Below are 56,124 nucleotides of genomic sequence, written 5' to 3' on the forward strand. Positions count from 1 at the left end.
GACGATCATGCCGAGAACCAGCAGCGCCAGCGTCAGCCCCAGCGTCGTCGCCGCGCCGCCGTGCAGTTAGGGGTTGGTGAAGTAGCTACAGACGCCCGGCCCGCTCCAGACCTGCAGGGAAACATGCCTCTCGCAGTGCGCGAGGCACGACATATGATAACGCATCGGCATCGAGCAGAACGCTTGGCGCGTCGTGGTCGGGCTTGACCCGACCATCTCGGAAACCAGCTAGCTGGTCAGAGAGATTCTCGGGTCAAGCCCGAGAATGACGTTGGAAACGGGCCGTCTCAAGCCGGGCCGGGGCCTTTGATGGAGAACTCCTTCTCCTCCATCTTGAGCACGCCGAACTTGTCGAACAGCTCGTCATAGTAGCCCGATTTGCGCAGACCGTTCAGGCTGCCGACCACGGCTTCGGCGACGCTCTTGTTGGCGAAGGCGAAGGTCGCCGTCTGCGGAAACAGCCCGGCGATGGCGCGATGGAAGTCGCCGCGGCCCTGCCAGAACATCGCGGTCGCGTCGATCGAGGTCGCGGCGTCGACCTGGCGGGCGCGCAGCGCCTGGAAGGCCTCGGCGAAATTATTGAAGGTGCGGATATCCAGCCCCTTGAGGCCGGCCTTCTTCAGCATCTCATCGACCTCGCGGGTGCGCCGCTCCTCGATGCCGCCGAGCTCGACGCCGACGGCGCGGCCGGCGAGGTCTTCCCATTTCGTCACGTTGAGCGGGTTGCCGCGCGAGACGAGGAAGCTGATCGCCGCCTGCTCATAGGGCACCATGTACATCAGCTTCGAGCGCTCTTCCGTGAAGAAGATGCCGGTGTTGATCATGTCCCAGCGCTTGGCGGCGAGGCCTGGCACCATCGCGGCGAATTCGATGCGGACATATTCCGGCGTCAGCCCAAGATCCTTGGCGATGGCGTTGCCGAGCTCGACCCGCATGCCCTGAAGTTCGCCCTTGTCGTTGACGAATTGCAGCGGCGGCAGCGTCGGGTTGATCGACATCACCAGCGTGCCGGCCTTGATGATGGCGGGTGTGGACAGCTTGGCCTGGGCGCGTGCGGGCCGCATGCCGAGCGCGAGCGAGCCGGCGGTCGCGGCGCCGAGCAGCAGAAGGTCGCGCCGGTCGGGCATCGGAACGGCCTTCGAGCAGGCTTTTGTCATGGGGCGACCCTTCTCGGTGGCAACGGGATTGGAAACAGAACTCTTGGCAAAATCAGCATACAGAATGTATGCAAAGTTCGATGGCGCGCGCAAGTGCGCCGTGGCGCGACTGGACAAGCAAGGCTGGTGCCGTGACGCGGAACGCTGTGGATGGTCGGGGGTTGCCGTGGCGCATGTGATGACGGTTCTGGGGCCGGTCGGGCCCGAAGCGCTGGGTGCGACGCTGCTGCACGAGCACCTGCTCTGCGATCTCAGGCCGCTTGCGCAACGCGGATCGGGCGAGCCGGAGGTCGTCATCGCGCTGGCGAACGCCTTCGACGTGAACTACCGGCCGGGCGAACATCGCGGCAATCACAGGCTGCAGGACCGCGCTCTGGCGACGCATGAAGCCGCGCTGTTCAAGGCGCAGGGCGGCGGCGCGATCGTCGAGATGACCACGGCGGGCATCGGCCCCGACCTCGAAGGCCTCGCCGAAATCTCGCGCGCATCGGGCGTCCATGTCGTCGCCAGCGCCGGCTACTACACCGAAAGCTTCCAGGACGAGGCGACGCGCGCTCTGCCGATCGAGGTATTGGCCGAGACGATGGTCGCGGAGCTGGAAGAGGGCGCGCGCGGCACTGGCATCCGTTGCGGCATCATCGGCGAGATTGGCTGCTCCTGGCCGCTGACGCCATTCGAGGAGCGCTCCCTGACCGCAGGCGCGATCGCGCAATCCCAGACGGGGGCTGCGATCACGGTCCATCCCGGCCGGCATCCGCAGGCCCCGCACGACATCATCGACATTCTCGGCCGCGCCGGCGCCGATATTTCCCGTGTCGTCATCGACCATATGGACCGGACCTATGAGGATGATGGCGAGGTCGTCGCGCTGGCCCGGCGCGGCTGCGTCGTCGAGTTCGACTTCTTCGGCATCGAGACCTCGAAATACTGGATGGGCGTCGCCGATCTGCCGACCGACTGGATGCGCCTGCGCTGCATCCGCCGCCTGTTCGAGGCGGGGTTGGGAGACCGTGTCGCGGTGGCGCACGACATCTGCACCCGCTCGCGGCTCCAGAGCCTCGGGGGCCATGGCTATGGCCATCTCCTGCGCAACGTCGTGCCGCTGATGCGCGAGCGCGGCTTCACCCAGAGCGAGATCGACCAGCTTCTGGTCGGAACGCCGCGTCGCCTGCTGACGATCGGATGAGGGTAGTGTCAGCTCACGACGCTCAGCGTGAAACGCTGCAGGCTGCGGATATGGCTCTGCACAGCCTTGCGCACGCCCTTGGCGTCGCCGGCTTCGAGCGCATCGAGAATGGCGAGATGCTCGGTGTTGTCGGGGATCAGCCGGTCCTTGAGCCGGTCGATCTCGAACAGATGCGTCGTCGCCCGCAGCGCCTTCATGATCTGGATCATGACCTGGTTGCCGCAGGCCTCGATGAACAGATTGTGGAGGCTGGCGTCGGAATCCCAATGCGCCTGCCGGACATAGCTGGTCGAGCCGTTGAGCGCGGTGATCCCGGCGCGGACCGGCCCGAAGGCCTCGGGCTCGATCTGGCCGATCGCCAGCGCGGCGATCTCCGGTTCGAGGATCTCGCGCACCTTGAGGCTCTGGAGATATTCGGCGAGATCGACGGTGCGCACCATGTAGGAGCGGCTGGCGTTCTTGATGACGAGCCCTTCGCCCTCGAGCCGCTGCAGCGCCTCGCGCATCGGCGTCCGCGAGATCGAGAGTTCGGAGGCGAGTTTGGCCTCCAGGATCACGTCGCCGCCGCGCAGCCTGTGGCCGTGGATCATCCGCGAGAGCGCGGCATAGGCGAAGCCGGACAGGTTGGAGCTGCCTTCCTTGCTCGCCTCATGGTCGGACATGGCCGGCTCGCTCGCCATCGCGTCGTTTCCTCGGTCGGCCGCCGCATCGCCCGGCGGACGCCGGATTCGCGCGCTGCCGAATCTGCATGCTTCTTGTATAAGCCCGCCATGCGCGTGGCGTCAGTCCCACCTGTCCAGCATCCGGATTTCCGATGAGCAAGACCTTTCGCGGCACCTTCACGGTGATGATCACGCCCTTCGACCGCGACGGCGAGGTCGATCTCGCGGCGCTCGGCGATCTCACCGAATGGCAGATCCGGGAAGGCATCCACGGCCTGATCCCGCTCGGCTCGACCGGCGAGTTCCTCTCGCTGTCGGAGGAGGAGAAGCGCCTGGTCGCGCAGACCGTGATCGAGCGCGCCGCCGGCCGGGTCCCGGTGCTGATCGGCACGGGCGCGGAGGACACCCGCGACGTCGTCCGGCTTAGCCGTCAGGCCGAGATGCTGGGCGCCGACGGGGTGATGATCATCCCGCCCTTCTACTGCACGCCGACCGACGAAGAGCTCGTGCATCACTACCGCACGGTGGCCAACGCGATCGGCATCCCGATCATGGTCTACAACAACCCCGCCACCGCCAATGTCGACCTCAAGCCCGAGCTTGTCGCCCGTCTCGCCGAGATTCCCGGCTGCGACTACATCAAGGAATCGACGCTGGAGATCACGCGGGTGCGCGACATCATCCGGCTCTGCGGCGACAGGCTGACGGTGTTCGGCGGCGTGCTCGGCTTCGAATCCTTCGTCGAGGGCGCTCAGGGCTGGGTCGCGGTCGCCTCCAATGTCGCGCCGGGCCCGATGGCGAAACTCTTCACGATGGTCGCCGACGAAGGCAAGGTCTTCGAGGCGCGCGACCACTATCTGCACTGGCTGCCGGTCATCGAGGCCGTGTTCGGCCAGTACTATGTCGGCGGAACCAAGGCGTTGCTGAACCATATGGGTTTTGGCGCAGGCGCGCCGCGCCCGCCGCGCCTGCCTTTGCCGGCGCAGGCCGATGCCAGGATGAAGGAACTGGTCGAGCGCTTCGGCCTGCGCTTCGATATCGCCGCCTGAAGGACGCAAGGACCTGTCCGCGCCCGCCATGCCCCGGCCAGCCGCCACCCTGTCGATCGGCTTCGATGGCAGGACGCTGGCGGCCGTGCCGGGCGAGACGGTCGCGGCGACGCTCGTTGCCCATGGCGTGCTGGCGCAAGGCAAAGCGAAGAATGGCGCGCCGCGCGGGCATTATTGCGGCATGGGCGTCTGCCATGACTGCCTCGTCACGATCGACGGACGCGCCGGGCAACGCGCCTGCCTGTCCAAGGTCGAGGCGGGCCTGCAGGTCATGCCGCAGCATGGCGGGACGCTGGCGCTCGCCTCGGTTACGACTGACGCCGCGCTCCTCCCGACAGTCGAGATCGCGGCGAGGGAGATCGACGTGCTCGTCGTCGGAGCAGGTCCGGCCGGATTGCATGCGGCGCTCGCCGCCGCGCGCGCCGGGGCGAAGGTGCTCGTGCTGGACGAACGGCCCACGCCCGGCGGTCAGTACTACAAGCAGGGCGGCAGCGCGGCTGCTCCGGTAGCCGATGCCCAGATGCGTGAGGGCGCGGCGTTGATCGCATCCGCACGGGCGGCCGGCGTGACGATCGAGAGCGAAACGCTGGTCTGGGGCGTCGAGCGCGATGGCGAGGGGCGGCTGACGCTGTCGACGCTGCAGCGCGGCGTCGCCGGGCTCGCGCGTCCCGCCATGCTGATCGTCGCGACCGGAGCCTATGAACGCCCGGTCATGGTTCCCGGCTGGACCCTGCCGGGCGTGATGACGACAGGCGGCGCGCAGACGCTGCTGCGCAGCTATGGCGTCGCGCCGGGACGCCGTGTCCTCTTCGCCGGCAACGGACCGCTCAACCTGCAGGTCGCGCGCGAACTGCTCCGGTCCGGATCTGGCGAGATCGTGCTGGCGGAGGCCGCGGCCGCGCCGTGGCTGCGCCCGCGCGAGGCGTTGGCTCTCGCGCTCGCCGATCCGGCGCTGGCGCTGCGCGGCATCGCCGATCTCGTCGCGATGCGCGGGTCCGGCGCGCGGCTGCTGTTCTCGCATCGCCTCGTCGCCATCGAGGGGCGCGAGCGGGTCCAGGCAGCGGTTCTGGCCCCCGTCCTGCCCGACGGAAGTCTGAGCGAAAGCCGAATCGCGCTCGCCACCGACGCCGTCTGCACCGGCGATGGCTTCCTACCGGCCGGCGACCTGCCGCGCCTGCTCGGACTGCCCTTGGCCGAGGATGCGCGTGGCAATCTCGCCATCGCGCGCAGTGAAGATGGCGCGACGGCGCAAGCCGATGTTTTCGTCGTCGGCGAGGCCGGAGGATTCGGCGGCGCGCATGTCGCGAGCGCGATGGGCAGGCTCGCCGGGGCAAGCGTCGCGCGGCGGCTCGGTCTGACATCACCCGACGACGACAGGCCCGCGAAGTCAGCGCTCGCCCGTCATCGCCGCTTTCAGTCCGCACTTTGGGCCCTGTTCTCCGCGCCCGCCGCAAAGTTGGACGAGAACAGGCTGGTCTGTCGCTGCGAGGCTGTGTCTCGCGATACCCTGAAGGCTGCGATCGCGCGCCATGTCATCGATGATCTCGCCAGCCTCAAGCGCCTGACGCGGGCCGGCATGGGGCGCTGCCAGGGCCGCTACTGCGTGCCGGAGTTGCACCGGCTGCTCGGCTCCCCCTCGCGGGAGGCGGTGCTCGCGCCGCAGGCTCCCATCCGGCCGGTCCCGCTTGCGGCGCTCGCCGTCGAGAAGCCGGAATGGGGCGGGCATCGCCGCGCAATGCTGCCCGACAGGCCGTTGCCCCCGCGCGTGCCGCTGCCGGTCGCGGAGGCCGCGACGCTGGTGATCGGCGCCGGGATCGCCGGGCTTTCAACCGCGCTATATCTCGCGCGCGCCGGCCATGACGTCGTGGTCCTTGATCGCGGCCCGGTCAATTCCGGGGCGTCGGGCGGCAACGCCGGCAGCCTGCATGCGCAGCTTCTGTCCTTCGACCACGGCGCGAAATCGGAAGGCGGCGGCACGCCGGCTGCGCTGACCTTGCCGCTCCAGCGCGATTCGATCGCGCTGTGGCGGGAGCTGGAACGCGAACTGAAGGCGGATTTCGAGATCGGCATCACCGGCGGACTGATGGTGGCCGAGAACGAAACCGATCTCGCCTTCCTCGCCGCCAAGACGGCCGTCGAGCGTGACAAGGGCATCGATTGCGAGGTCATCGGACGCGCCGATCTGCGTCGGCTCGAACCTGGGCTCGACGAGCGCTTCGTCGCGGCTGCCTTCTGCCCGCAGGAAGGCAAGATCAACCCGCTGGTGGCGACCCAAGGCATCTACGAGGCCGCGCTGAGGGCCGGCGCCCGCGTCTTCACCGGCGTCGAGGTCCGTGCCCTGGAACGCMACGGCAACGGCTTCACGGTCACGACCAATGCCGGCGACATCCGCGCCGCACGGGTCGTCAACGCCGCCGGCGCCTTTGCCTCGCGTATCGGCGCGATGCTCGGCGTCGACGTGCCGGTCTTCGGCGCGCCCCTGCAGATGGTGGTGACGGAGGCCGCCGAGCCGCTGGTCTCGCGCCTCGTCGCCCATGCCGACCGGCATCTGACGCTGAAGCAGGCCGCCAACGGCAATTTCATCATCGGCGGCGGCTGGACGGCGGGGCTCGATCCTGTCCGCCAGCATCCGCGCCCGCTGCGCTCCAGCCTCGAAGGCAATCTCTGGGTGGCGCAGCATGTCGTGCCGGCGCTGCGAAAACTGCACGTCATCCGGAGCTGGGCTGCGATGAACATCAACATCGACGGCGCGCCGATCCTGGGGCAGCACCCTGCTGTGCCTGGACTGTTCACTTGCGTGACCTCGAACGGCTACACGCTCGGCCCGATCATGGGTCGGACCACGGCGGCGCTGATCCTGGAGGGCGATGCCGGCCGCGACGTCGCGCCGTTCTCGATCGCGCGCTTCGTCTGAGCGGCTGAAGCCTTTCTCGGAGCCTTCTCCGTCATTCCGGGCGAAGCGAAGCGCAGACCCGGAATCCATCGTAAGGCGGCATCGCTCGATGATGGATTCCGGATCGGCGCGGCTTTGCCGCTTGTCCGGAATGACGACATGGTTCAGTCAAAAAAAGCGTGCTTCAGCCTCTACAGGCCCATCCCGCCATCCACCGCGATCTCCGCGCCGTTGATGTAGCTGCCTTCGGGCGAGCACAGCAGCAGCGCCACACCCGCGCAATCCTGCGCCGCGCCAATGCGCCCGAGCGGGATGCGCTCGCGCACCGCATCCGCGACGCCGGGCCGCGCCAGGATGGCGCGGTTGCGCTCGGTCGCGATCGCGCCGGGCTTGATCACGTTGAAGGTCACGTCCGGTGCGCGCAGCGTCCGGGCGAGGTTTTGCATCATGCTGGTCTGCGCCGCCTTGGTCGCGGCGTAGTACAGGCAGTCGGCGTTCGGCCGCGCCTCCTGCACCGAGCCGATCGCGATGACCCGGCCAAACCCCTTCGCCACCATGGCCGGCAGGAAGGCCCGGATCAGCCGCAACGTGGCGTGGAGGTTGATCTCGCTTTGCAACCGCAGCGCCTCGTCGCTGATCGCGTCCCAGGTCTCGCGGAACTCGACCGAGGCGCAGAGCACGAGGATGTCGGGCACAAGACCGGCACTTGCGAGCGCAGCCTGCATCGCAGCCGGAGCTGCTGGCTCCGCGAGATCATGGACGAGGCTCGTCGCGGACAGTCCCTGCGCCCGCAGCGCTGAGGTCGCGGCTTCCGCCGCCTCCGCGTCGCGGTCATGCACGATCGCATGCGCCTCGGCTCGCGCCAGCGCGGTCGCGATCGCCAGCCCGATGCCGCGCGCCGCGCCCGTGACCAGCGCGACACGACCCGACAGGACGCCCGCCATCAGCCGAGCAGCGGCTTCACGCGCTTCACCGCATCGTCCATCGCGGCTTGTGCTGGCTTGATGCCCAGAATGGCGGCCTGCGTTTCCTCGAGGAAGATGTCGTGGGCGCGGGCCTGCTCGTCGAAGGCCGGCAGATGGATGCGCGAGGCCTTGAGTGCGGCGGCCTCATCTGCGGCATAGGGCATCGCCGCCTTCAGCTTCTCGTCGGCATAGGTCGAGACGCGAGTCGGGCCGTTGCCGTTCAGCGCCATTGCCAGCGTGCCGGCTTTCGAGGACAGCGCCTTGATCATCTCCCAGCTCAGCGGCTTCTGCTTGGCGTTCTTCGGGATCACCAGCGACCAGAACTCTGTCGTCGGCGCGTAGGCGACCTTGCCGGCGAGATCGGACGCCATCGGCGGCAGCAGCGATTTGAAGCGCCCGCCATATTTGCCCTTGCTGGCGTCGTTATAGGTCACGAGCCGGGCGAAGGGGTTGATCGTGATCGCCGCCCGGCCCTGCTGCATGAAGGTGGTGATCTCCTCGTTGTTCACCGTGGCGAAGTTGCGCGGAATCACGCCCGCCTTGTAGAAATCCGCCAGCAGCGTCAGCGCCTTGACCATGCCGGGCTCGTTGGCGACGAGCTTGCCGTTGGGCGTCATGTAGTCGCCGCCGAGGCAGCGCGCGAGCGTCAGGAAGTTCGAGGCGAAGGCGGCGGTGAAGGCGAGGCCGAAGACCTGGCTGCCGTCGTCGCGCTTGAAGGTGAGCTTGCGCATCGCCTCCGTCAGTTCCTCGAAGCTCGTCGGCAACTTCGAGATGCCGCGTTCCTCCAGCAGCGCCTCGTTGTAGATCAGCGCATTGGTGGCGTGGCGCACCGGAATGCCGTGCAGCGCGCCGTCGAGCTTCATCGGCGCGACCAGCCCCGGCGCGAAATCGTCGAACGCCTCGATGGGCGCGTCCTTCATCAACGCGTCCAGCGGCTCGAACAGCTTGAGATTGCGCGGTACGGCGCGCCCGTTCAGCAGATAGGCGACGTCGATCGAGGTCTCGGCGAGCGTCACCTCGCGCAGCAGCCGCTCATGGATGGCGTTGACGTCGCCGAAGGTGACCCAGCTGACATTCGCGCCCGACGCCTTGCGCCAGGCTTCGGTCGCGTCGCCGCCCGGCCCGGTGGTGGCCGAGGTCTGGTGGACACGATGGCCGAGCGCCGTGACGGTCTTCGCCTGTGCCAGCGCCGCGCCGGGCAGGGCGAACGCGGCAGTGGCGCCGCCGGCCAGCAGGCCGAAGTCACGACGGGAAATGAGTTTTGACATGGGTCTTTCTCCGATGGTTTCTTGCCCGCGCCGTCTCGCGCGTTGGGGGTGTGGATCTCAGGCCGGCAGCAAGGGCTGGACGCGCTTGACCAGCGAGGCCATGGCCTCCTCCGGACTCTTCATGCCGAGAACGGCGGCCTCGGCCTCTTCCTTGAACAGGTCTCCGGCGCGTGCCGCCTCGTCGAAGGCCGGCAGTGGTACGCGCGCGACCTTCAGCACCTTCAGTTCCTCGGCGGCATAGGGCACGGTCTTGCTGAAACCTTCGTCGGCATAGGTCGAGGCGCGGACCGGGCCGTTGCCGTTGAGCGCGGCCTTGAGCGTCGCCTCCTTGGAGACCATCGCCTTGATGAAGCTCCAGGACAGGTCCTTGCGCTTGGCGTTCTTCGGGATGACGAGACCCCAGAACTCCACCTTGGCCGGGGCGGCGTCGTATTTTCCGGCGAGCGTCTTCGAGGCCGGCACGGCGACGGTCTTGATCTTGCCGGGGAATTTCGACTTCTGCGGATCGTTGTAGATGCGGTTGCGGCCCATACTCTGCAGGCTCATCGCGGCGCGCCCGGTTTGCATCCAGACATTGACGTCCTCGGGCGAGAGCGTCGCGAAGGTCCGCGGGAAGGCGCCGCCCTCGAACAGCGCGCGCAGCAGCTTGATCGCATTCAGCATCGGCGGCTGGTCTGCGACGCATTTGAAGTCGGGCGTGATGAAGTCGCCGTCCCAGGCGCGGGCGATGTCGATCACGTTGGGATAGGTCACGCCGGGCATGCACAGGCCGACCGTCGCCGTGCCATCAGCGCGGCGGTAGGTGCAGGCCCTGGCGATCTCGACCATCTCCTCGATCGAGCCCGGTGGCTTGGAGAAACCCTTCTCGGCCAGGATCTCCTCATTGTAGTGTAGGCCCGATGAGGCATGCCGGAAGGGGATGGCGAGCTGCCGGCCGGCCACCTTCATGCCCTCCATCAGGCCGGGGAAGATGTCGGCCGCGTCCTCGATCGCGTCGCGCTTCAGATAATCGTCGAGCGGTTCGAACAGGTTGGCGGCGCGCGGGATCACCTGCGTGTTCAGGACGAAACCGACATCGACGGTCGTCTCCGACAGGCTGGCTTCACGGAACAGCCGCTCCTGCAGCGGGCCGGTGTCGAAGGTCGTCCACTGGATCGCGGCGCCGTTCTTCTGGCTCCATTCCTTGGTGATGTCGCCGCCCTGCGCGCCGGTCGATACCGTCTGCATGACGCGATGGCCAAAGACATTGAGCGGCGACGTCTGGGCCAAAGCCGGGACGGCCTTGAGCCCGGCAAGGCCTGCGCCTGCGATGCCGCCGAGAATTTGCCTACGGTCGAGCCCTTTTCCTGCCGTCATGATGATCCTCCCGGGATGTCGCGATTTCCGCGATGGCGGCTTCAGCCGCTTCGAAATGCTTGTTCATGGCGGCCATGGCGCCGCTGCCGTCGCCAGCGGCGATCGCTGCGACGACGCGGACATGGCGCTCATAGGTCTTGCCCCAGTCCGCCGCCGTGCGGGCCTTGCGCGAATTGAAGATCTCCATGACCCGCCGGATCACCGGCCTGAGACCCCTGATCTGGAAGTCGAGCAGGCGATTTCCCGCCGATGCTGCGACCGCCTCGTGAAAATCGAGATCGGCCTCGATCCAGAGCGGCACGTCGCCAAGCGCCGCTTCCATGCGCCGGAGAATGCCGTTCAGCCTGTCGAGATCGGCTTGGGTCCGCCGCTCGGCGCTATGGGCGGCGATGGGCGGTTCGAGGATGCGGCGCAGCTCGACGGCCTCGATCAGCCCGGTCTTGCTGCCGCTGACGGCAAAGCGGAAGAAGCGGTCGAGCGGGGCGGCGTCGAGCGCCTGCACCCGCGTGACCTTGCCCTGCTGGATATGGACCACGCCCATGGCGGCGAGCTGGCGGATAGCCTCGCGGGCAATCGGCTTGCTGACGCCGAAGGACGCGGCGATCCGCGATTCCGACGGCAGCGCGTCGCCCGGTTTCAACCGGCCGTCATGGATCGCCTGCGTGATGCGCGCGATCACGGTGTCGCCAAGACGCGTCGGCACGACATCGGACCCGCCAAACGGATCGTCGTCGATCTCGGCTGCCAGCGCGGCGTCGCTCATCATCGTCTCCATGGAAATCATGATTGACAGATGCTACTCATCTTGGCAACTGATTAGCCTATCAGATAAGTAGGTGTCCTGGGGAGGACAGCGCCGCCATGTCGGCAAGCCGCATCACGCAGATCACGGCGCATCCGCTGCGCGCCACGCTTCCCAAGGTCCAGCGGACCTCGCAGGGCGACTATCCGGCAATCGAGCTCGTTGTCGTCGAGGTCGAGACCAGCGATGGCGTGAGCGGTTTCGGCGAGGCGCTGGCGCGGCGCGGCGCGGCCGGCTATGCGCGCTGGATCGACGAGGTTCTGGCCCCAAGGTTGATTGGCAAGGATCCGGCCGACCGGCGCGCTCACTGGAAGGCGATGCGATCGGCCTTGTCGGGCCGGCCCGGCGGGCAACTGGTCGAGGCGATCTCGGCGGTCGACATCGCGCTCTGGGACATTGCCGGCAAACAGGCCGGCCAGCCGATCCACAAACTGCTCGGCGGCATTGGCCGGACCGAGGTGGCAGCCTACGCCTCCTCGATCAACTGGCTCGACGATGCGACCGTCGAGGCGGAGGTCGCTGCCGCCGTGAAGGCAGGCTTCCGTGAGATCAAGGTCAAGCTCGGCCATCCGCTAAAGGATGCGATCGCCAGAGCCCGCTTCATCCGCAAGCTCGCGGGCGACGACATTGCCCTCTATGTCGACGCCAACTGGGCCTATGATGTCGACGACGCGATGATCGTCGGCCGCGCGCTTTGCGATCTCGGCTACGGCTTCTTCGAGGAGCCGATCGCGCCGCATGACCGCGAGGGCTATCGCCGGCTGGCGCAGCATCTGCCGATCCGGCTCGCGGCCGGCGAGAGCGACTATGTCGCCTCCGAGGCGCTGGTCCTGCTGCAGGACCGTTCGCTCGGCCTGATCCAGCCGGATGTGACCCGCTCGGGCGGCATCACCGAGACCTGGCGCATCGCCGAGCTCGCCGCCTCCTTCAATACGGCCTTTGCCCCTCATGTCGGCTGGTCTGGCGCGATCTGCGTCGCCGCCAGTCTCCAGCTCGCGGCGGCGGCCGAAACCTTCCGCACCTTCGAGTGCATGGTCTACGAAAACCCGCTGCGCGACGCCTTCACCCATCCGGTCGTCGGCGAGGGCTCGCAGCTCATCGGCGGCAAGCTCGCCGTGCCGCAGGGGCCTGGGCTGGGCGTCGAGATCGACCGCGCCGCGCTCGCGCGCTTCCGGATCGCGTAATGACTGCCCGCACGCCCATCTCCGCCATCGCGCTGGTGACGCCCGTCCAGCTCATGGTCGGCTGCGTCATCTTCGTGCCGGCGCTCTATGTCTTCTGGCTCAGCCTGAACCAGTCCTCCTTCGGACAGGCCGCGACCTTCGTCGGGCTCTCCAACTACGCCAAGGTGCTGGCCGATCCCTATTTCTGGCGCGCGCTCGTCAACACGGTGATCGTCGTCGCCATCGTCGTTCATGTCGAACTGCTGATCGGGCTGGGCATGGCGCTGTTCTTCGCCTCGGGCGTGCCGTTCCGGCCGATCCTGCTTGCCATCGTGCTCGCGCCCTATGCGGTCAGCGAGGTCTCGGCCGTGGTGATGTGGCGCTATCTGTTCGAGCCCGATGTCGGGATGATGAGCCAGCTTCTCGGCGTCTTCGGCCTGCCGCCGATCGAATGGGCGGTGAAACCCAATCATGGGCTGGCCATGGTCTCGCTGCTCTCGGTCTGGCTGCATCTGCCGTTCAGCTTCATCATCATCTATGCCGCCAGACTCTCGATCCCCGACGAGCTCTACGAGGCCGCTGCCATCGACGGCGCGACCGGCTGGGCCGCCTTCCGGCGCATTACCTTGCCGCTATTGATGCCGGCTCTGCTGATCGCGGCGCTGTTTCGCTACATCTTCGCCTTCCGGCTTTTCTCCGAGGTCTGGCTGATGACGGGCGGCGGCCCGGCCCGCACCACCGAGGTCATGGCGGTCTACCTCTACCTCGAGGCCTTTCGCTACAACGCCTTCGGCTCGGCCGCCGCCACCGGCTGGCTGCTCGTGCTCGCCTCGCTGCTGCTCGCGCTTGTCTATCTGCGCGGGCTTTACAGGGAGATGTTCTCCAAAAATGCGTAAGCTCCCGCTTCTGCGTCATGCTCTGAAGCTCGCCGGCGTGCTCGCGATCGTGGCCTGGTCGCTCCTGCCGATCGCACTGATCGTGATGTCGTCCTTCAAGTCCGACCGCGACATCTTCTCGCTGACCTCGCGCTTTTCCTTCGCGCCGACATTGGCGAATTACGAACTGCTCTGGAGCCGCTGGGGCGACTTCTTTCACGGCCTCTGGAACAGCTTTCTGGTGACGCTCGGCGCGACGATCCTTGCCGTCGCCGTTTCGCTGCTGGCGGGGTTCGCCTATTCGCGACATGCGTCGAAGGCGCTGCAGGGCTCGGCGTTCTTCCTGATCTTCATCCGCCTGATCCCGCCGATCGTGATCACCCTGCCGCTGTTTCCGGTCGTGAACTGGCTCGGCCTCAACGACACGCATCTCGTCCTGATCCTGCTCTACGCGACCTTCTTCGTCTCGCTCGGCACCATCGTGATGCGCACCTTCATCGACCAGATCCCGCGCGAGCTCGACGAGGCGGCGGCGATCGACGGCGCCACCCAGATCCAGATCATCGCCCGCGTGATCTTTCCGCTTGCCGCGCAGGGCATGCTGGCGGTCGCGGTCTTCGTTATCGTCTACGCCTGGAACGAGTTCCTCTTCGCCTTCATCTTCACGACGACCAAAGCCAAGACCGCGCCGCTGGTCGTGGCCGAGATGATCGGGGCGGTCGAGGGCGTCGAGTGGGGCGTGCTGTTCGCGGCCTCCACCGTCCAGCTCCTGCCGGTGCTCGCCTTCGTCATCCTCATGCAGAAACACCTCGTCGCGGGCCTGACCGCCGGCGCAGTGAAGGGATAGGGATCATGACCCAACTCGACGACTTCAGACGCGCCATCCGCGAGGCCGACCCGCAGCTCAGTCGCTTCGACCCGCTGCCGCGGATCATCTGCCTCGACGATTTCGATCGCGGCATGTGCGGCTGGACCCAGCTCGTCGGCAATTACGAGATCACGCTCGACTCGATGCTGCCGGGCTACGCCCAGCACACCCATGCGATGCTCTCGACGCTGCCGAACTGGGATTTCGGCTCGCATGGCGGCGTCGACGGCTCCTATGCGCTGAAGCTTGCGACCCGACCGAACAAGGGCGCGCAGAACGTCACGCTGAAGCGGCTGACCTTCCGCAAGGCCGGGCCGATCCGACTCGAGACCTATTTCACCTTCAAGCCCGAAGCGAGCGAGATGGAGTTGATGGAGACCGATGTCCGCTCCTTCGGCTTCCTCTACGATCTCCAGGTCGGCGACCAGCATGGCGCCGGTGGGCAGCGCGTGATGCCGCATCTGCGCTTCCTCAACGCCGAGAACGGCGAGCATCTGCAGAAATGGCAGTTCAAGCGCAAGACCACGCCGATCAAGCCGATCGGCAACGCCGGCAAGACGATCTCGCATTACCATCTCGCGCCGACCGACTGGGAGGATCTGCCCGGCGGCGAGCAGCGGCTCTGCTACAACGAGATCCCGACCAAGATTAACTGGCACTATCTGCGCTTCGACTTCGACCTCGCCACCATGCAGGCGACCGGCTTCCAGGTGAACGACCGGGTCTTCGACATGACCACCTTCGAGCCGATCCGCATCCCCGCGATGAAGAACCTCTGGTGCATGCTGAACATCTGCTTCTTCGCCGAGACGGACACCGACAAGCGCGCCTTCGCCTACCTCGATTCCGTCTGCCTGTCGGGGGACTTCTGATGCTGCCCGAAAACCTCACTGCCATCGTCGCCCGCAACGAGACCTGGACCGGCGAGAGCGCGACCGAGCCCTATGAAGGCGGTTGGGCGAAGGAGGCGATCGTCTTCGTTCGCGCTTTGCGTCTACCGAAAGGAAAGCTGCCGCAGGCGCGCATCGAGATTTCCGCCGACGGCATGCACTGGGTTCCGGAAGGCTCGGTGTTCGCCCTGCCTTCGGCGAAGGACGCGGTCACCTTCCAGCGCGTCGCCCATTTCGGCAATTTCCTGCGGGTCGCGGTGTCGCTGCCCGACGGCGCCGAGATCGTCGTGCTGGTGACGTTGCACCTCAAGGCTTGAGGTCAGGCGCGCCCATCGACGCCGGGCGATAGGGCCGCAGCCATCGGCGTGCGGTCGAGCTTGGGCGTCATCGTGTCGAGCAGCGGCAGGGCGGCTGCTCCCAGCGCCGCCGTCAACCGGCCGGTCGCGCCGCGCTGCAGGCGGGGGACGGTGCGCGCCGGCCGCTGCGACACCGATACCGGCAAAGGCGACATCGCCGCGATCAGCGCGTCGATGACGCCGTCCGGCAGACCGCCGCCGAGGATGATCGTTTCCGGGTCGAACAGGTTTTCCAGCATCGCCAATATCGGCGCGAGCAGCCGCGCCGCTTCCGCGATCCAGGCCAGCACCACCGGCTCGCCGGCGGCGTGGAGTTTCGCGATGTCGTCCGGTCCGGCCTGAGAAATGCCGGCCTGTCTCAGCGCTTCGTTCAAAGCATGCGTCGAGGCATAGCGCTCGAGGCAGCCTTGACCGCCGCAGGCACAGGAAAGCCCGCCCGGCATGACGGGAATATGCCCGATCTCGCCCGCATTGCCGAAAGCACCGCGATAGGGCTGGCCGCCGATGATGACGCCGAGCCCCAGCCCCGCGCCGAAATAGATCAGGCAGAAATGCCTGAGATTCCGGCCAAGGCCGTGCAGATGCTCGCCGACGGCCGCCGCCGTCGCATCGTTTTCGATCGTCACCGGCGTGCCCAGAGCCACTGAGAGCAACTCGCCGGCATCATGCCCGGCCCAGCCCGGCAGCGGGATCGAGCCGACCGAGCTCATCGCCTCGATCTCGAAGGGGCCTGGCATCACCACACCGCAGCCGAGCAGCCGGCGCGGCAGGCCGCTATCGGCACGCGCTTGCGCCAGTTCCGCGGCTGCGAGCGCCCGCACGGCCTCGAAGGCATGGTCGGCCAGCGGCGCGATGCGCTGCGTCCTGATCTGCCCGGCGAGATCGACCATCACGGTGGTGATGTGGTCGGCCGCGATCTCCATGCCCGCCGTCATGCCGCCGTCGGCATTGACGGCGAGCTCCATCGGGGGCTGGCCGCGCGCCGTGCGCCGGCGGCCCTGTTCGATCAGGAAGCCCTCCTCGACCAGTTCCGCGACGATGTTGGAGACCGCCTGCGCCGTCAGCCGTGTCAGGGCCGCGATGTCGGAGCGCCCGAGCCGGCCATGCTGGCGCACGGTCTCCAGCACCACGCGCCGGTTGTGGCTGCGCGTCCGCTCGGGATTCGTCCCGATGGCGACGCTGCGAGTCGGCGGGGCTTTGCGATGCGGCATGAGGCGGAAGAATCCCTGGAGCCCGCAGGCTGCGCCTTCGATTAATCCAACTCAAGTGAATTAATCGGTTGACAGGATGCCGGGACCGGGACGAGCATCAGGCCTGGGCGTCGTCACGACAGGGGAGACGAAATCATGCGCGGCTTGCGAGGGATGCTGTTGGGTCTGATGGTTTCGGTCGGCGCGATCGCCGGCGCGAAGGCGCAGACCGTCGAGATCGAATATTGGCAGTACGTCTTCGACGCGCGCATCAAGGCGATGACGGAGCTGATCAAGCGTTTCGAAGCCGCCAACCCGACGATCAAGGTCAAGCAGACGACCTTCCCCTATGCCGACTACCAGACCAAGATCGCAGCCTCCATGCCGGCCGGCCAGGGGCCCGACGTGGTCCAGCTCTATTATGGCTGGCTCGACAATTTCGTCGGGGCCAAGTTCCTCCAGCCGCTGCCGCGCGACGCTTTTCCGCCCGCGATGATCGAGAAGGAATTCTATCCGATCGTCTCGGCGATGAAGCGCGACGGCGAATATTACGCTTTGCCGACCGCCGTGCGTTCGCTGGCGCTGTTCTATAACAAGAAGCTCTTCCAGGAGGCAGGCCTCGATCCCGCCAAGCCGCCCGCGACCGTCGACGAACTGCTCGACATGGCGAAGAAGACCACCAAGCGCGACGCCGCCGGCAACATGCTCTCGGCCGGCATCACCATGGATTTCCCCGGCCAGGACTATCATTGGTGGCGCGAGACGCTGCTGCGCCAGAACGGCGGCGCGCCTTATAGCGACGACAACAAGAAGGTGACCTATGACAGCGAGGCCGGCGTCAAGTCGCTGAACTGGTATGCCGATCTCCAGCGCGTCCAGAAGGTCGGGCAGGCCGGCTTCATGGACGAAGGCCAGGCAGCCTTCCGCGCCGGCCGGGCCGCCATGACGATCGACGGTTCGTTCCGCCTCGGCGGCTTCGGCGCGATCAAGGCCTTCGAATGGGGCGTCGCCGAACTTCCGGCCGGCGCTGATGGCAAGAAGGCCAACTTCGCCAGCTACTGGGTGAACGCCATCACCACCAAGCCGACCGGCGCGAAGCTCGAAGCCGCCAAGAAGTTCATGGCCTTCGTCACGACGCCCGAGGCGATGCAGCTCTGGCTCGAGACGGTCGGTGAATTGCCCGCCCGCAAGGAGGCCGCCGAGACCGAGAAGAACCTGGCCAATCCGATCTACGGTCCGTTCCTCAAGGCGCTCGGCTATTCGCACGCGACCGTGTTCGTCGACGAACTGCCCCAGCGCCAGGTCGCGCTCGACATGATCAACCGTGTGCTGATCCAGAACCAGGACGCCAAGGCCTCGCTCGCGGAAGCAGCCAAGGCCGAGCAGGTGCTTCTGGACAAGTTCTACAAGAAGTAAGGGCGCGTCCGTTCGAGCATGAGCCGCACCGTCATCCCGGGACTTCGCTGCGCGAAGCCCGGGATGACGGCTGTGCTTTGTGTCTGAGACCGGGTCGCCTGAGATGAGCATGTCGTTGAACGAAGACATTTCCGGCGGCCGCTTCTGGTCCGGCCTGACGCTGCGCCAGAAACAGGTCGCCTGGGCCTGGACCTTCCTGGCCGTCCCGATCGCCTTCTACGCGTTGATCCGGTTCTACCCGACGATCGAGGCGTTCTGGATCTCGACGACCAACTGGAACCTGCTGACTCCGGCGAAATTCATCGGAACGGCCAACTTCCAGCGCCTCTGGGCGGACCAGATATTCTGGAAGGTCTTCGGCAACACCGTGCTCTATCTCCTGATCGGGACGCCGGTCAGTCTGCTCTTGTCCTTCACCATCGCCTATCACCTCGACCGCGTCCGCTTCATGCACGGCTTCATCCGGGCGCTGTATTTCCTGCCCTTCCTGACGACCGCCGCCGCCATGGCCTGGGTCTGGCGCTGGTTTTACCAGCCGGTGCCGATCGGCCTGATCAACGGCGCGCTCTCTTCGCTCGGCTTTGCCCAGCAGCCTTTCCTGCGCTCGACCACGCAGGCGCTGCCTGCGGTGCTCGCACCGGCGATCTGGGCGGGGCTCGGCTTCCAGGTCGTGATCTTTCTTGCCGGACTGCGCGCGATCCCGACGACCTACTACGAGGCCGCCCGCATCGACGGCGTCTCCAATCTGACGATCCTGCGCCGCATCACCATTCCGTTGTTGAAGCCCACCATCGTCTTCCTCGTGGTGTTCTCCTCGATCGGCTTCCTGCGCATCTTCGACCAGGTCTACAACATGACCAGCGGCGATCCCGGCGGGCCGCTGAACGCGACCAAACCGCTGGTGCTGATGATCTACCAGACGGCGTTCTCCTCCTTCGACATGGGCTATGCGGCGGCACAGACGGTCGTGCTGTTCATGGCGCTGCTGATCGTCTCGCTGGTGCAACTGCGCCTGCTGAGGGATCGCTGATGGCTGCGCTCGCCATGTCCGGTCGCTTCCGGCCCGGCCGGATCCTGGTCTGGCTGCTGTTGCTGGCCGGCGGTGTGCTGATGGTCACGCCGCTCGCCTTCATGTTCTCGACCTCGCTGAAGGACGCATCCGAGGTCTACGACCTTGCCTTCCTGCCGGCGCATCCGACCCTCGACAACTATGTCGCCGTGCTCTCGGACGGGCGTTTCCTGCGCTGGTTCGGCAATTCGCTGGGCATCGCCACGGTGGTGACGCTGTCGAACGTCTTCTTCGACAGCCTCGTCGGCTACACGCTGGCGAAATTCAGGTTCCGCGGCCGCTACATCGTCTTCCTGGCGATCCTCTCGACGCTGATGATCCCGACCGAGATGCTGGTCATCCCCTGGTACGTCATGGCCAAGAACTTCGGCTGGCTCGACAGCTACTGGGGCATCATGTTCCCCGGCATGATGACGGCCTTCGGCACCTTCCTGATGAAGCAGTTCTTCGAGACGGTGCCCGATGATTTCCTCGAGGCGGCCCGCATCGACGGGCTGAACGAGTTCTCGATCTTCTGGCGCATCGCCATGCCGCTGGTGACGCCGGCGCTGTCGGCGCTGGCGATCTTCACCTTCCTGAGCAACTGGACGGCCTTCATCTGGCCGCTGATCGTGACCACCAGCAAGGAACTCTACACCCTGCCCGTGGGGCTCTCGAGTTTCGCGGTCGAGTCGCAGATCCAGTGGGAGCTGATCATGACGGGGGCGGCGCTCGCCACCCTGCCGACGCTGACCGTCTTCCTCGTGCTGCAGCGCTACATCGTGCGCGGCGTCGTGATGGCCGGGCTGAAGGGCTGACCCCATGAGTATTTACCCAGATCCACGCCTGAGCGACGCCTCCGTCTTCCCCGATCCGGTCTACAAGGAGACGGTGCTGCGACCGCTGTTCGACGGGGCAAAGACGCATCATGTCGAGGGCTTCCGCGCCATCGACCGCGCTCATCTCGTCATGCTGGCGGAAACCGGCATCCTGCCATCAGCCACCGCCGGGCGGATCGCGCGGGCGCTGGCGGAAATCGATGCGCAGGTCGATCCGGCGGCGCTGAGCTATACAGGCGAGGTCGAGGACTTCTTCTTCCTGATCGAAAGCGAATTGAAGAAGCGGCTCAGCGCCGACGATACCGGCCGCCTTCACACCGGCCGCTCGCGCAACGACATCGACCACACTTTGTTCAAGCTCGCGCTGAAACCCAAGCTCGACAGCCTGTCCGGCAAGCTGCGCGCCCTCATCGTGGCGACGCTGGGTCTCGCCGAGCGGGAGCGGGCGACGCTGATCGTCGCCTACACCCATGGCCAGCCGGCCCAGCCGACGACCTTCGGACATTATCTCGCCGCTGCCATCGAGGTGATGCTGCGCGATCATGAGCGGCTGGCGCAGGCGCGCGAACTGCTCGACCTCTCGCCGATGGGCGCGGCCGCGATCACGACCTCGGGCTTCCCGCTCGACCGAGGCCGGGTCGCCCATCTGCTCGGCTTTGCCGCGCCGCTGCAGAACTCCTATGGCTGCATCGCCGCGATCGACTACGTCACCGCGACCTATAGCGCTGTCGAACTCGTCTTCCTTCATCTCGGGCGCCTGATCCAAGACCTTCAGGTCTGGACAGCCTTCGAGGTCGGGCAGCTCTATGTGCCCAATGCCTTCGTCCAGATCTCCTCGATCATGCCGCAGAAGCGCAATCCGGTGCCGATCGAGCATCTCAGACATCTGGCGTCGCAGGCGATGGCGCGCGCCCGGCTGATGCGCGATGTCGTCCACAACACGCCCTTCACCGATATGAACGACGCCGAGGGCGAAACCAACGAGGCCGGCTACCAGGCCTTCGCGACCGGCGAGCGCGTGCTCGATCTGATGGCGGCGTTGCTGCCGGCGATGAGCGTCGACGGCCGGCGCGTCGCCGAGAACATCCGCCGCTCCTGCATCACCATCACCGAGCTTGCCGACACGCTGGTGCGCAGCGAGGGCCTGTCCTTCCGCGCAGCGCACGAGATCGCCGCCAGCGTCGCACGCGCTGTCGTCGCGATGGACGGCGATCTGCCGCGCGACGGCTACGGGCCCTTCGTCGAGGCCTTCCGGCTCCATATCGGCCGCGAGCCCGGCCTCAGCCCCGCCGGTTTCGCGAAAACCGTGTCGCCGGAAAATTTCGTCGCGGTGCGCGAGCGTTTCGGCGGACCCGGCCCGAAGGCGCTCGCGACGGCACTGGCAGGATACCGCGCCACGCTCGACGTGGCCGAAGCCAGCGCCACCGCGATCGCGGCACGCGAGGCGAGCGCGCGCCATGAACTCGACGCGGCCTTCGTCGCCCTGATGGAAACAGCGTGATGGCCGGAATCGAACTCAAGGGCCTGGTCAAGCGCTACGGCAAGACGCAGGTCGTGCACGGCATCGACCTGACCATCGCCGACGGCGAATTCGTTGTCTTCGTCGGCCCGTCCGGCTGCGGCAAGTCGACGACGCTGCGCATGATCGCCGGGCTGGAGGACATCGACGGCGGCGAGATTGCGATCGCCGGAAAGGTCGTGAACCGGCTGGAACCCAAGGACCGCAACATCGCGATGGTGTTCCAGAACTACGCGATCTACCCGCATATGAGCGTCGCCGAGAACATTGCCTTCGGTCTCTACACCTCGAAGCTCGACAAGGCCGAGAAGCGCCGCCGCGTCGAGGAGGTCGGCGCGATCCTCGGGCTGGAAAGCCTGCTGGAGCGCAGGCCCTCGGCGCTCTCGGGCGGCCAGCGCCAGCGTGTCGCCATCGGCCGCGCCATGGTGCGCAATCCCACCACCTTCCTGTTCGACGAGCCGCTCTCCAATCTCGACGCACAGCTGCGCGCGCAGATGCGGCTGGAGATCAAGCGGCTGCACCAGCGGCTGGGCACCACCATCGTCTTCGTCACCCATGACCAGGTCGAGGCGATGACGCTGGCCGACCGCATCGTCGTGATGCGCGACGGCCGCATCCTTCAGGTCGGCGCGCCGATGGAGCTTTACGAGAAGCCCGCCGATGTCTTCACCGCCCGCTTCATCGGCTCGCCGACGATGAACATCCTGCCGGGCAAGGTCGCGACGTCGTCGGAGGGCGCGGTGCTGACGCTGGGCGAGCGGCCGATTGCGTTGCCCCATTCTGCCAGTCCGATCCCCAACACGGTTCTCGTCGGCGTCAGGCCGCAGCAGTTGCGCGTGCTTGCCGACGGCGAGGCGGCCGATCTCGTGCTCGACGGCACGGTTGCGGTGATCGAGCCGCTGGGGCCTGAAACCTTCGTCCACGTCGAGATGGGCGAAGCGCTGCTGCTGGCGTCCGCCGAGGCCAAGGCTCCGCCGGCGGTCGGCCAGCGCGTCCGGCTGGGCGCGCCGCTATCCGCCCTGACGCTGTTCGACGCCGCCAGCGAGCGCGCGCTGTGACCGGGCAAGATCTTCGCAGCCGCGATCTCGTCTTGAGCATCGGCCGGCTCTATTGCGACATGGTCTTCCATGGGCTGGAGGCGCTGCCGGCGCTCGGCGAGGAGCGTTTCGCGCGCGAGTTCTCGGTCGTGCCCGGCGGCGGCGCCTTCATCACCGCGGCCCATCTGGCCTCGCTCGGCCAGCCCGCCGCGCTCGTCGCCCGCATCGGGACCGACCCTCTGTCCAAGGCGATCGCGCCGGCGCTTGAGGACAGCGACGTCGATCTCGACTGGCTCGAACGCTCGGCCGCGGCTGGTCCGCAAGTGACGGTCGTCATGGTGCAGGGCAGCGAGCGCGCCTTCCTGTCGAGGCGTGCCGGCTCGGCCAGGCCAGCGACCCTGGACGAGGCGATGGCGAGCCCGCGCGCGCGCCATCTCCACATCGCTGAATTCGCGACGCTTTCGGAAATTCCGGGACTGATCTCGGCGGCAAAACTGCGCGGCCTGAGCGTCTCGCTCGATCCGAGCTGGGACGACGCTCTGATCCGGGACGCAGAGCTGGTCTCGCGCTGCACCGGCGTCGATGTCTTCCTCCCCAATGCGGTCGAGGCGCGCGCCATCGCCGGTTGCGATGATCTCAACGAGGCCGGAGCGCGGCTGGCGCGGCATTTTCCGGTCGTCGTGGTCAAGGACGGCGCGCATGGCGCGGGCCTGTTCGAGGGCGACCTGCGGCACTGGCTGCCCACACCTCGCGTCGGATCGGTGGTCGACACCACCGGAGCCGGGGACGCCTTCAATGCGGGCTTCCTTAGCGCCTGGCGCGCCGGACGTTCGCCACAACAGGCGCTGGCCGAAGGCATCGCCTGCGGCACGCTCTCGGTCCAAAGCGTCGGCGGCGCTGGCGAACGCCTGCGGCGCGCCGATGTCGATACCATTGCCGCAAGGCTGCTCGCCGAACACGGATCGGTCCATGCCTGAAGCTCTGCTCACTCTGGAAGCCGGCGAGGCGGCCGATGTCGCGCGTCGGCAGATCGCCGGCAACGCTGTCGTCATGGTCGATCTGGCGCAGCGCCTGCGCGGGATGAAGCCGGCCTTCGTGGCGACCTGCGCACGCGGTTCGTCTGACCACGCCGCGACCTATGGCAAATACCTGATCGAGATGACGCTGGGCCTGCCTGTCGCATCGCTGGGGCCGAGCCTTGCCTCGGTCTATCGCGGCGAGCCCGATCTCGCCGGCGCGCTCTTCATCGCCATCTCGCAGTCGGGCCGCAGCCCCGATGCGTTGCGGCTGACCGAAGCGGCCAAGCGCAGCGGTGCGCTCGTCGTCGGTATCGTCAATGACGAGGCCTCGCCGCTGGCGGAGCTGGTTGATGTGCTGATCCCGCTCCATGCCGGGCCCGAGCGCAGCGTCGCCGCGACCAAGAGCTTCCTGGCGACCTGCGTCGCGCTGCTCCATCTGACCTCGGTCTGGTCAGGCGATCGTGAGCTCGTCGCGGCGCTTGAGCGGACGCCTGATGTCCTGGCGGAGGCCGGCGACTGCGATTGGCGGCCGGCCATGACGACACTGGAGCGCGCCACAAGCCTTTTCGTCATCGGACGCGGACTCGGACTGGGTATCGCGCAGGAGATGGCGCTGAAGTTCAAGGAAACCTGCCGCATCCATGCCGAGGCGTTCAGCGCCGCCGAAGTGCTGCACGGGCCGCTCGCGCTGGTCGGCCCCGGCTTTCCCGCGCTGGTGCTCGATCCTGCCGACGAGGGCAGCGAGAGCACGCGCTCCGTCGCCGTGACGCTGGCACGTTTCGGAGCGCAGATCGCCTATGCCGGCGCTGGCGAGGCGCAGGGCCTGCACCTGCCGATGCCAGATGATGTTTCGGCCGCGCTCGTGCCGCTCGCCCAGGCGCGCGCCTTCTATGGCGCTATTGCCGGTCTCGCCGCCGCGCGCGGGCTCGATCCCGACCGGCCTCCGCATCTGCTCAAGGTGACGCAGACGGTCTGATGAGCCGGCCTGGCCGCGCCGCGCTCAGACCACGACGTCGAGCGGGGGCACGGGCTCGCCGCGCGAGACATGGGCCATGTTCGCGAACATCCGCGATACCGTCGGTGCGAAGTTGTCGGCGGCCATGGCGGCGAGATGCGGCGTCACGACGAGGTTGTCGAGCGTCAGCAGATCGCTGTCTGCCGGCAGCGGCTCGATCGAGTAGACATCCATCGCCGCGCCCGCGATCTCCCTGGCGCGCAGGGCCACGACCAGATCGGCTTCGTTGACGACGCCGCCGCGCGCGACGTTGATCAATACGGCCGTCTTCTTCATCGCGCGCAGAGCGACCGCGTCGATCAGGTTCGTGGTTTCCGGCGTCAGCGGGCAATGCAGCGAGACGACGTCGGCCTGTGCCAGGATCTCCGCCATCGTGGCGTATGTCACCCCGAGCGCCGCTTCCTCGGCCGCATCGAGCGGCGTGCGCTTGGAATAGAGGATTGTGCAGCCGAAGCCCCTGAGCAGCCTGGCGACATTCTTGCCGATGGCGCCGAAGCCGACGATGCCGACGGTCTTGCCCGAGAGCGTAAATGTGTCGCCGGGCAGGTGCCCCGTGGCCCAATGCCCCTTCTTCAGCTCGGCATGGCCATAGCCGATGAAACGCAGGGCCGAGAGCGTGAGCCCGAGCGCGAATTCGGCCACCGGCACGGCGTTGCTGCCGGTCGTCCGGGCGACCCTGATGCCGAGTTCGCGTGCAGCCGTCACGTCGATATTGTCGACGCCGACGCCCCATTTGTGCAGCAGCTTCAGTTTTTGGGCAGCGGCGAGCACCTCGCGGGAGACGCCGACCTGGCCTGAGATGGCGTAGTCGGCCTGCGCGATGATCTCCTTCATGTGCTCATCGCCGCGCGCCGTGCCATGGGTCAGCACGAAACCTGGCGGCAGCAGGGCGCGCATCCTGTCGGCGCGCTCGGGCGTGGTCATGTCGAGGAGGACGATGGTCTCGGTCATGGTCTCGATCCAGTGTCTTGAAGGGTCAGTTCGTCGAAAAGCTCATGCCGGCACGCGCCAGCCCGCCGGAGATGGCCACCGGCGTGCCGTCCGCGCGCCAGCAGGCCGCGCCCGTCAGCGTGCCGTCGTCGTTGAAGGCGATCGCATTCATGCCGCCAGCGACGCGCGGCGAGCGCACGACCTTGTGCCCGCGCGCGGTCAAGTCCTCGGCGACGCTGTCGGGGATCGCCGCCTCCAGTTCGAGCACGCCGCCCTCCGTCCAGATTCGCGGGGCCTCGACCGCTTCCTGCAGGCTCATGCCATGGTCGATCAGGTTGACGATCGCCTGCATGGCCGAAGGGAAGATGCGCAGCGCGCCGGGCAGGCCAAGCGCGAAGGCAAGCTTGCCGTCCTTCAGCACGATCATCGGCGCCATTGAGGTGAAAACGCGCTTGCCCCGCGCGATCGAGAGCGCGCGGCCGGCATGCGGGTCGAAATTATACATGTAGTTGTTGGTCAGCATCCCTGTGCCGGGGATCTGCGTGCAGGCCCCGAACAGCCCGTTGATCGTTTGCGTGGTGGTGATGACGTTGCCGTTCGCGTCGGCGACCGTGACATGGGTGGTATCAGCCGATTCCCCGCCGGAAATGCCGGCGCTCCAGCTCCTGGCCTGCGCCATGTCGATCAGCGCCCGGCGCTCGGCGCCATAGCCCTTGTCGATCAGCCGGGCGACCGGCACCGGCACGAAGGCGGGGTCGGCGGTCGCGACCGCCCGGTCGGCGAAAGCGATCTTCAGCGCTTCCGCGAGCAGATGCACGGCATCGGCCGAACCGAAGCCGAGCGCGCCGATGTCGTACCCTTCAAGGATGTTGAGCATCTGCGCGATGTGCACGCCCGACGAGGATGGCGGCGGCGGACCGACGATCTCGTAACCGCGATAGCTGCCGCGCACGGGCTCGCGCTCGACGACCCTGTAGCCGGAGAGGTCCGCCTGATCGATCAGCCCGCCATTGGCCGCCATGAAGTCCGTTAGCGCCGCGCCGAGCGGACCGCCATAGAGCGCGGCGGGGCCGTCCTTTGCGATCAGCTTCAGGCTTTTCGCATAATCCGCCTGCATCAGCCTCGCACCGGCGGGCAATCGTTCGCCGCCCGAAAGGAACAGTGCGGCGAGTCCCGGATCGCGCGAGAGATCGGCGACATGGTCGCCAATGCAGTTCGAGAGATAGGGGCTGATGACGAAGCCGCGTTCGGCGAGGGCGATCGCGGGCTGCAGCACCTCGGCCAGCGGCAGCGTGCCGAAGCGCGCCAGCGCCTCGCACCAGCCCGCCAGCGCGCCCGGCACCGCCACGGCCTTCGGCCCGATGACGTTCAGCCGGTCGCGCACTTCGCGGGCCCGGCCGATCTCGTCGGAAACGCAGTCATACATCTCCGGCGTCGCCTTGCCCGGCGCGGTCGAGAGGCCGTCGAGCACGACATGGCGGCCATCGGCCAAGCGGATATGGGCGACACCGCCGCCCAATATGCCGACCATCATCGGCTCGACCACGGTCAGCGCAAACAGCGCGGCGACGGCGGCATCGACGGCGTTACCGCCGGCCAGCAGCATCTGAGAACCGGCGGCCGAGGCGAGCGGGTGGTTGGTGACGACCATCCCGCGCGAGCCCGTCGCGGGCTTCTTTTCGCAGGCGAAGGTCGCGATACGGGGCGCGGGAGCGGTCATCGCCGGTCTCAACTTTTTGCCGCCGCGATTGCGTCGAGCACCATCTTCGTCGCGCCCGAGAGATCGCCGAGCTTCTCGCCGGCCTTGACGCGGTCCTGGTTGCGCTCGCCGCGCTCCTGCCGGGCGAGCGCCGCATCCGCGATCGCTTCGGCTTCGCCGCGCGGCAGCACCAGCACGCCGGATTCGTCGGCGATGACGACGTCGCCGGCCTTGACCGGAACATTGCCGCAGGAAATCGGCAGATTCAGCGTGCCGCCGAGATTGTAGAGCCTTGTCGTGATCGGCGACATGCCGCGACACCACATCGGGAAGTCCGAATCCTCGATCTCGGCAAGGTCGGTGCAGGGTCCGTCGACGATGCCGCCGACAGCACCGGCGGCCTTCGCCGCGATGGTGACGCCGCCGCCCCAGCAGGCATGCTTGTCGTCGCCGAGCCTGTCGACGACGAGGATGTCGCCCGGACGCAGCAGGCCGAGCGCATGGTGCAGCAGCGTCGAATCCTGCCCGGGAATGGCGAGCGTTACGGCGGCTCCGGCAATGCGCTTGGCCCGCAGCAGCGGCTGGATGCCCCGGTCCATGAAGCCCCAGTGCTGGGAGTGGCCGACGGTCGCGGTCTCGACGCGGCAGAGCTTTTCGACGAGAGCGGCCGGGAGCTGTTCCGGCATGGCTTCGATGCGGTAATCGGGCATGGTCTTCTCCTAAGGTTTGATGCCGAAAAGTGGGAACCGGTTTTCGGGCGACATCGTGCTCATGCTCTATCGCCCCACGGCGCGCGCGACGCCGACGAGACGTTCCACGATGACGACGACGATCAGCGTCGCGACGATCAGCACGACCGAAAGGGCCGCGATCAGGGGGGCGGTGCGGCCCTCGACATAGCGCACCATCTCGACCGGCAGCGTCGCCGCGCGCGGTCCCGACAGAAACAGCGAAATCACCGTCTCGTCGAAGGAGAGCAGGAAGGACAGACAGGCGCAGGCGATCAGGCCGGGCGTGGCCAATGGCAGCGTCACACGCCAGACCACGCGCCAGGGCTTTGCGCCAAGCGTCGCGGCAGCAGCCTCGATGTCGTGCGGGAGCGTCGAGAACGCCGTCGTCATCATTCGGATGACGAAGGGCAGGGTGACGGTCATATGGCCGAGCACGAGGCCGGGCAGCGTCGCTGTCAGCTTGAGCGGCGTGAAGAACAAAAGCAGCGCCAGCCCCGTGATCAGCGTCGGCAGCAGCAGCGGCGCGAGGAAGAAGTTTGTCAGCCCGTCGCGCCAGGCGAAATCGCCCTTGTCGAGCGCCAACGCGGCGGGCACGCCGAGCGTCAGCGAGAGCAGCGTCACCACGCAGGCGACCTGCACGCTGAGCCATAGCGCCTTGGCAAGGGGCGCATGCTCGGCCAGCGCTTCAAACCAGCGCAGCGAATAGCCCGAAGGCGGAAACAGGATGAAGCTGTCGGCCGAGAAGGCGAGCGCCACCACGACGGCGATCGGCGCCAGGATCAGCACGTAGACGACGGCCGCGATGCCGGAAAGGACAGGACCCGCGCCGGTCATCGCCGCAATCCCTTCGCCGCGATATTGGAGGCGATGAGCAAGACGAGCAACAGCACCAGCGTATAGATCGCGAAGACGGACGCGACCGGCCAGTTGGTGTTGGTCGTGGCCTGCTCGAAGATCTCGGTCGCCAGCACGAAGACGCGCCCGCCGCCGAGCAGCTTTGGCGTGATGTAGGCCGACATCGAGAGCACGAAGCCAAGCCCCGCCGCCAGCGCCAGCGCCGGAAGGCTGAGCGGCAGCGTCACCCGCCAGAAAGTCCGCACCGGCGAGGCGCCAAGCGAACGCGAGGCTTCCTCCAGCGTGCGGTCGAGCTGGCCGAAACCCGCCAGCAGCGCCAGGATCATGTAGGGCATGATGCTCTCGGCCAGCCCGATGGTAACGCCGGTCCAGTTGAAGACGAGCCGCATCGGTGTGGTGATCAGCCCTAGACCCTGCGCGACGGTGTTGACGAGCCCTCGGTCGCCGAGGATAGCGAGCCAGCCGAAGACGCGCACCACGCCCGAGATCAGCATCGGCATGATCGCGATGACGGCGAGCAACCCGCGAAAGCGCGAGGTCGTGCGGAACAGGAACAGCGAGACGGGATAGGACAAAGCGAGCGCGATCAGCGTGGCGCTCAGCGAAAGCCAGAGCGAATTGAGCGTCAGCTCGTAGGTGAAGCTGTCATGAAACACCTCGGCTGCGGTCTTGAGCGACCAGGCCTCGATCATCGCGCCGGTCGGGCCGACCTCGTTGAAGGCGTTGCGGAACAAAAGCAGCGTCGGCCAGGCGTAGATCGCCAGTACGGACAGCGCGGCGGGCAGTAGCAGCCATTTGAGCCGCGCGCCGGTCATGGCGTCTCGCGCGGGAAGGGCAGGGTGTCGCCGGCCTGCCAGATCACCGCGACCTCGCTGCCCTCCACAGGCGGCGTCGCGCCCGATTGCATCTCGACCGTGAGCTGCCCGCCCGCGCCCTCGACCAGCACCTCGACATGGTCGCCGACGAAGACACTCCGCAGCACGCGGCCTGGCACGCGCGCCATGCCCTCGGCGACGGGTTCCGACACCGGCATGATCCGCATGCGCTGCGGCCGCACGAACAGGTCGAAAGCGCCCGTCGGCGGTGCGGCGACCGGCAGGGTCGCACCCCACAGCACGGCGCGGCCACCTGTATCGCGCTCGGCCGGCAAGGCGTTGGCGCGGCCTACGAATTCGGCGACGAAGCGGGTCGCCGGACGCTCATAGATATCCTGCGCCGTGCCGATCTGGGCGATGCGGCCGCGATTCATCACCGCGATCCGGTCGCACATTGTCAGCGCCTCGACCTGGTCATGGGTGACGAACAGCGTGGTGATGCCCAGCGAGCGCTGGATCGCGCGGATCTCGTGACGCATCGCGTCGCGCAGCTTGGCGTCGAGATTGGACAGCGATTCGTCGAGCAGCAGCACGGACGGACGGATCACCAGCGCCCGCGCCAGGGCGACGCGCTGCTGCTGCCCGCCCGAAAGCTCGCGCGGACGGCGGGCGTCGAGACCCGACAGCCTGACCAGCGCCAGCGCTTCGGCGACCTGCCTGTGATCTCGGCCCGGCCGACGCTGCGTTCCTCCAATCCGAAGCCGACATTGCGGGCGACGCTGAGATGGGGAAACAGCGCATAGGACTGGAAGACGTAACCCATATTGCGCTTATGGGCGGGAAGGCGCGTGATCTCGCTACCATCGAGCGCAATCGCGCCGCGATCGGGCTCGACCAGCCCCGCCAGCATGCGCAGCGTCGTCGTCTTGCCGCAGCCGGACGGGCCGAGCAGCGCGACCGATTCCCCGCGCGCGACCGACAGCGAGACGTCGTCGACGGCGACGGAATCGCGGTAGCTTTTCCGCAGATTGCTGAGCTCGAGATACGCCACCGACTGTCGTCTCAACGCGCCGCGATCACCTCGCGCCGCCAGCGGTTGTTCCACTGGTCGCGCACCTTGATGACCTCGTTCCAGTCGAGGCCGATCATGCGGGCGCGGCTTTCGGGCGCGGCTGCGGTGCGGGCGATCGCCTTGAGCTCGATCATGGCCTTGCCGTTGGTCGGCGCGTAGAACATCCGTTCGGTGAAGGCCTTCTGAGCGGTCTGCGAGAGCGCGTAGTTGACGAAGGCAGTCGCGGCGGGTGCGTTCTTCGAGCCGGCGGTCAGGCTGATCGTGTTGATCTGGAAAACCGAGCCCTCGGGCGGCAACAAGGCGCCGATCTTGCCGCCGGTCTGGTCGGCGAAGAGCTGCGAGCGCGCGTTCCAGCCGGTCGCGACCTTGACCACGCCGTTCAGGATCAGCGAATAGCCGTCCGGGTTGGGGTCGAAGGTGTTCACCGAGGCCGCGAGTTCGCGCAGTTTCTTGATCGCCGCATCGATCGATTTCGTGTGGTCGCCGCCCATCATCTTTTCGACCATGGCGGTGAGGCACAGGCCCTGAATGTTGGGTGGGGCGGAGACCGCGAGCTGGCCCTTCAGATCGGGCCGCCAGAGGTCGGCGAGTTTTTCGAGCGGCGGCTTGAGCTGCGTGTCGTAGACCAGCACGAGATGGTCGAAGGTGACGGCGGGACCGTACTCGCCGCCGGCCGCACGCGCTTCGGGCAGCAACTCCGTCAGCGAGGGCACGTCGGCAGGTGTCAGCTTCGAAAACAGGCCCTCGCTGTTGCCGATGCTCGACGTCGTCACGTCCATGATGGTGACATCGACCTGCGGATCGGCCTTCTGGGCGCGGATCGCGCCGACCATCTGGGCCGAGGAGCCGCCGGGAACGTAATTGACCTTCACGCCCGGAAAGGCCTGCTGGAACGGTTCGACGACCGTCTTGACGTAGTTGTCCTGGAAGATGCCGGCATAGGACATCAGCGAGATCGTGCCGCCGAGCCCCTGCGCCCGGACGATGGCGGGTGCGGCGAGTGTGGCGAGGCCGGCCTGGATCAGAAGGCGCCGTGTCGGCATGGGAACACCTTTGCGGTTCGGGCCGTCAGTGACGGCTCATTGGTAGGACGCGGCGAAGCAGGTGTCATGACCGGCGGCGACAGGGCGTCCATGCGCCGCCGGCCATGTTCGCCTGCGTGACGTCAGGCTGCGACCTTGGCCGCGAAATGCGCGATGAAGCGGGCGCAGATGTCGGTCAGCTTTTCGGTCAGCGCGGCACCCGTTTCAGCCGAGCAGAGCTTCGGGTCGCCCTTCGCGACGCCGAGATTGTAGACCTCGTCATATTCGTTGGGCATCGCGACCTCGTGGCCGTCGAAGCTCGCCGTGCCCAGGCCCGTGAAGGGCAGGTCGAGCAGCGGATCGCGCTTCAGCGGCTTGCCCGCCGGGATCAGATCCTTGCGGATCAGCTCGGGGAACAGGTGCATGCCGATCGAGGTCAGCGGGTCGGAACCGTGTCCGGCCACGGCCGCGGCCTTGTCGGCTCCGCCGAGGATGCCCGGCAGCAGGCCGTAGCCGATGCGCCATAGATAAAGGCTCGGCAGCACGATCTGCTCGCGCAGATAGAGCTCGCGCGCCACCTCCGCGATCGGCCCGACATTGCCGCCATGGCCGTTGATCACGATGATCCGGGTCAGGCCGTTGCGATGCAAGCTGTCGACCATCTCGCCGATGACGGCGGTCAGCGTCGCCTGCGAAATCGCAATGCCGCCGGTCATCGAGCCGAACCAGTCGGCGCCGCCGAAGGGCAGCACGGGCGCGACCAGCGTGCGCGTGCCGGCCTTCGAGGCGCGGATCGCGGCGAGCTCGGCGATTTTCTCGGCCAGCAGATAGTCGCCCATCGGCGCATGCGGACCCTGGTCCTCATGGCTGCCCATCGGCAGCAGGATGATCGGGTTGGCGTCGAGGATCTGGCGGGCCTCGCCGCCGGTGATCGTCCCCATATGGACGAGGGGGTCTGTCTTGGCTGCCATCGGCTTGGTCCCTGGATTTATCTGGTGGGTGGTCGAGGCGCCGGGCGAAAACCGTCCGGCGTGGGGAGGGGCGTCATCGCCCCGAGGTGCGCGGATCGACCGCGTCGCGCATCGCGTCGCAGAGCAGGTTCATCGCGAGGATCGTCAGCGTCAGCGCGGCGCAGGGCCAGACCAGCAGCAGCGGCGCCTGCTCCATGGTGGCGCGCGCGCCGCGGATCATCAGCCCCCAGGATGGCGCGGGCGGCACGACGCCAAGCCCCAGGAACGAGAGGCCGCTCTCCAGAACGACGGCGGCGGCGACCGCCAGCGAGAGCTGAACCAGGATCGGGCCGGCGATATTGGGCAGCACGGTGCGGAACAGGATGCGCGAAGGCCTTGCGCCGAGCGAGCGCGCCGCCTCGACATATTCGCGCCCGCGCACCGCCAGCACCTCGGTATAGGTCACGCGCGCGAAGCCCGGCAGATAGAGCACCGACAGCACGAGGATCAGCGTCGCCGCCCCCGGCCCCAGCAGCGTCACGACGAGCAGCGCCAGCAGCACGGGCGGGAAGCACATGATGATCTCCATGCTGCGCACCGTGATGAACGAGTAGAACCCGCTCGCCCAGCCGCCGATCAGGCCGAAGGTCGTGCCGACGATGCAGGCGACGAGCGAGGCGGCGAAGGCGACGCCGAGGCTGGTGCGCGCGCCCCAGATCAGGCGCGAGAGCACGTCGCGGCCGAATTCGTCGCGGCCGAGCCAGGAGCTCGCGGTCGGCGATGCGAGGCGCCGCGCGATGTCCTGGCGCACGGGATCGGGCAGGCCAAGCAGGGGCGCGGCGATCGCGATCAGGATGATCAGCGCGACAAACGCGCCGGGAAGCCAGAGCCGCTTCATGCCGCGTGGATCCTCGGGTCGATCAGCGCATGGATCAGTTCGACGATCAGGTTGATCAGCAGGAACAGGACCGAGATCGTCAGGATGATGCCGACCACCATCGGGTAATCGCGTGCCTCGACCGCCCGCAGCAGCGGTGTCGAGAGGCCCGGCCAGTTGAAGACGTATTCGACCAGCACCGTGCCGCCGAGCAGCGTGCCCATATGCAGCCCGAGCACAGTCAGCACCGGGTTCATCGCGTTGCGCAGGACATGGACGATCAGCACCCGGCGCGGCGACAGCCCCTTGGCGCGGGCGGTGCGGACATAGTCGTGCGCCAGCGCATCCAGCATCGAGGCGCGCGTCATCCGGAAGAGCACGGCCGCGAGCCCCTTGCCGATCGCGATCGCCGGCAGGGTCAGGAGCTTGAAATGCTGCGCGGGATCCTGCGAGAGCGCGACGAAGCCGCCCGCCGGCATCAGCCGCAGTGTCTGCGCCATCAGCAGCACGAGCAGCGTGCCGACGACGAAGACGGGGATCGCCAGCAAAAGCGCCGTGACGCCCGATGCGATGCGGTCGAAGCGTCCGCCGCGATGGACGGCGGCGTAGATCCCGGCTGGGACGCCGATCGCGATGGCAAACAGCGTGCCGGCCAGGATCAGCTCCAGAGTGCGCGGCAGCCGGAGCCCGATCTCGCTCAACACGGGGTAGTCGTCGACCAGGGAGTTGCCGAGATCGGCCCGGGCCACGCCGCCAAGGAACGAGCCGTATTGCGCCAGCAGCGGCCGGTCGAGCCCGAGCTTCTCGCGCAGTTCGGCGACGGCGACGGGGTCTGGCGAGATGCCACCTGTCGAGAGCAGTAGTTCGGCGGGGTCGCCCGGCACCATGTGGAGCGCCAGGAAGACGATGGTCGCCACCACCCAGGCCAGGAACAGCGACGTCGCGATCCGGTGGACGAGCCAGGCCGCGCTCATCCGAAGAAGGTCTCTTCCAGCATGCCGCCCGACGAGGTCGTCAGCGCGCCCGGCAGGTTGGTGAAGCCCTTCACGCCCTTGTCCATGCCGTAGCCCTGCGAGCGCCAGGCGAGGCCGACCAGCGGCACCTCCTCGAGCGCGGCCCGCTGCATCTCCTTATAGATGTCGATACGCTTGGCCTGGTCGAATTCGCCGCGACCTTTGGCGAGCGCGGCGATGGTGCGGGGCGCATCGACCTTGAAGGAGCGGCCATGGCTGGCCGAGAGCGAGGTGTCGAGCACGACGGTCAGGCCATCGGGGTCGTTGTTGTCGGCCGAGACGCCATGGATCGCCATGTCGTACTGGCCGCGAATGCCCCGGCTGACGCGGGTCGACCAGTCTGGAAGCTGCAATTCGCAGGTGATCCCGATCGCGGCGAGATGCTGCTGCACGACCTCGGCGGTGTCCTTGTGCATGCCGAACTGGGCCGTCGAGAGCATCGTCGTCTGGAAGCCGTTGGCGTAGCCCGCCTCCGCCAGCAGCGCCTTGGCGCGGGCGGGGTCGTAGTTCCAGCCGCGCGCCAGATCCTTGTCGTACCAGGGCGTGCCCTCGACGATCGGCAAGCCTTCCAGCGCTTTTCCACGACCGAAGAACGCAGCCTTGACGATGTCGTCGCGCTTGACCGCATGAGCGACCGCGCGGCGGACGCGCGCATCGTTGAAGGGCGGCTTGGTGCCGTTGAACAGCACGTCCATGAACGGCCCCTCGACGGAATCGAGCTTCAGCCGGGGCTCGCCCTCGACGGCGGCCATCGACTGCCACGGCACATACTCGATCATGTCGACATCGCCCGACATCAGCGCGGCGTTGCGCAGGTTCTCGTCGGCATAGACGATGAACTTGATGCCCTTCAGCTTGGGAAAGCCCGGCTTGTAGAACTTGTCGAAGGCCGCGAGGTCGAGCGAGGTGCCGCGCTCCTGGCCGACGAGCTTGAAGGGGCCGGCGCCGACCGGCTCGTTGGCCGGCGATTTCCGCCAGATCACGAAGGTGTTGTAGTTGGCGAACCAGGTTGGCAGCGTCGCCTGCGGCTCCTTGGTGACGAGCCGGATCGTGCCCGGATCGACGATCTCGATCTTGTCGACGCCCTGGAACTGCGCCCGCATATAGGCGGTCGATTTCTCCCCGGCGATCTGCTCGATCGACCATTTGACGTCATCGGCCGTGACCGGCTCGCCATTATGGAACAGGCAGCCCTGGCGCAGCTTGAAGACCCAGCCGCCCTGCGCGTCGATCGACCAGCTTTCGGCCAGTTCGCCGCGCAATTCACCGTTGGGGCCGTAGGAGACCAGGCTGCGATGCGTCAGCATCTTGACCGTGCCTGCGGAGGCTCCAGTCGAGACCCAGGGCTGGAGATTGGGCGGAAAGGCCGAGAGGCCAAAGCGCAGGACGCCGTTGGCGCGCTGGGCCGAGGCTGGCCGGGACAACAGCGGCGAAACCAGAACAGGAGCGGCCAGGCCTGCGCCCAGAATGGTCCGGCGGGAGATCGTCTTCTCGGAGATCGTCATGCGCTGATCCTCTTCAGGCGGGGCGGGCTCCGCTCCGGCGGCAGACCTGCATTCGACACCGGTTCGTTGAGCAAGAATAGCGCCATCATGAAGCGCGGCGCAGCGATGGCGGCCAGTTCGCCCCGGTCGCGGCGTCGCTCTCCAAAGGTCCAGCTTGATCTTTGCGCGCTTTCATGATGCGTCATGTATACGTGGTGGATTTTTTGCTGTCTACAGCATACCCGGTGATGGCACGCGACTGGCAGGCGGATTGTCCATGAAGGCGATGAAGCGCGACGAGATCGACGGGATGGATGGCAAGCCTGCCCGTGAGCGGGTCTATCTCCGCGTCCGCGAGCAGATTCTGCGCGGGCATTTCGCCGGCGGCTCCTTCATCGAGGAGGAGCAGATTTCCTCGGCGATGGGCCTGTCGCGGACGCCGGTGCGTGAGGCGTTCCACCGGCTGGAGGCCGAGCGCTTCATCGAGCTTTTGCCCCGGCGCGGCGCCATGGTCCGGCAGGTCACGGCCCAGGAGCTCGCCCATCTCTACGAGACCCGCCGGATGATCGAGGGTTACGCCGTCGCGCGCATCTGCCAGGAGGAGATTCCGCTGCCGGCAAAGCTCGACATCATCCTGGACCGGATCGACCAGGTCGTCGACGCCGATCATTTCGCGCGGGTCGAGCTCAACCGCCGGTTCCATTTCACCATGGTCGCGGCGCTCGGCAACGAGGTGCTGTCGGAGCTTTATCAGTCGCTCGACTCGCGCCAGCAGCGCGTCGCCATGACCGCGCTGAGCGTCGATCCCAACCGGATGGCCCGTATCCAGAACGAGCATCGCGCCTTGCTCGCGGCGCTGCGCGTCTGGGACGAGCCGCAGGCGCGCGCGATCCTCGAACAGCATTTGCGCCCGGTCATGGGCGTGGTCTCGCGCCTGCCGGGATACGCGCTCGTCAGCGGCCGCGACGAGACGCTTTGAAAGCGCGCCCGGGTCAGGCCGGGCTCGCATAGGCCTCGATCGTCGCCAGCAGCTTGCGCGGGATCGAGATGCCGTCCTGCGCCGTGCGCTTGCGCGCGCTGCTGCGCCGGCCGCCGGGGAGCCTTGCACCCTCTTGCACTGTGATCGCAGCGAATAACCGCTCCAGCCGCTCGGGCGCGCCGTCGCCGGCCATGGCCGCGTAGTCGATCGCGATGAAGCATTGCCCGGTGCGCGGCGAGCCACCGAGATTGTCGGCGAAGGACGAGGCGTCGATCGAGAGGTTGGCTCCCGTCAGCCAGGCCGCGAAGATCTCGACGATCAGCGCGAGCCCCGCGCCTTTGTAGGCGCCGGCCGGCAGCATCGTGCCGCCCGCGAGCGCCGCCTTTGGATCGGTCGTCGGATTGCCGTCGCGGTCGAGCGCCCAGCCCAGCGGTATCGCCTCGCCACGCTGCTGATGCACGACGATCTCGCTCTTGGCGACGACGCTTGACGACTGGTCGAGCACCAGCGGCTCTGCCCCGGCGCGCGGCACGGCAAGCGCAACCGGATTGGTGCCGAAGACCGGCCTGGTCCCGCCCATCGGCGCGATCGAGGCTGGGGCGTTGACGAAGCCCAGCGCCAGCAGCCCGCGCTGCGCTATCCGCTCGACATGGTAGCCGACGACGCCGCAATTATAGGAATTGCTGACGGCGAGCGCCGCGATGCCCTGCGCCTTTGCCGCCGCGCAGAGCGCCGGCAGGCCGAAATCGATCGCGGGATGGGCAAAGCCGCCCTTGGCGTCGACGCGGACGAGCCCAGGCTTCGGGCTGTCCAGAACCGGACGCGCCCTGCCGTCGATCTTGCCGACTTTGGCATGCTCGCAATAGGTCGGCAGCCGCGCCAGCCCATGGCTGTGGATGCCCTCGGCCTCGGCCGCGACCACCGAGGCGGTGATCGCACTCTCGTTGCGCGGATCGACGCCGCAGGCCAGCAGCGCCCGTTGCGTCAGCGCTTCGACATCGGCGAGTGACAGCCGGACGCTGTCGGCGGATTGATGTGCGCTCATGCCGCCTCCTCCTCGGTGACGCCTGCACCGTAGAGAGACGCAGCCTTTTCAGGAGTGACCATGCCATCCGCCAGATCCTTGGCGATGCGCTGCCGATCGCGCTTCAGCGGATCGCCGAAACCGCCCCCGCCCGAGGTCTCGATGGTGACGATGTCGCCGCGTTTCAGCGGAATGCCCGAGATCTTCGAGCGCAGGGCCGTTCGCGAGCCGTCGGGATGCGTGATCGTCATGCTGCTCAGCGATCCCGGCTGGCCGCCATGGACGCCGTGGGGCGGAAAGCGGAACCGCTCGAAATGCGCGCCGAGCTTGCCGGAATCCGATTCGAGCCGCCATTCCCGCACGAGACCCAGCCCGCCGCGGAATTCGCCGGCGCCGCCGGAATCGGGGATCAGCCCGTATTTCGTGAAGGTGACCGGGTATTTGGCCTCAACCATCTCGATGGGCGCGTTGGTGTTGTTGTGCAGGCCGCAGGAGAGCGCGCTCGCGCCGTCGCCCTTCGCATGGCCGCCCCAGCCGCCGACCTCGATGTCGAAATAGACCTGGCGCTTGCCCTGCCTGCCGACGGTCTGAAGGGCATAGACGTAGGAGATCGCGTAATAGGCTGCCGGGATGCGCTCCGGGGAAATCTCAGCCAGCGCCCCGAAGACCGCGATCGCGATGCGATGGTTGATGACCATGCGTCCGGCGACCGGTGCGGGAAACACGGCATCGACCACGCTGCCTTCGGGCAGGGTCACGCTGACGGGCCTGTAGCAGCCGGAGTTCGCGGGGATGTCGCCGCCGAGCGCGGCCAGAAGCGCATAGTAGACGGCCGAGCAGGTCATCGCCCTGGTGTTGTTGATCGGGCCGCTCACCTGCGGGCTCGACCCTGTGAAGTCGAGCGCGATCGCGGCTCCGGTCTTGACGATCCTGACCGACAGCCTGATCGGCTCGTCGGACTGGCCGTCATCGTCGACGAGTTCGGTAAAGGATGCCTCGCCGTCGGGCAGCTTTTCGAGCGCGGCGCGCATCATCGCCTCGGAACCGTCGAGGATCGCCGCCATCGCCGAGGCGAGCTGGCCCGCGCCGTATTTGCGCGCCATGCGCGCCACCGCCCGCTCGCCGATGCCGAGCGCGGCGATCTGTGCGTTGAGGTCGCCGCGCGTCTCGTCGGGCTGGCGAACATTGTGCAGCAGCATCTCGAAGACGCCCGTGTTCAGCACATTTCGGTCCACCAGCCGCAGTGGCGGGATCCGGATGCCTTCCTGGAATACCTCTGTCGCGGCGGCATAGTAGCTGCCTGCCGCCGCGCCGCCGACATCGACATGGTGGCAGAGCGTGCCGACGATGCCGACGCGTTTGCCATCGACGAAGACCGGCCGGAAAGTCTGGATGTCCGACAGGTGCTGGCCGCCGGAATAAGGGTCGTTGGTGACGATCACATCGCCGTCGTTCCACTGCTCCAGCGGGATGAACCGGTCGAGGATGGTGCGCAGGCAGTCCGACATCGAGTTGAGGTGAACCGGGATGCGGGCCGATTGGGCGATGTTGTAGCCTTCAGCGTCGAAGACGGCGGTCGAGAAATCGAGGATCTCGCGCACCACGGTCGAGCGGCTGGTGCGCCAGATCGTGATGCTCATCTCCTCCGACGCCGCGACGAGCGCGTTGCGGATCACTTCGAGGCGGATCGGGTCAATGCTCGTCATGTGTTCGGTCATGGGTTCAGGCCCTCAATGGCTGACGCTGCGGTCGGCGACGAGCGCGCCCGACGCGTGGGTCAGGACGGTCCAGCCGGCGGGAAGGTAGATCGAGGTGTAGGGCTCCTCGACGATCGCCGGCCCGGCGACGGGCGTCGTGCGGCTGATCGCGTCGCGGTCATGGACAGGCGTGGCGACCGCGCCGTGGCGGCCATGAACCGGGCGGTTACGAGTCGTGGTGTCGGTCCCGGCCACGACGCCATGCGCCGGCACCGGTTTGGCCAGCGCGCCGACGGCCTTCAGCCTGAGCGCGACGATCTCGACCGGCACAGCGGGCTCGTCATAGGAGAAGCGCTGGCGGTGGAGCGCGTGGAAATCCGCCGTCGCCTTGGTAACGCCCTCTGTGGAGAAATCGGCGGCTTCGAGCGGCACGCGCAGATCGAAGGCCTGCCCCGCATAGCGCAGGTCGAGCGCCCATTCGAAGCGCTGGGCCGCGTCGGGCACGCCATCCTCGGACAACAGCGTCTTCGCTTCCGCGACGAGACGCGTCGCCTTGTCGCCGAGCGTGGCGGCGAGTTCGGAGAGGAGCCCGATCTGCGTCGCGCTGAGATCATGGGCGATGTCGGACCAAAGGATACCCCAGGCCGAAAGCGTCGAGGCATGGGCCGGGAAGATCACACGGCTGATCCCGAGTTCCTCGGCGACCTCGCAGGCATGGACGCCGCCGGCGCCGCCGAAGGAGAGCAGCGCGAAATCCTCCGGGTCCATGCCCTTCTCGAACAGCGAAAGCCGCGTCGCGGTCGCAAGCGCCGAATTGGCGACGTCGATGACGCCGGCCGCCACCTGATCGACCGTGAGATCGAGTTTCGCGGCGATGGCTTCGGCCGCCTTGCGCGCCGGTTCGCGGTCGAGCGGCATCGCCCCTCCCATGAAGCTCGCACCATCGAGCCGGCCGAGCAGGAGGTTGGCGTCGGTGACGGTCAGTTGCGTGCCGCCCCGGCCATAGCAGGCGGGGCCTGGGTCCGCTCCGGCCGAGTGCGGGCCGATGCGCAGCCGCCCGCCCTCGTCGACCCAGGCGATCGAGCCGCCGCCCGCGCCGATGGTCCGCATTTCGATCATCGGCAGGCGCACGGGCAGCCCGTCGACCTCGCCCTCGTTGACCATCGCGATGGCGCCGTCATGGACGACCGAGACATCGAACGAGGTGCCGCCCATGTCGACCGCGACGAGGTTGGGTTCGGCGAGTTCCGCGGAGAGGCGTCTGGCGGCGGCCGCCCCGCCACTCGGCCCCGAGAGCAGCAGGCGCGCCGGCTCGCGGCCGGCCTTGGCGAGACCGGAGACGCCGCCGTTGGACTGCACGAGATAGACCTGCGCCGCCGGAATCTCGTCCTTCAGCCGCCCCGCGAGCCGGTCGGTGTAGCGCTGCACGATCGGCACCAGCATCGCGTTCAGCGCCGTCGTCGACATGCGCTCATATTCGCGGATTTCCGGCGAGATGTCGGAGGCCAGCGTGATCGCGACCCCCGGCAGCATCTCGGCGAGGATCGCCCCGATGCGTCTTTCGTGAGCGGGATTGGCATAGGCGTGCAGGAGGCAAACGGCGACGGATTTGACCTCGACCTTGGCCAATTCTCTCGCGATCTGACGCACGCCGTCCTCGTCGAGCGGGACGGTGATATCACCGCCGGCATTGACGCGCTCCTTCACGCCGAAGCAGTGGCGTCGCGCCACCAGCGGCTCTGGTTGGGCGAGCGTGATCGCGTAGACATCGGTGCGGCCATGCCGCCCGATCTGCATCACGTCCTCGAAGCCGGCGGTGGTGACGACCGCGCCAAGCGGCAGCTTGCGTTCGAGCACGGCGTTGGTCGCGATCGTCGTTCCGTGCAGCAGGTATTGCACCGCCGCCATCGGAAAGCCGAAGCGCTCCGAAGCCTGCCTTATGCCGGTCAGCAGACCGATCGAAGGGTCGGCCGGCGTGCTCGGGGTCTTGATCTGGTGGATCGCGCCCGTGGCCGCATCGAGGATCTCGATGTCGGTGAAGGTGCCGCCGATATCGACGGCGATGCGGATATCCTGTTGCATCGGGCAAAGCTCCGGTATTCCCGCGCGCGGCTGGCGAGCGGGTCATGTCTTGCGAAGGAAGGCGTTCGGTTCGGCGATTCTAGAGCCGGCAGGCTCGTCGTCTAAGATGCGCGGTCATTCCGGGCGCAGCGCAGCGGAGACCCGGAATCCATCGTAGAGCGCAACGCCTTTCGATGGATTCCGGATCGGCGCCGCTACGCGGCTTGTCCGGAATGACGGAGTGTTTCCGAGCGAGGTCATTTCACGAAGGTCCTGGCGAGGCCTGAGGTCCGGTCGACCACCAGCACGATCAGAAGGGTGAGCACGACGAGCAGCACCGAGAGCGCCGCGACCAGCGGGTCTGCCTGCTGCTCGACATGGTGATACATCGCGACCGGCAGCGTCGAGATGCGCGGACCGGTCATGAACAGCGAGAGCACGACCTCGTCGAAGGAGACGAGAAAACACAAAGCCGTCGTGCCGATCAGGCCCGAGCGCATCATCGGCAGGGTGATGCGCCAGAACACCGTCAGCGGCGAGGCGCCCAGCGTCGCTGCCGCTTCCTCGACCGGGATGGGCAAGGTCGCCAGCGCCGTCGAGAGCACGCGGATGGCATAGGGCAGCGTCACCACGAGATGGGCTGCGACCAGGCCCTTGAAGCTCGCCAGCAGCCCGTAGCGCGAGAACACGACCAGGATGGCCAGCCCCAGCACGATCGTCGGCAGCAGCAGCGGCGCGGTGAAGAGCGCAGCCAACGCTTCCGAACCGCGCGGCTTGAGCCGGACCAGCGCATAGGCCGCCGGCAGGCCGACGAGCAGGCTGATGATCGTTACCACGAAGGCGAGCAGCAGGCTCGTCCAGAACGCCGAGGTCATCTTCCCGTCGGCGAAGATCGCCGGATACCATTTCAGGCTCCAGCTCGAGGGCGGAAACATCATGTAGTTGTCGCCCGAGAACGAGATCGGCACGACCACGATCAGCGGCGCGAGCAGGAACGCGAACATCGCCAGCGCCATGAGCTTCAGGGTCAGGGAGACCGGCCGTTCATCCATGGCGCACCTCCCTCAGATCACGGCGCGCAAGGCGCGGCTGTAGAGCACCAGCGCCCCGCCGAAGATGACGAGGATCAGGATCGAGAGCGTCGCGGCGAGCGGCCAGTTCAGCGTCACGATCGCCTGGTCGTAGATTTCGGTCGCGAGCAGGAAGACGCGGCCGCCGCCGAGCAGCTTTGGCGTGATGAAGGACGAGACCGCCAGCACGAAGCAGAGCAGGCAGCCAAGCGCGATGCCCGGCAGCGTCAGCGGCAGGATCACCCGATGGAACACCTGGAACGGCGTCGCGCCCAGCGTCGAGGCGGCTTCCTCGACGCGGGAGTCGAGCCGCCCGAAGCCCGCCATCAGCGCCAGGATCATGTAGGGCATCAGGATCTCGGTGAGGCCGATGACGACGCCGGTCTTGTTGAACATCAGCCGGATCGGCGTTGCGCCCAGCGCCGTCAGCGCGTTGTTGACCAGCCCGTTCTCGGACAGGATCGCGATCCAGCCATAGGTCCGCACCACCGCCGAGGTCAGCAGCGGCGAGATCACCAGCACGAGCAGGATGGTGCGCCAGGTCCCGCTGGAGCGGTGCAGATAGAGCGCGATCGGATAGGAGCAGAGCAGGGTGACCAGCGTGATGCCGAGGCTGACCGAGATGCTGTTGACGATCAGCTCGGCATAGAAGGTGTCGCTGAACACGGCGAGCCAGGTGACCAGCCCGTAGACCTCGCGCATCGCGCCGGTGGGCTCGACCGCGTAGAACGACATCCGCGCGAGGTTGATCACCGGGACGAGGAAGCCGAGCCCGTTGACCAGCGCGATCGGCGCGAGCAGCAGCACGACCAGCAACAACCCGGTCCGGCGCTCCTCCACGACCGGCGCGGGACCCGCGATGGCGACAGCGGCGCTCACGCGGCGGCCCCGTAGACGAAGACGTCGCAAGCGCGCCAGGACAGGCTGACCGGGGCGCCCGGTTCCAGCACGGTCTCGCCGCCGCGCGTCGCGAGTTCGACGCAGACGATCTGCCCGGCGACGTCGACATCATATTGCAGGATGTCGCCGGCGAAGATGGTGCGGGCGACGATGCCTGAAACCCGGTGGTCGCCGGCTGTGCTCCCGGCCGTCGACAGCATGACGCGGTGCGGACGGATCATGACCTCGACCGGGCCCGACAGGTCGGCGGGCGCGGCGATGCGCTGGCCGGCGAATTCCGCTGCGCCGTCCTTCGCCACTGCCTTCAGCCTGTTGCTGCGCCCGACGAAGCCGGCGACGAAGGCTGTCTTCGGCGTCTCATAGAGATCGACCGGCGTGCCGAGCTGTTCGAGCCGGCCCTGGTTCATCACCACGACCTTGTCGCACATGGTCAGCGCCTCGACCTGGTCATGGGTCACGAAGATCGCGGTGATGCCGAGTCGCTTCTGGATGTCGCGGATTTCGTTGCGCATCTCGTCGCGCAGCTTGGCGTCGAGATTGGACAGAGGCTCGTCGAGCAGCAGGATGGAGGGGCACACCACCAGCGCCCGGGCCAGCGCCACGCGCTGCTGCTGGCCGCCCGACAACTGGGTCGGCTTGTGCTCTTCCTTGCCGGTGAGATGCACCAGCGCGATCGCCTCTTTTACCCGCCGTGCGATCTCGTCCTTGCCAACCTTGCGCATCTCCAGCCCGAACGCGACGTTCTTCGCCACGCTCATATGCGGAAACAGCGCATAGGACTGGAAGACCAGCCCCATGTCGCGGCGATGGGTTGGAAACTCGGTGAGGTCCTGCCCGCCGACCACGATCCGGCCAGACGTCGCCGGCACGAGGCCGGCGATCATCCGAAGCGAGGTGGTCTTGCCGCAGCCCGAGGGCCCGAGAAAAGCGATCAACTCGCCCTTAGGCACCTCCAGATCGAGATGGTCGACCGCCTTGAAGCCGCCATAGCTCTTGGTCAGGCCCCGGATCGAGAGGAAGCCCTCGCTGGCAACGGTATCGCGGCGGTCGGTCATGATCGTCTCGGGTCCTTCGGTTCGATCAGCGGCTCAGCGGGATCACCTTGCGGCGCCACTGCTCCATGATCGGCTCGCGGACCTTGGCGAGCGCGATCCAGTCGATCGCGATCACCTTGTCCATCGACTTCACGGCGGTGCGGTCGATGGCGGCGGGCGAGATCTGCGCCTTGGCGTTGGTCGGGGCGTAGAACATGCTCTCGGTGAAGGCCTTCTGCGCCTCCTGGCTCAACGCGTAGTTGATGAAAGTCTTGGCGGCGTCCTTGCCCGGCCCGTTGGCGACATGGTTGATCGTGTTGATCTGGAAGGCCGAGCCCTCGGACGGCAGAACCGCCTTGAGCTTGCCGTTAGAGGTGTCGGTGTTGACCTGGGCGCGGGCGTTCCAGCCGGCCCCGATCGTCGCCTGACCGGAGATGATCGTGACGTAGACCTCGGGCTTGGGCTCCCAGGTCTGGACGTTGGGGGCGATCTCCCCCATCGCCGCGATGCCCTTGTCGACGCTGGTGAGATAGTTCGTGCCGCCACGCGCCTTGTCGAGGATCAGCACCAGCGAGAGGCCCTGAATGTCGGGCATGCCGGGGATCGCGACCTTGCCGGCGTATTTCTTGTCGGCGAGGTCCATCCAGCTCTTGGGAGCCTCCTTCACCGCGTCGGTGTTGTAGAGCATCACGAGGTTGTCGAAGGTCACCGCCACACCATCGACATCGGGGATGCGCGCCGCCGGGAACAGTTCGGCGACGTTGGGCGCGCTCTTTTCGTCGATCTTGGTCAGCAGCTTCTCGTCGGTCGCGGCTTTCGAGACCGAGACGTCCATGATCACGACGTCGGCCTGCGGCGCGGCCTTCTGGGCGCGCAGATTGCCGAGCATCTGAGCCGAGTTCGGCATCGGGAAATATTCGATCTTTATGCCGGGATTGGCCTTCATGAAGGGCTCGACCACGGCCTTGGTGTAGCGCTCCTGGAACAGGCCGGAATAGGCCATCACGGTCACGGTCTGCTGCGCCATGGCGGCAGGCGTGCCGAGAACGCAGGCCAATGCGGCTGCGATCACGAGTTTCGTCGAATTCTGCATGCGAAATCCCCTCTGTTGTGATGCGCGGGCGGTTATCCGCCCGTCGTCAGGCCAATTTTCTGATCATGCCGTGGCGAGTTTGCCCTCGACCATGGCGGTGGCGCCGGAAATGTCGGGCAGCGTCTCGCCCTTGCGCAGGCGTTCGAGCAGGACGAGTTCCTGCTGCTGCATTGCGATGGCGCGCCGCGCATAGGCTTCCGCCGTCGCGGCCTTGAGCACGACCACGCCGCTCTCGTCGCAAAGCACGGCATCGCCGGGTTCGATGGTCTGGCCGCCGACGCTGACCGGTACGTTGATCGCGCCTTCGGTGCCGAGGATCTTGGTGGTGATCGGCGAGGGGCCGCGGCACCACATCGGCATGTCCGTTTTGACGATCTCGGAGAAGTCGGTCGCCGGCCCGTCGATGACGCCGGCCGCGACGCCGGCATTCTTCATCGCATGGGTCACGACGCCACCCCAGCAGGCATGCTTGTCGTCGCCGCAGCGGTCGATCACGACGACGTCGCCCGGCCGGACCATACTGGTCAGGTAGTGCAGCGCCGTCGAGTCGGCATGAGGAATGCGGATGGTCACGGCCGTGCCGGCGACACGCTTGGTCGGCAGCACGGCGCGGATCTCGCGGTCGACGAAGCCCGAATGCAGGACATGGCCGATGGTCGCAACCTCGCACTGCTCCAGCAGGGCGACGAGTTCGGGAGAAATCTGCGGGGGCATGGCGTTGACGGTGAACATGGGATTTGTCCGCTCAGGCGATGACGTGATGATTGGCGACCGGCACAGCCGCGCGGACCTTGGCGGTGTAGTCGAAATCGAGCCTTGCACTGGTCGTGCCGACGCCGTCGGACGCCTGCGCAGCGATATGGCCCCATGGGTTGATCACCATGGAGTGGCCGTAGCAGGCGTTCTTGCCCTGGGCGTGCGTGCCGGTCTGGCCGGTGGCGAGGAACCAGGTCTGCGTCTCGCAGGCCCGGGCGCGGGCCAGCAGCTCCCAATGGTCCTTGCCGGTCATCAGCGTGAAGGCCGCCGGCAGCACGATGATGTCGGCGCCCGCATCCCGCAGCTTGCGGAACAGTTCGGGGAAGCGGATGTCGTAGCAGATCGCGCAGCCGATCGTGGCGTCGTTCAGTTTGTAGGTCACCACGTCTTCGCCGCGCGAGACCATGTTGGATTCGCGGTAGCTGACGCCGCCGGGCGCATCGACGTCGAACAGGTGGATCTTGCGGTAATGCGCGATCTGCTTGCCGTCTGGCCCGAACACGATCGTCGCGTTGAAATAATCGTCGCCGTCGCGCTCGCAGACGCTGCCGGCATGGAGCGTGATCTTGTGCTTCTCGGCCAGACCCGACATCAGCCGGTAGCTCTCGCCATTGGGAAAGGTCTCGGCGCTGTCGCGCATCGCCTGGGCGTTGCCGTCGAGGAACGCGTAATACTCTGGCAGCACGACGAGATCGGGATTGTCCTCGGCGACGACCTTCTCGATCATGGCCCTGGCCATCTTCAGGTTCGCGGACTTGTCGTCCTGCGAGTTCATCTGGACGAGCGAGACTTTCACCGGCGTTCTCCCTGCGCGAGCATGATGCCGAAAAGTGGTGGCCGGTTTTCGGACGGCACCATGCTCGAAACCAACTCTTCTCAGCAGACCAAACCCCGCTGGCTCCGGCAAACGCGAAATTCTTGTCCGGCTCGACAAGAATTGCTTATGAGAGCGGCATGGTCAGGCGATGCCGCATTTGCGGGCAGGTCAAGCGCGATCAGCCACGCGCGTGGCCGGCTGCGATTTCAACCGCCATATCGGCGATCAGCGCGGGCAAAGCATTGCCCGGCGTGTCGGTGAAGACGGCGTGGAAATGCAGCGGCGGCAGCTTCGCCTCGACATCGAGCACGTCGAGTTCGCCATTGTCGAGGAACTCCTGCACCACGACCTGCGGCAGGACCGCGACCCCGACGCCGTCACGGATCAGCCGCGTGATCGTCGCCAGCGAATTGGAGTTGAAGACCCGGATCGCGCCTGCGCCGATGCCGGCAAGCTCGATCGCGCGCAGCACCGATTGATGCGGCTGCGAGCCCTTGGAATAGGCGAAGACCGGATAGTCGACGAGATCGGTGATGGCGAGACGGCCCGGCTTCAGGGTCAGTCGCGGCGAGCCGATCCAGAGGCAGTCGAAGACGCCCAGCTCGATGTTGCGGATGTGGGGCGCAACCACCGGCCCCATGATCAGGCCGAGATCGATCTGGCCGTCCTGGATCTGGCGCGCGAGATTGAGGCTGGTGTCGACGTTCAGGTCGATGGTGACGTTCGGATAGGCTTCCTTCACCCGCTCGATCAGGCGCGGCAGCCACGCATAGACGACCGTATCGACCGTGCCGATCATCACGTTGCCGCGCATCTGGCCGCTATCGCCGACCAGGCGTTCGAGTTCGCCGACCATGCGCACGATCGCTTCGGCCTGCGGCAGGGCGCGCTGGCCGTGCGAGGTCAGGCTCACGGTGCGCAAATCGCGTTCGAACAGGCGCACCCCGAGTTCGCGCTCCAGCGTCGCGATCCGGTTCGAGACCGCGGCCTGTGTCGTGCAGAGCTTGTCGGCGGCGACCGAGAAATTCCGCAGCCGCGCCACCCAGACGAAGGTTTCGAGGAATTTGAGGTTCAAGTCGAAGCTGCTTCGCGTGAGGGAGGAGCGGCGGCTGCTCGCCTCTGCTTAACCGCTGGGCAGCCTTGCATGCAATGCCGGGCCGCCTGGCGCCTCCCGGCGCGTCAGCTCTTCGGCTTCAGCGAGACGCCCCAGGCGCGCGGCTGGCCGAGCGCCCAGCCGCCATAGTTCTGGACATTGGCGCGTGCGGCGCTGGTCTCGACGCTGGAATACATCGTGATCATCGGCACGTCCGCCCGGAAGCTCGCCTCGAGCTTGTCGAACAGCGCCTGCCGCTGGGCCTTGTCGGCGATTTCCATCGACTGCGTCAGCAGCGCGCGCGCCTCGGCATTGTCCCAGACCTTGCGCGGCTGCTTGTCCTTGTCGCCGCTGACCATCTCGAAGGACAGCGAGGGGTCGAGACGGGCCGAATAAGGGAACGCCATCGCCTGGAATTCGCCCTTGGTGTAGCGGTCGAGCATCGTCGCCCATTCCAGCACCTCGAGCTCGATCTTGATGCCGGCCTCCTGCGCCATCGCCTGCGTCACCAGCGCGATGTCGAAGATCGACGGATAGCGCTTGGTCGTCATCAGCTTGATCGTCTCGCCCTTGTAGCCGGCCTCCGCGAGCAGCTTCTTGGCGGCAGCGAGGTCGCGCTTGGGAACCTCGGCCTGGACCTTGCCGTAATAGCTGCTCGGCACCGGAATGACCGACAGGCTGGCCTTGGATTCGCCCTCGGTGACGTTGGCGACAAGCTGGTCGAGGTCGAGCGAGGCCGCGATGGCGCGGCGCATCCTGACATCCTTCAGCAGCGGGTCGCGCGTCTGGAAAAGCAGGCCGTTCAGGTCCATCGTCGCCTTGGTCTGGAGCTGGATGTCCTTGCGCTCCTTGTATTCGGGCATGTCGGAGTTGGCGATGTCGGGATTGATGTCGATATTGCCGGCGAGCAAGCCGGCCTTTGCCGCGGCGGAATCCGGGATGATGACGAAACGCACCTTGGCGACCAGCGGCTGCTTGTTGCCGGTATGGCCGTCGCGCGCGCCAGGCAGCGCGGCATAGGCGTCGTTGCGCAAAAGCTCGATATACTGGCCGCGCCGCCATTCGCCGATCTTGAACGGTCCTGTGCCGATCGGGTCCTTCCATTTGCCCTCCGCGTCGACCGAGGCGCGGTGATAGATGCCGGTGCCGCCGCAATCGGTCCGCGCCAACAGCGTCAGGAACAAAGCGGAGGGCTTTTCCAGCGTGAAGACGACGGTCTTGGCGTCCTTCGCCTCGACGCTGACGACTTTGGTCAGGCCGCGGCCATCGACCTCGGGCAGGCAGCGCCAGCCATTGGCGGGCGTGGTGTAGCGTTTCCAGGCGAACAGCACGTCGTCGGCGGTGAGCGGCGCGCCATTGTGGAAGGTCACGCCGTCACGGAGCGTGAAGCTGTAGGTCTTGCCGTCAGGCGAGATATCGATCGACTTCGCCAGCATCGGCGCGACCGAGGTGTCCTCGCGATAGGCGACAAGCCCTTCGACCACATGCAGCACGACGGCGTCGGTGTTGCCGTCGCGGTTCATGCCGGGGTCGGTAGAGCGGATATCGGCGTTGAGCCGCAGCCGGAGCGTGTCCTGCTGCGCCAGCGCGACGGGAGCGGAAAAGGCGAGGGCGGCGAAGGCGCAGACGGAAATCAGCGTGCGTGTCATGTCGTTCCCCTGATGGTTGTCGGGCGACCGCGGCGTCCTCGCCGTTCTCGTCGCGAAAAACTGTCGGTTGCTCCCTTGCCTCAGGCGGCGTGCGGCCGCGCCGTGCCGGCATTGGGCTGATGGATCGTCATCTCCAGCCGGTAGGTCTCGAAGCTGCGGTTCAGCGCCGGCAGCATCGCGACTTCCATCATGCCGCGCGCCGGCTCCATCACCAGCATCGCAACCGTTGCCGAAAGGTTGTTCGAGGTGTTCATCCGCGGCGGCCGGCACACCGCCCAGGGCGTTTCGAAATCATCGAACAGCGCGGTCTTGACGACGTCGGTCGTCACCTTGCCGAGATGCGGCTCGATCAGCGACCGCACCCGCAGGTCGCGATAAAGCGAATCCGGCGTCGTCGCGACGCCGCGATCGACCAGCTTGGAGAGCGCGACCGGGCTCTGGAAATGATTGGCGTGGACCAGCAGCCCTTGCTGCGGATGGACCTGGAAGGTTTCGTCGGGCGCGCATTCGAAATCGATCGCGATCCCGTTGGCGTGCGCCACGATCATGTTGTTGGCGGCCGATTTCTGCGTGGTGTAGACCGCGCTCATGGCCAGGGCGAGCTGCTGCTGCTCCAGCACCTTGCGCCGTATCAGTGCCAGCGGCACGCCGAGCTTGCGATAGTCGCGGTCGCATTCGAGATAATTGGCGGTAATCGAGATGCCGGCCGCATTGAAGCCGGTTCGGGCCAGCGCGCCGGCTTCGGTGAAGGTCAGGTAGTCGGGCCCATCGTCGCGCCTGACCTTGAGCACGACGGTGGTCTCGGCGCATTCGGCCTTCCAGTCCCAGTCCATCGCATGAATCAGGCTACCTTCGGAGGTGGCGCCGGGCAGCACCACGAGCCCGGTGCAGCCATCGGGATCGTCGGGCGCCGGCTCGCCGCGTTGCTTGCGCTGGGCGAGCTTCAGGATCTCGGTGCGGGCGTTGAGCAGCACGATCGCCGCATAGGGCACGCCCGCGCCCTCCGCGATGCCGTGCATCTCGTCGATATAGGCCGGCTCGAAGGCCGCGATCGTCGGCTCGAACCGCGCCACCAGCGCCTCGACCTCGGGCCAGCCGAGCTTGCCGGCCTCGAGCTGGGCCGAGTAATGCGCAATGCCGCGCTTGACGCGTGCGCTCGCCTGTTCGCCATAGGATCGGCCGCGTTCGCGCGGCGTGCCGCTGACCTCGACGAGCGGGCAGGGCACGATCTTGGGCTGCATCTGGCGTGCCGCCAGGGACGGATGAGCGGGGGACGACATGCGGGCTCGACGCCTTTCGCGGTGACGCCATGTCCCGAATCGTGAAATCCGTCGGACGAGGCGATCTGACGATCCGGCAGGCGATTGCACTTGCCGAGGGATTATTGTATTTCGTTAATCGATGAAACAATCAAGCGAAAAAGTCGCGGAATCGCCGACCCGGCTGCAGCAGGACCTGCTCGGCGCCATCGTCGCGCTGATCCATCAGGATGGGTTGAAGCCCGGCGCGCGGCTCAACGAAAATCGTCTGGCGCAGCAACTCGGCGTCTCCAGAACGCCGATCCGGGCCGCGCTGGAGCATCTGGCGGCGGGCGGCTATGTCGAGCGCCGGCCCAATCGCGGCATGGAGCTCGTCGCGCTGCCGCCCGCGCAGGGCGCAGCCGAGGCGCAGGATGGCGGCACGGATGATCTGATCATCAGGATCGCCCATGACCGCGGCCGCGATCTGCTATCCGTGGACATCTCCGAAACCGAACTGATGCGGATCTATGCCGCCGGCCGTCAGACCGTGCGCGCCGCACTCGGTCGCCTGGCCGATCTCGACATCGTCGAACGCAAGGCCGGCTATGGCTGGCGCTTTCTCGACACGCTGCAGGACCAGACGGCGCGAACGGAAAGCTATCGTTTTCGTATTCTGATCGAAGTCGCGGCCATTCTCGAACCCGGTTTCTCCCTGAAGCCCGACTGGGTCGCGACGATGCGGCGTGGCCATGAGGAGACGCTTCACCTTGCGCTGTCGGGCCAATGGAGCGTCTCGTCCAGCGTCGCCTTCTTCGAGATGAACGCCGCCTTCCACGAAGGCGTCGGCGAGGCTTCCGGCAACCGCTATCTCGCCGCCGCGATCGCGCGCCAGAACCGGCTGCGCCGGCTCTCCAATTACGACTGGACGCATGGTGTCGCCCGTGTCGTGGTGAACTGCCGCGAGCACCTTGAAATCCTCGAACGCCTGGAGGCGCGCGACCAGCAGGTCGCCGCCGCGCTGATGCGCCGGCATCTCGAAATGGCCAGCCGCCTGCAGCCATCTTTCGAAAACAGAGATTGATTTTTGGAAGCTGAAACGCAATTATGGCGGCGTTCCCTCACATGGACGTCCGCCCTTGCGCTCTCAAGCCTGCCTCTGGAACGAGACCGCCGTCGCCGGAGCTGACTATCCGGAGCTGGCAGGCGCTTGCGAGGCTGAGGTCGCCATCATCGGCGCGGGTTTTGCCGGGCTCTCGACGGCGCTCGCACTGGCCGAGCGCGGCATCGCCGTCGTCGTGCTGGAGGCCGGCGAGATCGGTGAGGGTGCGTCTGGCCGCAATGGCGGGCAGGTCATCGCCGGTCTCAGGCATTTCCCCGAGGAACTGGTCGAGGCCTATGGCCGCGAGCGCGGCCGAAGGCTCTACGAATTCGGCGCCGGCACGGCCGACGCGGCATTTGCCCTGATCGCGCGCCATGGCCTCGCCTGCGACGCCACGCAGGAAGGCTGGATCAACGTCATCGACGCCAAGGCCGGGCTCGACACCGTCCGCCGCCGGGTTGCCGCCTGGCAGGCTCAGGGCGTCGCCGCGCGCTCGCTCGACAAGGCGGAGTTGCGCGATCTCACCGGCACGGACGCCTATCTCGGCGGCTGGATCGACCCGCGTGGCGGCGGCGTCCAGCCGCTCAGCCTCGTGCGGGAACTGGCGCGGGCGGCTCAAAAGGCTGGCGCGATCCTTCACACGCGGTCGCGCGCCACTGCGATGACGCGCGCCGGGCAGGACTGGCGCGTCGCGACCTCCGCCGGTTCGGTCACGGCGCAGCGCGTGCTGGTCGCGACCAATGCGCTGGCCGGTCCGCTCTCGCCGCCGCTGGCGCGCAGCTTCCTGCCGGTCTGGAGCTATCAGATCGCGACCGATCCGCTGCCGGCCTCGGCCGGCGTGATGCGTACCGGCGCGGTCGTTTCGGATTCGCGCCGCGTGCTGCGCTATTTCCGCCGCGACCGCGATGGCCGGCTGATCGTCGGCGGCAAGGGCACGCCGACCGGGCCGAAGGGCTTCGGCTCCTTCAACCTCCAGCAGCTTACGCTGGCCAGGCTCTATCCCGAACTCGCGGGCGTCGAGCCGCGCTGGTACTGGGGCGGGCAGGTCTCTGTCACGCTCGACCGGCTGCCGCGTCTCTTCGTGCTGGATGACGGCGTGCTCGCGACACTCGGCTGCAACGGCAAGGGCGTCGCCTGGAATCTCGCGCTCGGCCCGGTGCTGGCCGACGCGCTGACCGGGGCCGATCCCGACACCCTGCCGCTGCCGCCGGTGCGGCCGCCGGCCCCGATCCCGTTCCACGGCCTCAAACGCCTCTATGCCGCCGCCGGCAGCACCTGGCTGCGCTTCCGCGATACCATCGAGCGCCAGACTCCCACTTTGTCCTGAAAGAGCCGAGATCATGAGCCTCGCAGACGCCGGCACAAACCGCGACGACGCCTTCTGGATGCCGTTCACCGCGATGCGGCAGTATCGGCAAAAGCCGATGACCTTCGTCGCCGCCGACGGCATGCACTACGTCTCCGATGATGGCCGCCGCATTCTCGACGGCATGGCCGGGCTCTGGTGCGTCAATGCCGGGCACGGCCAGCCCAAGATCACCGAGGCGATCCGCGACATGGCGGGCCGGCTCGATTTCGTCTCGTCCTTCCGGATGAGCCATCCCGGCGCAAGCGCGATGGCGCGCGCCCTGACGGCGCTCGCGCCGGCCGGGCTCGATCACGCCTTCTTCGTCGGCTCGGGCTCGGAGGCCGTCGATACCGCCCTGAAGATCGCACGCGCCTATCATCAGGCGCGCGGCGACGGTCGGCGCGTCAAGCTGATCGGTCGCGCCAAGGGCTATCACGGCATGGGCTGGGGCGGCCTGTCGGTTTCCGGCATCGGCCGTCACAAGCGCGATTTCGGGCCGCTGCTCGGCGATGTCGCGCATCTGCCGCTACCTTACGACGCGACGATGGCGTTCTCCGGTGGCCGGCCGGAAACGGGAGCAGACTACGCGCAGGCGCTGGAGCAGCTCGCCGCCATCAATGACCCCGGCACCATCGCAGCCGTCATCGTAGAGCCCGTCACCGGCTCGGGCGGGGTCTATCCGCCGCCGCTCGGCTATCTCGAGGCGCTGCGGGCGATCTGCGACAGGCACGGCATCCTGCTGATCTTCGACGAGGTCATCACCGGCTTCGGCCGGCTGGGCACGACCTTCGCGGCGGAAGCCTATGGCGTGCTGCCGGACCTGCTGACCTGTGCCAAGGGCATGAGCAACGGTGCGGTGCCGATGGGCGGCGTGCTCGTCCGCGACACGGTCTTCGACGCCTTCATGGCTGGCCCGCCCGAGGCGATCGAACTGTTCCACGGCTACACCTATTCGGCCCACCCGTTGGCCTGCGCCGCAGGGTTGGCGACCATCGCGCTGCATCAGGAGTTGGGCCTGAACGCCCGCGTCGCCCGTCTCGCACCGGTCTGGGCCAAGGCGGCGCTGGACTTACGCGCGCTGCCGCATGTCGCCGACATCCGGACCGCCGGCATCCTCGCCGGCATCGACCTCGAACCACGCCCAGGTGCGCCGGGCGCGCGGGGCAGCGCGGTGGCGCAGGCCTGCTTCGAGGCCGGCGTGCTCATCCGCAACGCCGGCGACACGCTGGTGCTGTCGCCGCCGCTGGTGCTGGACGAAGCCGACATCGACCGCCTGTTCGGGACGGTCGAGGCCGCGCTGAAGCAGGTGGCGTGAAGCGCGGAGCAGGCCAGCTTGCTCCCAAACCACGACGTCATCCCGGGTCGACCTATGGTCGCCCGGAATGACAGTCTACGGTTCTGCGATAAGCCGTCGCCCTCACTTCGCGCGCTTGGAGCCGACCAGTTCGTCCCATTTCCGGAACGCCACGACCATTTTGTCGGGTTTCAGCGGCAGCTCGATCGGGTTCTTGGCGATCAGGTCGGCATATTCGGGCCGGCCGAATTCGGCGATGACCTTCTGGCTGTTCTCCGGCGCCAGCGACAGCGGCACGTTCTTCACGGCCGGGCCGGGATAGAGGTAGCCCTCGTCATAGGAATAGGCCTGCATCTTCGGCGTCAGTACGAACGCCATCATGTCCAGCACCACGGCGAGCCGGTCGTCCGGCACGCCCTTGGGCACGCACATGAAGAAGGCGTCGGAGACCCAGTGGAAGCCGTTGAGCGTGCCGATTTTGGCCTCCTTCGGCACGATGCCGAGCGCGCGCGGATTGATGTCCCAGCCCGTGGTCGAGATGATGATGTCGCGCGAACCCTCGCCGAACTCCTTCATCGTCGCCCCGGTGCCGGCCGGATAGTATTCGACATATTTGCCGAGCTCCGCCAGATAAGCCCAGGTCTTGTCCCAACCGCCGACAGGATCCTGCGGGTCCTTGTCGCCGAGGATGTAGGGCAGACCCATCATGAAGGTGCGGCCCGGCCCCGAATTGGCGGGGCGCGCATACATGAAGCGGTTGGGATTGGCCTTGGCCCAGGCCAGCAGCTCCTCGGCCGTCGTCGGCACGGCCTTGACCCGGTCGGCCGCATATTCGAGCAGGGGGCCGGATGGGTAGTAGTTCATCACGACGCCGAAGCCGTCGCCCTGGACCTTGTGCAGGTTCAGCGCGGCGGGCTCGTAATTCGCCTCGATATTGGGGAATTTGTC

Annotated in this window: 51 protein-coding genes (1 of these 51 only partly in view); 19 read left to right on the forward strand and 32 right to left on the reverse strand. The window is 67.0% G+C overall.

All coding sequences use genetic code 11. The annotated features are described in order from the left end of the window. Window positions 1-287 precede the first annotated feature (287 nt). On the reverse strand, window positions 288-1,157 hold the full coding sequence (locus tag AC1DZY_RS10415; protein WP_476820041.1) for an ABC transporter substrate-binding protein: 870 nt from the start codon (window positions 1,155-1,157) through the stop codon (window positions 288-290). Window positions 1,158-1,335: 178 nt separating this feature from the next. On the opposite strand from AC1DZY_RS10415, the gene AC1DZY_RS10420 reads away from it, so the two are divergent. Beyond that, on the forward strand, window positions 1,336-2,343 hold the full coding sequence (locus AC1DZY_RS10420) for a phosphotriesterase-related protein (RefSeq protein ID WP_476820042.1): 1,008 nt from the start codon (window positions 1,336-1,338) through the stop codon (window positions 2,341-2,343). Between the two features lie 8 nt (window positions 2,344-2,351). On the opposite strand, the gene AC1DZY_RS10425 is transcribed toward AC1DZY_RS10420, so the two are convergent. Then, the gene (locus tag AC1DZY_RS10425) at window positions 2,352-3,023 is read right to left on the reverse strand and encodes a GntR family transcriptional regulator (protein WP_476820043.1); all 672 of its coding nucleotides are present in this window, start codon (window positions 3,021-3,023) and stop codon (window positions 2,352-2,354) included. Window positions 3,024-3,157: 134 nt separating this feature from the next. Here AC1DZY_RS10425 and dapA point away from each other — a divergent pair, with 134 nt between their 5' ends. Both dapA and AC1DZY_RS10435 read left to right on the forward strand, forming a co-directional pair. Continuing rightward, window positions 3,158-4,054 carry a 4-hydroxy-tetrahydrodipicolinate synthase gene (gene dapA, locus AC1DZY_RS10430; RefSeq protein ID WP_476820044.1) on the forward strand — a complete coding sequence of 299 codons (897 nt, stop codon included), beginning with the start codon at window positions 3,158-3,160 and terminating at the stop codon, window positions 4,052-4,054. 28 nt (window positions 4,055-4,082) lie between these two features. Further along, window positions 4,083-6,968: an FAD-dependent oxidoreductase gene (locus AC1DZY_RS10435; RefSeq protein WP_476820045.1), complete on the forward strand. Its 2,886-nt coding sequence runs from the start codon at window positions 4,083-4,085 to the stop codon at window positions 6,966-6,968. Window positions 6,969-7,138: 170 nt separating this feature from the next. Here the strand turns inward: AC1DZY_RS10435 and AC1DZY_RS10440 are convergent, their stop codons facing one another. The 4 genes from AC1DZY_RS10440 to AC1DZY_RS10455 are packed head-to-tail and all read right to left on the reverse strand — an operon-like array spanning window position 7,139 to window position 11,299. Next, a complete protein-coding gene (locus AC1DZY_RS10440) occupies window positions 7,139-7,891 on the reverse strand; it encodes an SDR family NAD(P)-dependent oxidoreductase (protein WP_476820046.1) in 753 nt (250 codons plus the stop codon). Continuing rightward, window positions 7,891-9,180 (reverse strand): ABC transporter substrate-binding protein, encoded by a 1,290-nt coding sequence (locus tag AC1DZY_RS10445; RefSeq protein WP_476820047.1) that lies wholly within the window; start codon window positions 9,178-9,180, stop codon window positions 7,891-7,893. Before AC1DZY_RS10445 ends, AC1DZY_RS10440 begins: the two co-directional genes overlap by 1 nt. Window positions 9,181-9,237: 57 nt before the next feature. After that, on the reverse strand, window positions 9,238-10,536 hold the full coding sequence (locus AC1DZY_RS10450; protein ID WP_476820048.1) for an ABC transporter substrate-binding protein: 1,299 nt from the start codon (window positions 10,534-10,536) through the stop codon (window positions 9,238-9,240). Further along, window positions 10,508-11,299, reverse strand: coding sequence for a FadR/GntR family transcriptional regulator (locus tag AC1DZY_RS10455; RefSeq protein WP_476820049.1), 792 nt, complete (start codon window positions 11,297-11,299; stop codon window positions 10,508-10,510). The genes AC1DZY_RS10450 and AC1DZY_RS10455 overlap by 29 nt, the downstream gene beginning before the upstream one ends. A gap of 98 nt (window positions 11,300-11,397) precedes the next feature. On the opposite strand from AC1DZY_RS10455, the gene AC1DZY_RS10460 reads away from it, so the two are divergent. From AC1DZY_RS10460 to AC1DZY_RS10480, 5 genes are read left to right on the forward strand one after another with little or no spacing between them, the layout of a single operon-like run. Continuing rightward, the gene (locus AC1DZY_RS10460; protein WP_476820050.1) at window positions 11,398-12,522 is read left to right on the forward strand and encodes a mandelate racemase/muconate lactonizing enzyme family protein; all 1,125 of its coding nucleotides are present in this window, start codon (window positions 11,398-11,400) and stop codon (window positions 12,520-12,522) included. Next, a complete protein-coding gene (locus AC1DZY_RS10465; protein WP_476820051.1) occupies window positions 12,522-13,397 on the forward strand; it encodes a carbohydrate ABC transporter permease in 876 nt (291 codons plus the stop codon). The genes AC1DZY_RS10460 and AC1DZY_RS10465 overlap by 1 nt, the downstream gene beginning before the upstream one ends. After that, window positions 13,390-14,223, forward strand: coding sequence for a carbohydrate ABC transporter permease (locus AC1DZY_RS10470; RefSeq protein ID WP_476820052.1), 834 nt, complete (start codon window positions 13,390-13,392; stop codon window positions 14,221-14,223). The genes AC1DZY_RS10465 and AC1DZY_RS10470 overlap by 8 nt, the downstream gene beginning before the upstream one ends. A 5-nt stretch (window positions 14,224-14,228) precedes the next feature. Next, a complete protein-coding gene (locus AC1DZY_RS10475) occupies window positions 14,229-15,116 on the forward strand; it encodes a DUF6772 family protein (RefSeq protein ID WP_476820053.1) in 888 nt (295 codons plus the stop codon). Beyond that, window positions 15,116-15,451 (forward strand): hypothetical protein, encoded by a 336-nt coding sequence (locus tag AC1DZY_RS10480; RefSeq protein ID WP_476820054.1) that lies wholly within the window; start codon window positions 15,116-15,118, stop codon window positions 15,449-15,451. Before AC1DZY_RS10475 ends, AC1DZY_RS10480 begins: the two co-directional genes overlap by 1 nt. A gap of 2 nt (window positions 15,452-15,453) precedes the next feature. Here AC1DZY_RS10480 and AC1DZY_RS10485 read toward each other — a convergent pair whose 3' ends face one another. Then, the gene (locus tag AC1DZY_RS10485; protein ID WP_476820055.1) at window positions 15,454-16,701 is read right to left on the reverse strand and encodes an ROK family protein; all 1,248 of its coding nucleotides are present in this window, start codon (window positions 16,699-16,701) and stop codon (window positions 15,454-15,456) included. 135 nt (window positions 16,702-16,836) lie between these two features. Here AC1DZY_RS10485 and AC1DZY_RS10490 point away from each other — a divergent pair, with 135 nt between their 5' ends. The 7 genes from AC1DZY_RS10490 to AC1DZY_RS10520 all read left to right on the forward strand — a co-directional run bounded on the left by AC1DZY_RS10490 (window position 16,837) and on the right by AC1DZY_RS10520 (window position 24,534). Further along, window positions 16,837-18,096 carry an extracellular solute-binding protein gene (locus tag AC1DZY_RS10490; RefSeq protein ID WP_476820056.1) on the forward strand — a complete coding sequence of 420 codons (1,260 nt, stop codon included), beginning with the start codon at window positions 16,837-16,839 and terminating at the stop codon, window positions 18,094-18,096. Between the two features lie 109 nt (window positions 18,097-18,205). Next, complete coding sequence (locus tag AC1DZY_RS10495; RefSeq protein WP_476820057.1) at window positions 18,206-19,126, forward strand: carbohydrate ABC transporter permease; 921 nt, start codon at window positions 18,206-18,208, stop codon at window positions 19,124-19,126. After that, on the forward strand, window positions 19,126-19,962 hold the full coding sequence (locus AC1DZY_RS10500) for a carbohydrate ABC transporter permease (RefSeq protein ID WP_476820058.1): 837 nt from the start codon (window positions 19,126-19,128) through the stop codon (window positions 19,960-19,962). The genes AC1DZY_RS10495 and AC1DZY_RS10500 overlap by 1 nt, the downstream gene beginning before the upstream one ends. Before the next feature lie 4 nt (window positions 19,963-19,966). Next, window positions 19,967-21,484 carry a lyase family protein gene (locus AC1DZY_RS10505; protein WP_476820059.1) on the forward strand — a complete coding sequence of 506 codons (1,518 nt, stop codon included), beginning with the start codon at window positions 19,967-19,969 and terminating at the stop codon, window positions 21,482-21,484. Beyond that, on the forward strand, window positions 21,484-22,560 hold the full coding sequence (locus AC1DZY_RS10510; protein WP_476820060.1) for an ABC transporter ATP-binding protein: 1,077 nt from the start codon (window positions 21,484-21,486) through the stop codon (window positions 22,558-22,560). Before AC1DZY_RS10505 ends, AC1DZY_RS10510 begins: the two co-directional genes overlap by 1 nt. Before the next feature lie 59 nt (window positions 22,561-22,619). Then, window positions 22,620-23,516 carry a carbohydrate kinase family protein gene (locus AC1DZY_RS10515; protein ID WP_476820291.1) on the forward strand — a complete coding sequence of 299 codons (897 nt, stop codon included), beginning with the start codon at window positions 22,620-22,622 and terminating at the stop codon, window positions 23,514-23,516. Continuing rightward, entirely contained in the window at window positions 23,509-24,534 is a 1,026-nt protein-coding gene (locus AC1DZY_RS10520) for an SIS domain-containing protein (RefSeq protein WP_476820061.1), read from the forward strand. The genes AC1DZY_RS10515 and AC1DZY_RS10520 overlap by 8 nt, the downstream gene beginning before the upstream one ends. A gap of 24 nt (window positions 24,535-24,558) precedes the next feature. Here the strand turns inward: AC1DZY_RS10520 and AC1DZY_RS10525 are convergent, their stop codons facing one another. The 12 genes from AC1DZY_RS10525 to AC1DZY_RS10580 all read right to left on the reverse strand — a co-directional run bounded on the left by AC1DZY_RS10525 (window position 24,559) and on the right by AC1DZY_RS10580 (window position 36,042). Continuing rightward, a complete protein-coding gene (locus AC1DZY_RS10525) occupies window positions 24,559-25,524 on the reverse strand; it encodes a 2-hydroxyacid dehydrogenase (protein ID WP_476820062.1) in 966 nt (321 codons plus the stop codon). 25 nt (window positions 25,525-25,549) lie between these two features. After that, entirely contained in the window at window positions 25,550-27,223 is a 1,674-nt protein-coding gene (ggt, locus tag AC1DZY_RS10530; RefSeq protein WP_476820063.1) for a gamma-glutamyltransferase, read from the reverse strand. A gap of 8 nt (window positions 27,224-27,231) precedes the next feature. Continuing rightward, the gene (locus AC1DZY_RS10535; RefSeq protein ID WP_476820064.1) at window positions 27,232-27,912 is read right to left on the reverse strand and encodes an RraA family protein; all 681 of its coding nucleotides are present in this window, start codon (window positions 27,910-27,912) and stop codon (window positions 27,232-27,234) included. Window positions 27,913-27,978: 66 nt separating this feature from the next. Then, window positions 27,979-28,767 (reverse strand): ABC transporter permease, encoded by a 789-nt coding sequence (locus tag AC1DZY_RS10540; protein WP_476820065.1) that lies wholly within the window; start codon window positions 28,765-28,767, stop codon window positions 27,979-27,981. Then, entirely contained in the window at window positions 28,764-29,603 is an 840-nt protein-coding gene (locus AC1DZY_RS10545) for an ABC transporter permease (RefSeq protein ID WP_476820066.1), read from the reverse strand. Before AC1DZY_RS10545 ends, AC1DZY_RS10540 begins: the two co-directional genes overlap by 4 nt. Next, on the reverse strand, window positions 29,600-30,304 hold the full coding sequence (locus AC1DZY_RS10550; RefSeq protein ID WP_476820292.1) for an ABC transporter ATP-binding protein: 705 nt from the start codon (window positions 30,302-30,304) through the stop codon (window positions 29,600-29,602). Before AC1DZY_RS10550 ends, AC1DZY_RS10545 begins: the two co-directional genes overlap by 4 nt. Then, complete coding sequence (locus AC1DZY_RS10555) at window positions 30,208-30,654, reverse strand: ABC transporter ATP-binding protein (RefSeq protein ID WP_476820067.1); 447 nt, start codon at window positions 30,652-30,654, stop codon at window positions 30,208-30,210. Before AC1DZY_RS10555 ends, AC1DZY_RS10550 begins: the two co-directional genes overlap by 97 nt. A gap of 11 nt (window positions 30,655-30,665) precedes the next feature. Next, entirely contained in the window at window positions 30,666-31,718 is a 1,053-nt protein-coding gene (locus AC1DZY_RS10560) for an extracellular solute-binding protein (RefSeq protein WP_476820068.1), read from the reverse strand. Between the two features lie 122 nt (window positions 31,719-31,840). Then, entirely contained in the window at window positions 31,841-32,668 is an 828-nt protein-coding gene (locus tag AC1DZY_RS10565; RefSeq protein ID WP_476820069.1) for a creatininase family protein, read from the reverse strand. A 73-nt stretch (window positions 32,669-32,741) separates the two neighbouring features. Then, window positions 32,742-33,545, reverse strand: a complete 804-nt coding sequence (locus AC1DZY_RS10570) for an ABC transporter permease (RefSeq protein ID WP_476820070.1) — start codon at window positions 33,543-33,545, stop codon at window positions 32,742-32,744. Next, complete coding sequence (locus AC1DZY_RS10575) at window positions 33,542-34,498, reverse strand: ABC transporter permease (protein ID WP_476820071.1); 957 nt, start codon at window positions 34,496-34,498, stop codon at window positions 33,542-33,544. Before AC1DZY_RS10575 ends, AC1DZY_RS10570 begins: the two co-directional genes overlap by 4 nt. Beyond that, window positions 34,495-36,042: an ABC transporter substrate-binding protein gene (locus tag AC1DZY_RS10580; RefSeq protein WP_476820072.1), complete on the reverse strand. Its 1,548-nt coding sequence runs from the start codon at window positions 36,040-36,042 to the stop codon at window positions 34,495-34,497. The genes AC1DZY_RS10575 and AC1DZY_RS10580 overlap by 4 nt, the downstream gene beginning before the upstream one ends. A gap of 256 nt (window positions 36,043-36,298) precedes the next feature. On the opposite strand from AC1DZY_RS10580, the gene AC1DZY_RS10585 reads away from it, so the two are divergent. After that, the gene (locus AC1DZY_RS10585) at window positions 36,299-37,000 is read left to right on the forward strand and encodes a GntR family transcriptional regulator (protein WP_476820073.1); all 702 of its coding nucleotides are present in this window, start codon (window positions 36,299-36,301) and stop codon (window positions 36,998-37,000) included. A gap of 13 nt (window positions 37,001-37,013) precedes the next feature. Here the strand turns inward: AC1DZY_RS10585 and AC1DZY_RS10590 are convergent, their stop codons facing one another. From AC1DZY_RS10590 to AC1DZY_RS10645, 12 genes are all read right to left on the reverse strand, one after another. After that, complete coding sequence (locus AC1DZY_RS10590; protein ID WP_476820074.1) at window positions 37,014-38,045, reverse strand: Ldh family oxidoreductase; 1,032 nt, start codon at window positions 38,043-38,045, stop codon at window positions 37,014-37,016. Next, the gene (locus tag AC1DZY_RS10595) at window positions 38,042-39,730 is read right to left on the reverse strand and encodes a hydantoinase B/oxoprolinase family protein (protein ID WP_476820075.1); all 1,689 of its coding nucleotides are present in this window, start codon (window positions 39,728-39,730) and stop codon (window positions 38,042-38,044) included. Before AC1DZY_RS10595 ends, AC1DZY_RS10590 begins: the two co-directional genes overlap by 4 nt. A 24-nt stretch (window positions 39,731-39,754) precedes the next feature. After that, complete coding sequence (locus AC1DZY_RS10600) at window positions 39,755-41,803, reverse strand: hydantoinase/oxoprolinase family protein (protein ID WP_476820076.1); 2,049 nt, start codon at window positions 41,801-41,803, stop codon at window positions 39,755-39,757. Window positions 41,804-42,039: 236 nt separating this feature from the next. After that, the gene (locus tag AC1DZY_RS10605; RefSeq protein ID WP_476820077.1) at window positions 42,040-42,834 is read right to left on the reverse strand and encodes an ABC transporter permease; all 795 of its coding nucleotides are present in this window, start codon (window positions 42,832-42,834) and stop codon (window positions 42,040-42,042) included. Window positions 42,835-42,846: 12 nt separating this feature from the next. Continuing rightward, window positions 42,847-43,731 carry an ABC transporter permease gene (locus AC1DZY_RS10610; RefSeq protein ID WP_476820078.1) on the reverse strand — a complete coding sequence of 295 codons (885 nt, stop codon included), beginning with the start codon at window positions 43,729-43,731 and terminating at the stop codon, window positions 42,847-42,849. Next, window positions 43,728-44,807, reverse strand: coding sequence for an ABC transporter ATP-binding protein (locus AC1DZY_RS10615; protein WP_476820079.1), 1,080 nt, complete (start codon window positions 44,805-44,807; stop codon window positions 43,728-43,730). Before AC1DZY_RS10615 ends, AC1DZY_RS10610 begins: the two co-directional genes overlap by 4 nt. Window positions 44,808-44,832: 25 nt before the next feature. Then, a complete protein-coding gene (locus tag AC1DZY_RS10620) occupies window positions 44,833-45,879 on the reverse strand; it encodes an ABC transporter substrate-binding protein (protein ID WP_476820080.1) in 1,047 nt (348 codons plus the stop codon). A gap of 63 nt (window positions 45,880-45,942) precedes the next feature. Beyond that, window positions 45,943-46,611 carry an RraA family protein gene (locus tag AC1DZY_RS10625; RefSeq protein WP_476820081.1) on the reverse strand — a complete coding sequence of 223 codons (669 nt, stop codon included), beginning with the start codon at window positions 46,609-46,611 and terminating at the stop codon, window positions 45,943-45,945. Window positions 46,612-46,624: 13 nt separating this feature from the next. Continuing rightward, entirely contained in the window at window positions 46,625-47,431 is an 807-nt protein-coding gene (locus AC1DZY_RS10630) for a carbon-nitrogen hydrolase family protein (RefSeq protein WP_476820082.1), read from the reverse strand. Between the two features lie 199 nt (window positions 47,432-47,630). Further along, the gene (locus AC1DZY_RS10635; RefSeq protein WP_476820083.1) at window positions 47,631-48,527 is read right to left on the reverse strand and encodes a LysR family transcriptional regulator; all 897 of its coding nucleotides are present in this window, start codon (window positions 48,525-48,527) and stop codon (window positions 47,631-47,633) included. A 104-nt stretch (window positions 48,528-48,631) separates the two neighbouring features. Further along, complete coding sequence (locus AC1DZY_RS10640) at window positions 48,632-50,194, reverse strand: ABC transporter substrate-binding protein (protein ID WP_476820084.1); 1,563 nt, start codon at window positions 50,192-50,194, stop codon at window positions 48,632-48,634. 80 nt (window positions 50,195-50,274) lie between these two features. Continuing rightward, window positions 50,275-51,474, reverse strand: coding sequence for a C45 family autoproteolytic acyltransferase/hydolase (locus tag AC1DZY_RS10645; RefSeq protein ID WP_476820085.1), 1,200 nt, complete (start codon window positions 51,472-51,474; stop codon window positions 50,275-50,277). Window positions 51,475-51,595: 121 nt separating this feature from the next. Here AC1DZY_RS10645 and AC1DZY_RS10650 point away from each other — a divergent pair, with 121 nt between their 5' ends. Genes AC1DZY_RS10650 through aptA form a run of 3 tightly spaced genes read left to right on the forward strand, consistent with a single transcriptional unit; the run spans window position 51,596 to window position 55,197 of the window. Beyond that, on the forward strand, window positions 51,596-52,516 hold the full coding sequence (locus AC1DZY_RS10650) for a GntR family transcriptional regulator (RefSeq protein WP_476820086.1): 921 nt from the start codon (window positions 51,596-51,598) through the stop codon (window positions 52,514-52,516). A 55-nt stretch (window positions 52,517-52,571) separates the two neighbouring features. Further along, window positions 52,572-53,861, forward strand: a complete 1,290-nt coding sequence (locus AC1DZY_RS10655; protein ID WP_476820087.1) for an NAD(P)/FAD-dependent oxidoreductase — start codon at window positions 52,572-52,574, stop codon at window positions 53,859-53,861. A 13-nt stretch (window positions 53,862-53,874) separates the two neighbouring features. After that, complete coding sequence (aptA, locus tag AC1DZY_RS10660) at window positions 53,875-55,197, forward strand: omega-aminotransferase AptA (RefSeq protein WP_476820088.1); 1,323 nt, start codon at window positions 53,875-53,877, stop codon at window positions 55,195-55,197. Between the two features lie 102 nt (window positions 55,198-55,299). Here the strand turns inward: aptA and AC1DZY_RS10665 are convergent, their stop codons facing one another. After that, window positions 55,300-56,124, reverse strand: the 3' portion of a protein-coding gene (locus tag AC1DZY_RS10665) for an extracellular solute-binding protein (protein WP_476820089.1). 369 nt of this gene lie beyond the right edge of the window; the window shows 825 of its 1,194 coding nt (coding positions 370-1,194); its start codon lies off the right edge, out of view; the stop codon is at window positions 55,300-55,302.

The sequence above is a fragment of the Allobosea sp. P2_A10 genome, assembly GCF_056405115.1.

What these genes read in the sequence shown, in the direction of transcription:
- AC1DZY_RS10415 (WP_476820041.1), bottom strand. Translation starts at nt 1,157, where the DNA reads ATGACAAAAGCCTGCTCGAAGGCCGTTCCGATGCCCGACCGGCGCGAC.
- AC1DZY_RS10420 (WP_476820042.1), top strand. Translation starts at nt 1,336, where the DNA reads ATGACGGTTCTGGGGCCGGTCGGGCCCGAAGCGCTGGGTGCGACGCTG.
- AC1DZY_RS10425 (WP_476820043.1), bottom strand. Translation starts at nt 3,023, where the DNA reads ATGGCGAGCGAGCCGGCCATGTCCGACCATGAGGCGAGCAAGGAAGGC.
- dapA (WP_476820044.1), top strand. Translation starts at nt 3,158, where the DNA reads ATGAGCAAGACCTTTCGCGGCACCTTCACGGTGATGATCACGCCCTTC.
- AC1DZY_RS10440 (WP_476820046.1), bottom strand. Translation starts at nt 7,891, where the DNA reads ATGGCGGGCGTCCTGTCGGGTCGTGTCGCGCTGGTCACGGGCGCGGCG.
- AC1DZY_RS10445 (WP_476820047.1), bottom strand. Translation starts at nt 9,180, where the DNA reads ATGTCAAAACTCATTTCCCGTCGTGACTTCGGCCTGCTGGCCGGCGGC.
- AC1DZY_RS10450 (WP_476820048.1), bottom strand. Translation starts at nt 10,536, where the DNA reads ATGACGGCAGGAAAAGGGCTCGACCGTAGGCAAATTCTCGGCGGCATC.
- AC1DZY_RS10455 (WP_476820049.1), bottom strand. Translation starts at nt 11,299, where the DNA reads ATGAGCGACGCCGCGCTGGCAGCCGAGATCGACGACGATCCGTTTGGC.
- AC1DZY_RS10460 (WP_476820050.1), top strand. Translation starts at nt 11,398, where the DNA reads ATGTCGGCAAGCCGCATCACGCAGATCACGGCGCATCCGCTGCGCGCC.
- AC1DZY_RS10465 (WP_476820051.1), top strand. Translation starts at nt 12,522, where the DNA reads ATGACTGCCCGCACGCCCATCTCCGCCATCGCGCTGGTGACGCCCGTC.
- AC1DZY_RS10470 (WP_476820052.1), top strand. Translation starts at nt 13,390, where the DNA reads ATGCGTAAGCTCCCGCTTCTGCGTCATGCTCTGAAGCTCGCCGGCGTG.
- AC1DZY_RS10475 (WP_476820053.1), top strand. Translation starts at nt 14,229, where the DNA reads ATGACCCAACTCGACGACTTCAGACGCGCCATCCGCGAGGCCGACCCG.
- AC1DZY_RS10480 (WP_476820054.1), top strand. Translation starts at nt 15,116, where the DNA reads ATGCTGCCCGAAAACCTCACTGCCATCGTCGCCCGCAACGAGACCTGG.
- AC1DZY_RS10485 (WP_476820055.1), bottom strand. Translation starts at nt 16,701, where the DNA reads ATGCCGCATCGCAAAGCCCCGCCGACTCGCAGCGTCGCCATCGGGACG.
- AC1DZY_RS10490 (WP_476820056.1), top strand. Translation starts at nt 16,837, where the DNA reads ATGCGCGGCTTGCGAGGGATGCTGTTGGGTCTGATGGTTTCGGTCGGC.
- AC1DZY_RS10495 (WP_476820057.1), top strand. Translation starts at nt 18,206, where the DNA reads ATGTCGTTGAACGAAGACATTTCCGGCGGCCGCTTCTGGTCCGGCCTG.
- AC1DZY_RS10500 (WP_476820058.1), top strand. Translation starts at nt 19,126, where the DNA reads ATGGCTGCGCTCGCCATGTCCGGTCGCTTCCGGCCCGGCCGGATCCTG.
- AC1DZY_RS10505 (WP_476820059.1), top strand. Translation starts at nt 19,967, where the DNA reads ATGAGTATTTACCCAGATCCACGCCTGAGCGACGCCTCCGTCTTCCCC.
- AC1DZY_RS10510 (WP_476820060.1), top strand. Translation starts at nt 21,484, where the DNA reads ATGGCCGGAATCGAACTCAAGGGCCTGGTCAAGCGCTACGGCAAGACG.
- AC1DZY_RS10515 (WP_476820291.1), top strand. Translation starts at nt 22,620, where the DNA reads ATGGTCTTCCATGGGCTGGAGGCGCTGCCGGCGCTCGGCGAGGAGCGT.
- AC1DZY_RS10520 (WP_476820061.1), top strand. Translation starts at nt 23,509, where the DNA reads ATGCCTGAAGCTCTGCTCACTCTGGAAGCCGGCGAGGCGGCCGATGTC.
- AC1DZY_RS10525 (WP_476820062.1), bottom strand. Translation starts at nt 25,524, where the DNA reads ATGACCGAGACCATCGTCCTCCTCGACATGACCACGCCCGAGCGCGCC.
- ggt (WP_476820063.1), bottom strand. Translation starts at nt 27,223, where the DNA reads ATGACCGCTCCCGCGCCCCGTATCGCGACCTTCGCCTGCGAAAAGAAG.
- AC1DZY_RS10535 (WP_476820064.1), bottom strand. Translation starts at nt 27,912, where the DNA reads ATGCCCGATTACCGCATCGAAGCCATGCCGGAACAGCTCCCGGCCGCT.
- AC1DZY_RS10540 (WP_476820065.1), bottom strand. Translation starts at nt 28,767, where the DNA reads ATGACCGGCGCGGGTCCTGTCCTTTCCGGCATCGCGGCCGTCGTCTAC.
- AC1DZY_RS10545 (WP_476820066.1), bottom strand. Translation starts at nt 29,603, where the DNA reads ATGACCGGCGCGCGGCTCAAATGGCTGCTACTGCCCGCCGCGCTGTCC.
- AC1DZY_RS10560 (WP_476820068.1), bottom strand. Translation starts at nt 31,718, where the DNA reads ATGCCGACACGGCGCCTTCTGATCCAGGCCGGCCTCGCCACACTCGCC.
- AC1DZY_RS10565 (WP_476820069.1), bottom strand. Translation starts at nt 32,668, where the DNA reads ATGGCAGCCAAGACAGACCCCCTCGTCCATATGGGGACGATCACCGGC.
- AC1DZY_RS10570 (WP_476820070.1), bottom strand. Translation starts at nt 33,545, where the DNA reads ATGAAGCGGCTCTGGCTTCCCGGCGCGTTTGTCGCGCTGATCATCCTG.
- AC1DZY_RS10575 (WP_476820071.1), bottom strand. Translation starts at nt 34,498, where the DNA reads ATGAGCGCGGCCTGGCTCGTCCACCGGATCGCGACGTCGCTGTTCCTG.
- AC1DZY_RS10580 (WP_476820072.1), bottom strand. Translation starts at nt 36,042, where the DNA reads ATGACGATCTCCGAGAAGACGATCTCCCGCCGGACCATTCTGGGCGCA.
- AC1DZY_RS10585 (WP_476820073.1), top strand. Translation starts at nt 36,299, where the DNA reads ATGAAGGCGATGAAGCGCGACGAGATCGACGGGATGGATGGCAAGCCT.
- AC1DZY_RS10590 (WP_476820074.1), bottom strand. Translation starts at nt 38,045, where the DNA reads ATGAGCGCACATCAATCCGCCGACAGCGTCCGGCTGTCACTCGCCGAT.
- AC1DZY_RS10595 (WP_476820075.1), bottom strand. Translation starts at nt 39,730, where the DNA reads ATGACGAGCATTGACCCGATCCGCCTCGAAGTGATCCGCAACGCGCTC.
- AC1DZY_RS10600 (WP_476820076.1), bottom strand. Translation starts at nt 41,803, where the DNA reads ATGCAACAGGATATCCGCATCGCCGTCGATATCGGCGGCACCTTCACC.
- AC1DZY_RS10605 (WP_476820077.1), bottom strand. Translation starts at nt 42,834, where the DNA reads ATGGATGAACGGCCGGTCTCCCTGACCCTGAAGCTCATGGCGCTGGCG.
- AC1DZY_RS10615 (WP_476820079.1), bottom strand. Translation starts at nt 44,807, where the DNA reads ATGACCGACCGCCGCGATACCGTTGCCAGCGAGGGCTTCCTCTCGATC.
- AC1DZY_RS10620 (WP_476820080.1), bottom strand. Translation starts at nt 45,879, where the DNA reads ATGCAGAATTCGACGAAACTCGTGATCGCAGCCGCATTGGCCTGCGTT.
- AC1DZY_RS10625 (WP_476820081.1), bottom strand. Translation starts at nt 46,611, where the DNA reads ATGTTCACCGTCAACGCCATGCCCCCGCAGATTTCTCCCGAACTCGTC.
- AC1DZY_RS10640 (WP_476820084.1), bottom strand. Translation starts at nt 50,194, where the DNA reads ATGACACGCACGCTGATTTCCGTCTGCGCCTTCGCCGCCCTCGCCTTT.
- AC1DZY_RS10645 (WP_476820085.1), bottom strand. Translation starts at nt 51,474, where the DNA reads ATGTCGTCCCCCGCTCATCCGTCCCTGGCGGCACGCCAGATGCAGCCC.
- AC1DZY_RS10650 (WP_476820086.1), top strand. Translation starts at nt 51,596, where the DNA reads ATGAAACAATCAAGCGAAAAAGTCGCGGAATCGCCGACCCGGCTGCAG.
- aptA (WP_476820088.1), top strand. Translation starts at nt 53,875, where the DNA reads ATGAGCCTCGCAGACGCCGGCACAAACCGCGACGACGCCTTCTGGATG.